We start from the raw sequence: 41,461 nt of genomic DNA, 5'->3' as shown, positions 1-41,461 counted from the left end.
TCGTCTTGTTGAAGTACACGTTGCTGTCCGCGTTGCCGAAGATCGGCTCGAACAGGAACGAGTGCAGGCCGGGTGCCGGAAAGCCACAACCGTCGCAGTCCCAGTACCTTCCGGGGTCGGTGTGTGTGGCCCCCGGCACCTCGCTGTGCGCGATGATGTGCGCGCGCGTCTTGGGGATGCCGTACCGGTCGCAGACGGCCGCGGTGAGGGCCGCGGACGCGGCGTACAGCGCGTCGGTGAAGTAGGCGGGCTGATCGACCCACCCCTCGTGCTCGATACCGATGCTGCGGGTGTTGTAGTCCCAGTTCCCGGCGTGCCAGGCGACGTCCTTCTCGCGCACGAACTGTCCGATGTACCCGTCGGCCGAGGCCACCATGTAGTGCGCCGACACCTTCTTGGCCGGGTTCTGGAAGATGTCCCTCGCGTCCGGGAAGGTCTCCTGCGTCACATGGATCACGACGTGGTCGACGGAGTACTGCGTCGGGCGCGAGGCGACGGTGTAGTTGGAGGTGCTGGCCGGGATCCAGTGGGTCGGCGGATAGGCGACGGCGGCGCGGCGGCCGGCCGGCGCGGCCGGGCCGGCCGCGGCCGCCGCCCCGGCGGCCGGGGCGACCGCGGCGCCCGCGACGCCGAGCCCGAGCGCCGCGGCGCCCAGATACGCCCCCGACCTGAGCAGGGTCCGGCGGGACGGGGCGGGGCGGGACGACGTGGGGCCGAGCGGCGGGGTGGGGCCGTGGGCTTCCATGGAATTCTCCCGAAGTCGGTGTGCCGTGGGGGGAATTGACGCGCGTAGCGGGGATCCCTTCCATGCTGACCTTTGAGCAGGTGCATGCCAATATTCGGATGGCAAAGAAAGAACGCACCGGCTGGTCCGGACCTCTGGAAGGCGCCGCGTTCCCCGGGTGCGGCACGGCGGACCGGCCCGGCCCCACCCTGCCGGGTACCCTGCCCGCGCCCCGTGGGCGCCACGCGGCAGAAGCCTCGCGATGGCCCGTACGAGGGGCCGGGCGCCCCCGTGTTCGTATCGCGGGGTGAAGGGCTCCCGCGTCGCCCCCGTCCCTCACGGTGCGTAATACTCTCCTTATGCGATCGAGACTTACGCGCCCTGGGGGCGGGGCGCGCGCGGCGGCCGTGACGATCAGGCGGGCCACCGCCGGCGACGCCGGGCGGCTCACCAGGCTGGTCCGGCGCTCCCGCGCCTACGAGGGCCCCTATGCCTCGATGGTCGCCGGGTACCGGGTGGGCCAGGACTACATCGAGGCCCACGAGGTGCATGTGGCGGCCGACGGCGACGGCCGGGTGCTCGGCTTCTACGCGCTCGTCCTCGAACCGCCGGAGCTGGACCTGATGTTCGTCGCCGACGACGCCCAGGGGCTCGGCATCGGGCGCCGGCTCATCGGGCATCTCACCGACCGGGCGCGGGCGGCGGGGCTCGACACCGTACGGGTGGTCGCGCACCCGCCCGCCGAGGGCTTCTACCGCAGCGTCGGCGCCCGGCGCACCGGCACCGTGGCCGCGCGCCCGCCCGCGGTGCCGTGGGACCGCCCCGAACTGGAGCTCGCGGTCGGCCGCGGGGCGGCGGTCACGGAACGGGAGGGCCGGTGATCCGGGTGCCGTCCGCCGCGTAGGGCCAGGCGTTGATGACGCACCCGCGCAACCCCTTGATCTGCTGCATCATCGCGGGAGCGGGCTTTCCCGCCCCGGCACAGGTCTCGTGGCCGTGCCCGAGGAAGTGGCCGACCTCGTGGTTGATGATCAGCGCGCGGTACGAGGGCACGTCGTGGGCGTAGAACGGGGTGGCCAGCCGCCAGCGCTTGAGGTTCACCATCACGTGCCGGCCGACATTGCAGTTGACCTCGCCGCCGGTGTCCAGGTTGTACTCGCCGCAGACCCGGTCGACGGTGTCCGGCGTCGCGAGCTGGACGACGAAGTCGGCCGTGCCGCCCGCGACCCGCCGGAAGCCGGTGGCACCGTCGGCCGTCCAGCCCCGCGGGTCGGCCAGGATTTGGTCCACCTCCGCGGCGACCGCCGCGGCGGACTCCTTCAGCCCGTCCTCGACCGAGACGGAGTAGGTCACGATCCGCCCGCCGCCGGCCGTCCCGCTGCCCGCGCCCGCCGTGGTGAACGTTCCCGGCCCGCTCTTCGGGATGCCGGCTCCCGACCGTGCCGACGCCGACGGCCCGGAGGACGGCGAGGAGTCCGGCGACTTCGTCGGCTTGGGCGCCTTGGTCTTCGGCGGTGCCCCGGAGCCCGTACCGGAGCCGGACGGCGAGGGGGAAGGCGACCGTGGTGCCGCCGCGGGCGCGTCGTTCCGCGGCGCCGCCGCGGTCCCGTCCCCGCCGCGCCCCTGCTCCGTGACGACGAGACCGATGACCGCCAGCGCCGTGACGGCGGTGAACCCCGCGACGAGCGGCGCTTTGTGGGCCCGCCCGGCCCGGACGGATCGCTTCGGCCGGCGGCGGCGCCCACCGCGCGGCCGGGCATGGGAGGTGCGCTGGATCATGGAAAGAGAGGCTGCGCGCGGGGTGTGTTCAAACCTGGACCATGAGATAACGAACCCATAACGTATGCCGGTGCGGGGTTTCATATGATCGTCGCGTAACAGTTGCCCCCCGTCGCGCCCCTCGCGCCGGGCCCGCCGCCCGGGGGTGCGGATACTGTCGGCATGCCACGTGTCCTGCTCATCGAAGACGACCCCGCCGTACGCGAGGGCGTACAGCTCGCCCTGCGCCGCCAGAGCCACGACGTCGAGGCCGTCGCGACGGGGGAGCTGGGGCTCGAACAGCTGCGGTGGTTCCGTCCCGATGTCGTGGTCCTCGACCTGATGCTGCCGGGGATGAGCGGGCTCGACGTCTGCCGCAGGATCCGGACCGGCAGCCAGGTGCCCATCATCATGGCCACCGCGCGCGGCGACGACGTGGACGTCATCGTCGGTCTGGAGGCGGGGGCCGACGACTACGTGGTCAAACCCGTCCAGGCCCGCGTCCTCGAAGCCCGGATCAGAGCCGTACTGCGCCGGATCGGCGACTCCGTCACCAACGACAACGGAGCCCCGCGGATCGAACGCCACGGCGACCTGGTCATCGACCGCGCCGGACTCGACATCACCCTCGGCGGCGAACCCGTCCCGCTCGCCCTGTCCGAGATGCGGCTCCTGCTCACCCTCTCGGCCTCGCCCGGACAGGTCTTCAGCCGGCAGCAACTCCTCGAAGCCGTCTGGGAACACAGCTACCACGGCGACATCCGGCTCGTGGACGCCTGCGTGAAGCGCCTGCGCCTCAAGATGGCCGAGCCCTCCGGGTCGCCGCGGTACGTCCAGACCGTACGCGGCTTCGGCTACCGCTTCCGGTCGCGCTGAGACCCGAGCGCCCGAGCCCTCGATGAGACTCCCCGGCATACGCCCCCTCACGTCCCGGATCCGCCTGATCCCGCGGCTCCGCGGACTGCGCGTCCGCCTCGTGGTCGCCTTCACCCTCGTCGCCGTCGCCGGCACCCTCACCAGCGGTGCGCTGACCTTCCGCGAGGCACGCACCGGCGTGCTCCAGCAGAGCCAGGACACCGTCGTCAAACAGTTCCGCGAGCGGGTGAGCGACGTGGCGACCGGGCTCAGGCTGCCGGCCGGACAGCAGGACCTGGAGTGGTTCACCCAGGAAGTGGCACGCGCGGGCCGCTCCGAAGGGTGGCGGGTCCTGACCACCTACCGGGACCTGCGCGCCACCTCGTCCCCGGACGACCGCTTCACCGAACTCACCCCCGAGCTGAGACGGGCGGCCTCCACCAAGTCCGCCACGGTCTTCCAGCGCGTCCCCACCCGGAACACCTCCGTCCTCGTCGTCGGCCTGCCCGTCACCTACGCCGCCCCCCAGGGCCGGACGGCCCGCCACTCCGGCCTCGCCGTCTTCCTGATCGTCTCCCAGAGCGACGAGGAGGCGTACGTCAACGCCCTGGTCTCCGCCGTCCAGCGCGCCACGTTCCCCGCGCTCGGCCTGGCGGTGCTCCTCGCCCTGCTCGCCGCGCGCGGGGTGCTGCGCCCCGTACGGGAGCTGCGGCGCGCCGCCCGGTCCATGGCCGAGGGCCGCTTCGACACCCGGCTCTCGGTGCACGGCTCGGACGAACTGGCCGACCTCTCCCGGACGTTCAACGAGACGGCCACCGCGCTGGACCACTCCGTCGCGGAACTGCGCCGGATGGAGGCCCGGGCCCGCCACTTCGCCTCGGACGTCTCCCACGAACTGCGCACCCCGCTGGCCGCCATGGCCGCCGTCACCGACGTGCTGGACGAGGACGCCGGCCGGCTCGACCCGGACACCGCCACGGCCGTACGCCTCATCAGCCAGGAGACCCTCAAGCTCGCCCGGCTCGTCGACGACCTCATGGAGATCTCCCGCTTCGACGCCGGAGCGGCCGAACTCCACCAGGACGACATCGATCTCGCCGAGTCACTGCGCCGCACGCTCGCCGCCCGCGGCTGGACGGAGACCGTCGAGACCGAGCTGCCGCCCCCGGACGCCCTGCGGTTCCGGGCCGACCCGCGCCGCCTCGACGTCGTCGTCGCCAACCTGGTCGCCAACGCGCTGCGGCACGGCGAACTCCCGGTACGGGTACGGCTGTACGAGGGGTCCGGCGGGCGGGCCGTCATCGAGGTGACGGACAGCGGTCCCGGCATCCCCGACGACGTCCTCCCGCACGTCTTCGACCGGTTCTACAAGTCGGACACCGCCAGGACCCGCACCGAGGGGAGCGGTCTGGGGCTCGCCATCACGGCGGAGAACGTCCAGCTCCACGGGGGCACCGTCCGGGCCGCGAACCGGCCGGAGGGCGGCGCCGTCTTCACCGTGGAGATCCCGCCGCCGGCCCAGCCGGCCGAGCCCCCACCCGTATCCCGTGACCGAGGTCCGGAGGAGCGCACATGACCCGCACATCCCGCGGGCGCCGGGCCGCCGCGCTGCTGCTCGCGTCGGCCACGCCGCTCCTGCTCGCGGCCGGCTGCCGGATCCCCGGCACCGGTGTCGTGGAGGTCGGCGAACCGGCTACCGGCGCGCGTCCCGTCCTCGTGGTCCACCTGGTCAAGGACGGGGCCCTGTATCCGGTGGCGCGCTCCGAGGGGGTCACCTCCTTCGATGTGACCACCGCCGTCAACCTCGCGTTCCGCGGCCCCGACCCCGCCGAGGAGCTCGGCGGGGTGACCACCGCACTGCCGGCGCCGCAGTCCGGCCGCCGGTCCCGGGTCACCGTGGACGGCGACCGGGTCCTGGTCGAGCTGGCGCGACAGGACCGTCTCCCGCAGCTCGGCGTGGACCAGCTGGTCTGCACCGTGGCCGCCGCCCGGGCGCTGGAGACACCCGCCCCGGCCCCGGCCGAGTTGACCGTCGTGGACGGGTCCGGCCGGCGTACGGTCCAGGCCACCGAGGCCGACTGCCCGGACGAGGCCGACCCTGCTCCCGAGCCCGTCGACGGGATCGGCTTCGTCGGCGGGGCCGGGGGCGGCCAGCCGCCGCCCGCCGACCTCGAATCGGTGTTCCCGGAGTGAGGCGGGCTCGGTGAGGTGAATGTCCACGAGCGGGTCGAGTACCTTCCGGGGGTGCGCCCACGTCGGTCCTCGTCCATCCCGTTCGGTCGTCGTGCGGTTCGAAGGAAGAAAGACGAACCCGACGAACCCGGGCAACGGTACGGACCGTCCCACGGCCCGTACCGGCCGGACCACCACCGTTACCGAGGAGCGGACGCATGCCCCGACCCGACCTCTCCGTCGACACCCTGATCGACCGTTTCGGACTGCGGCCCCTGCCCGCCGAGGGCGGCTACTTCCACGCCACCTGGACGTCACCGGACAGTGCCGACCAGGCTGGGAGCCGTCCCGCGGGTACCGCGATCATCGCGCTGCTCACGGCGCGGGACGAGCAGTTCTCCGCGATGCACCGGCTCCCGGCCGACGAGATCTGGCACTTCTATCTCGGTGACCCCGTCGAACTGCTGCTGCTGGACGGGGAAGGCAACGACCGCACGGTCCTGCTGGGGCACGACGTGTGCGCCGGGCAGCACGTGCAGTTCGTCGTCCCCGCGGGGACGTGGATGGGCGGCAGCGTGGCCGAGGGCGGGGAGTGGTCCCTGTTCGGGTGCACCCTGGCGCCCGGCTTCCTCCCCGCCGACTACGAGGGAGGGGACGCGGAACAACTCCGCGCCCGGTACCCGCGGGCGGCCGAACGGATCAGCCGGCTCTGCCGCCCCGGCGCCCCTCTCCGCATGGCCGGGGACGCGGCGCCGGACACACTCCCCGCCTCGGAGGAGGACCGGTCATGAGCGCCGAGAAGCCGTACCCCGGAAGCACACTGCCCGACCTGAGCGACCACGCGGTCCTGGTGACCGGGGCGAGCGGGGCCGTCGGGCACGGCATCGCCCGGCAGTTCGCCCGCGCCGGCGCCTCCGTGATCGCCCACTACCGTACGGGCGAAGGCCGGGCCGAGTCCCTCGCCGAGGCGATCCGGGCCGAGGGCGGCCGGGCCCTCGCCCTGGCCGCGCACCTCACCGACGAGGCCGAGTGCCGGAATCTGATCGAGCGGTCGGCCGAGTGGGCAGGGCGCCTCACAGCACTGGTCAACAACGCGGGGATCCAGCCGGTCCAGCCCCTGGAGACCATGACGGTCACCGGATGGCGCCAGGTCGTCGACACCAATCTGACGACGGCCTTCGCCTGTACCCAGGCCGCGGCCGAGGTCATGGGCCGCGCCGGGGGCGGGACCGTCACGCATGTCGCGTCCATCGAAGGCAGCCGGCCCGCCAGGCTGCACGCCCACTACAGCGCCTCCAAGGCCGCCCTGATCATGCACGCCCGGGCGGCGGCGCTGGAGTACGGCCCGCTGGGCATCCGCGTCAACACCGTGTCACCCGGGCTGGTGCACCGGCCCGGGCTGGAGGAGGACTGGCCGGACGGCGTACGCCGCTGGGAGCGGGCCGCGCCGCTGCCCCGGAAGGGCGACGCGGAGGACGTCGGCAATGCCTGCGTGTTCCTGGCCTCGTCCCTGGCCGGCTGGGTGACCGGGCACGATCTCGTCGTCGACGGCGGCATGTCCTGCGCCCCCGCCTGGTGAGCCGCGCGACCTCTACGGACCCAGCAGGGTGTTCATCCGGGTGATCTCGGCGGTCTGCGACGCGACGATGGCGCCGGCCATCCTCCTGGCGCCCTGGTGGGCGCCGCGCGACCGCTCGGACCTGGCCATCTCGACGGCGCCCTCATGGTGCTCGACCATCATCCGCAGGAATGCGGTGTCGAACGCCTTCCCGGACGCCCGCGACAGCTCCGCCATCGCGTCGCCGGACATCATCCCGGACATGGAGTGCCCGGAGTGCTCCGCGCCGTCGGCCGCGGACGCGTCCCGCGCGGGTACGTCCTCGCCCCAGGCCGTGAGCCACTCCGACAGGGTCCTGATCTCCGGGTCCTGGGCCTTCTTGATCTCGGAGGCGAGCATCCTCACCTCGGCGGACGAGGCCCGGCCCGCGGCCAGATCGGCCATCTCCACCGCCTGCCGGTGGTGCGGGATCATGGCCTGGGCGAAGGACACATCGGTGCCGTTGTGCGCCGAGGCGGACGGTGAGGCGGACGAGTCCCCGCCGTGGTCCGCGTGCCCGCCGGTGGACGCGTCCCGCCCGCCGCAGGCCGCGAGGACCAGGACGGCGCCGAGAACGACGGCGGCGGCCCGGCGGCGGGCCGTGAAACGGTAAGAGGTCATACGGAAACGACTCCTGCGCGTGAAGGGGAACAGAGGCGTGCCGGGCTCGGGCAGGCCTATATGTGCAGGAGGCGCGTCACGGCGCCATCGTAGACACACCCCGGCTGGCGCCGGCCGACGACGCACCCCGGCGGCGTGCCGCGTCCGGCGGCCCGCCGGACGCCGTGTCACGCCGCCGTGTCACGCGGACCGGGCGGTCTTCTTCTCCCGCGACAGCAGCCACAGGAGATACACCCCGCCGAGGGCCCCGGTGACCAGTCCCACCGGGATCTGGAACGGGGCGAGCACCCGCTGCGCCAGCAGATCGGCGGTCGCCAGGATCAGCGCCCCCGTCAGCATCGCCGAGCCGATCGGGGCACCGGCGGAGCGGGTGATCCTGCGGGCGAGTTGCGGGGCCGCCAGGGCGAGGAAGCCGATGGGGCCCGCGACGGCGATGGCCGTGCCCGCGAGGGCGACCCCCAGCAGCAGGCAGAGGGTCCGCACCCGGGCGATGTCGACGCCCAGCGCGCCCGCCGTGTCGTCGCCCATCTCCATGAGGCGCAGCGGCCGGCCCAGCGCGAGCGTCGCCACCGCGAGCACCGGCAACGCGACGGCCAGAGGGGTCACCTGAGGCCAGGAGACGGCGTTGAGGCTGCCGAACGTCCACGCCTTCGCGCTCTCCGCGGACTCCAGATCGGCACGGGTGAGCAGGAAGTCGTTGACTGAGGAGAGCATCGCGCCGACGGCGATCCCGGCGAGCACCAGCCGGTTGCCGGAGACCCCGCGCGACGCGGTGAACGCGTACACCGCCACCGCCGTGCACAGCCCGCCGAGCACGGAACCCGCGCCGACCCCCACCCCGGCCGAGCCGCCGCCCGCCAGGATGACGACGAGCGCGCCGCTGGTGGAGCCGGTGGTGAACCCGATGACGTCCGGGCTGCCGAGCGGGTTGCGCGACAGGCTCTGGAAGAGCGCACCGGACAGCCCGAGCGCCGCCCCGACGAGCAGCGCCGCACAGACCCGCGGCAGCCGCTGGCCGACCACGATGAACCGGTCGGTCGCGGAGCCGCCCCCGGCGAACAGCACATCGGCGACGTGCCCGGCGCCGATCCGGTACGTGCCGGTGAACAGGGTCACCGCCCACACCGCCGCGCAGCACCCGAGCAGCACGGCCGTCACGGCGGCGGCCCGCCCCGAGTAGCGCAGGGTGATCCCACGGGGCAGCCGCACCACCCGCGTCGCCGCGCTCACGCGCCGGCCTCCCGGCGCCGTACGACCAGCCACAGCAGCACCGGAGCACCGATGAACGCGGTGACGATGCCCACCTCCAGCTCCCCGGGCGGCGCGATCACCCGTCCCGCGATGTCGCTGACCAGCAGCAGGATCGCGCCACCGGGCAGGGCGAAGGCCAGCAGCCAGCGCAGATCGGGCCCGAGCAGCAGCCGCAGCACATGCGGTACGACCAGTCCGACGAAGCCGATCGGCCCCGCCGCGGCGGTCGCGGCACCGCACAGCAGCATGACGGAGACGAAGCCGGCGGCCCGTACCCACGGCACCCGCAGCCCGAGCGCCGCGCCCGCCTCGTCCCCGAGCGCCAGCGCGTTGAGGGAGGGGCCGAGCACCAGCGCGACGACGGTGCCCGCCAGCACGAAGGGGACGGCGGCGGTCAGCGCCTCCGTACCGCGGTTCTCCAGCGACCCGACCACCCAGAAGCGGTACGAGTCGAACGCCGAGGAGTCGAACATGGTGAGGATGCCGGTGCAGGCCCCCAGGCTCGCCGACAGCGCCGCCCCCGCCAGCACGAGGCGGGTGTGGTGGCCGCTCCGGGTGGCGCCCGAGGTGAGCGCGTGGACGAGCAGCGAGGCCAGCACCGCGCCCGCGAAGGCGAACCAGACGTAGCCGGACACGCTCGTCACATGGAACGCGGCGATGGCGGTCACCACGGCGAACGAGGCACCCGCGTTGACGCCCACGATGCCCGGTTCCGCCAGCGGATTACGGGTGATGGCCTGCATGACGACACCGGCGAGGGCCAGCGCGGCGCCGACGGTGACCGCCAGCGCGGTACGGGGGAGCCGCAACTGCCGCACGATGATGGCGTCCGGGCCGCCGTCGTCGTGCAGCAGCACACGCCACACCGTCTCCAGCGGGACACCGCGCGCGCCGACCCCCAGGCTCACCAGGAGCAGCAGGACGACGAGGCCGAGACAGACCACCAGCGCCACGAGGCGCCGACCGCACCGGGCGCCCCCGCTCCGCGCGGGGCGTGCCCCACCGGCCGGCGCCGGAGCCGTCCGTACCGCACCGGTCCGTACCGCATCACCGGTCCGTTCCCCGCCTTCCGGCATGTGATCCATCGCATGACTGCCGTCCCTACTCATTCGCACTTAGGAGAGCCTAAGCTAAGTGCTCGTGTACCGCTTCCGTGATCTCCCTCTCACCCGCCTGATCAGCGGCGTTGCCCTGTCGGGCGCCCTGCTGCTCACCGGCTGTTCCACCGACTCGACCGTCTCTTCGGAGAGCGGCCCGGCCGCCGAGCCGTCGGCCGCCGCCACCCACACCGCTCCCCGCTCCGTGCCCAAGGGCATGGGAAGCGGCAAACCGGACGGCGAATTCCCGCGTACGGTCGGCCACTTCGAGGGCAGGACGACCATCGCGGCCGCGCCGAAGAAGGTCGTGGTCATCTCCACCGGACAGGCCGACGCGCTGCTCACGCTCGGTACGGTCCCGGCCGGCTCGACCCGGGGTGACGGCGCCGATCTCGTACCCCGGTACCTGAAGGACGACTTCCCCGAGGACGCCGCCGCGCTGGCGAAGGTCGTCGACGTGGGCTCGCGCGTGGATCCGAACCTGGAGACCATCGCGAACATCAAGCCCGACCTGGTCCTGATGAACATCGCGGGCAAGAACGCCGGGAATCTCTACAAGGCGCTGAGCGCGGTGGCGCCCACCGTCGCCACCCAGGGCACCGGGCTCTACTGGAAGCAGGACTTCCTGCTCGTCGCCGACGGGCTCGGCAAGGCCGATCAGGCGCGCACGTACCTGGACCGCTTCCACACCGACGCCGCCGCGCTGGGCGCCTCGCTCGACAAGCCGGTGACGGTCTCGTTCCTGCGGCTGAACGGGGACCGCCTGCGGGTCTTCGGCGTACCGTCGTTCACCGGCAGCATCGCGGAGGACGCCGGGCTCGGCCGGCCCACGAGCCAGCGGTTCGACAAGACCTCGCAGAACATCAGCAACGAACAGCTCGACCGGGCCGACGCCGACTGGCTGTTCTACGGGGTCCAGGGCGACGCGGCGAAGGCCGCCGAGCTGACCGGGGCGCCGCTGTGGCCGACGCTCTCCGCCGTCGCCGGCAGGACAGCGGTCCCGGTCGACGACGACGTCTTCTACCTCAACACCGGCCCCACGGCCGCCCGAGACGTGCTCACCGTGCTCAAGGAGCGCCTGACCTGACCTCGCGGACCTCTCGGGACCTCGTGGGAAGGGCCCGGTCCCGTCGGTACGCGCCGACGGGACCGGGCCCTTCAACGTCGGCGGACGTCAGCCCACGAAGATCTCGGTCACGGACCAGATGGCCAGGCCGAGCATGCACAGACCGCCGATGCGCTGCACGGTCTTCAGCGGGACGCGGGTGGCGATGAACCGGCCCGCGAGCAGGGCGAGCGCGGAGACGGACATCAGCGCGGCGGCCGAGCCGATGGCGGTGGACCAGGTGCCGTTGCTCGCGGCGAGGTTGGCCGTGGTGATCTGGGTCAGATCGCCCCACTCGCTGATGAAGACGGCCATGAAGGCGGTGGAGTAGACCGGCCAGAACCCGGTCACGGTCCTGGTCTCCGTCTCCTCCTCCCCGTCGTCGCCCCCGCCGCGCAGCAGCATGAAGGCGCCGAAGGCGAAGAGCGCGGCCGAGACGAGCTTGACGATCCAGTCGGGCAGCAGCCCGATGAGGCTGCCCGCCCCGATCGCGATGGCGACGTGCACGATGAACGCGGTCGACGTGCCGAACCACACATAGAGCGGACGCATCCGCGTCCCCATGGCGAGGGACGCGAACATGGTCTTGTCGGGGAGCTCCGCGAGGAAGATCAGTCCGAAGGCGGTGAGGATCGCCAGGGGATCGAGAGACATTCCGGGTGGCTTTCTCTGGGGGCCGGGCCCGGATCTTCGCGAAGCACCTTGTCGGCGCCAGGAGGACCACTCGGCCCGGCACGACGGTGTTGTCGCCCACGCCATGGGACGTGGGCCTGTCAGTGCCTGACCGAAGGTCTCGCCCGCCCGCCTCGTCGGCGGGCCCGGCCACCGGGAACCCGGGGGTTCCAGTGTGTCGACGACCGGTTCGCGGGGCTACTCCCCTTCGCAGCTCTCCACGGTACCCCACCCGTGGCGCGGCGCGGGCCCCGGGGGAGGGGCCGGGCGGGACTGCCACGCGGGCCCCCGCGCCGCGCGGCATGCACACGAACGGCGCGGCGTACGTGTGAACCGTGCGGCTCACGGGCCCCCGAACGGCCCTGTCCGCTGGCCCCGGTACAGGGGCTGCCGTCTAGTGGGTGCTGCGGTCGCGTTCGAGCGGGCGCCGTGCTGCCCTTCGGGCGGCCTGATCCGAGGAGTTTCGAATGAAGAGCAACACCAGGGCAGTCACCGCGATGGCCGCGGCCGCACTCTGCGCGGTCGCCCTCGCAGGTTGCTCCGGCAGCGACAGCGCGTCGGAGTCTGCCCGGGAAGAGGCGCCCGCGGAGGCGGCCGCCTCCGCGTCGATGTCCATGAGCACCTCGCCATCGGCGCTGCCCACCGAGCTCGAGGGCAAGGTGAACGCGAAGGAACTGGCGCCGTACGGGAAGATCCTCGTCAACGGCCGTAAGCGGACGCTCTACCTCTTCGCGGCGGACAAGACGAAGGAGTCCACCTGCATGGGGGACTGCGCGAAGGTCTGGCGCCCCGTGCTGGTCACCAGCGGTGTCGAGCCGAAGGCGGGCACCGGCGGGGTCAAGCAGAGCCTGCTGTCGACCATCACCCGTACCGACAACACCAAGCAGGTCACCTACAACGGCCACCCGCTCTACACCTACAAGGCCGACAACGTGCCGGGGGAGGCCCGCGGCCAGGACCTGACCGAGTTCGGCGCCAAGTGGTATGTGGTCGACACCGCCGGCAACAAGGTCACCACCCCGCCGCCGAGCGCGAGCCCCACCGGGACCATGAGCCCCACCGCGGGCATGACCGGCACCCCCAGCCCCGGCGCCAGTTACTGATCCCGTCTGATCCGTCTGACCCGTCTGACCCGTCCGATCCCGCAGGGTCGGACAGCTCGGAGAAGCCATGCCGTTCCCGGGCGCCCGCAGCCGCTCACCGCGCGCCGTCCTCCTCGCCGCCGTCCTCGTGACGATGCTCGCCGGCTGTTCCGGCGGGGGCGGTGGTGGATCCTCGTCGCCCGCGCCGTCGCCGTCCCCGTCCGCCTCGGCGGGCGGAGCGGCGCAGGTGACGATCGACAACTTCACCTTCACGCCCGCGGCCCTGACGGTCGCTCCGGGCACCGAGGTCACCGTGGTCAACAAGGACTCGGTGGCCCACACCCTGACCGCCGCACAGGGCAAGGCGTTCGACACCGGCACCATCGGCCCGGGGAAGACGGCCACCTTCAAGGCACCGGGCAAGGCCGGCTCCTACCCGTACGTCTGCACCATCCACCCCTTCATGAAGGGGACGCTCACGGTCCGCTGAGCGCGACCGGCCGACGACAGCCCCCGCCCACCGCGCGCACGCGGTGAACGGGGGCTCGGTGCTGCCGGGGGTGCTGTCCGGGACGGGCGGACGGTGCGACGGTGCGGGGACAGGTCAGCGGCCCTGGCCGCGCCTGCCGCCGCGCATGCCCCTCTCGTCCTGGTCCGTGTCGTACTCGATCTGCTCCTTGCGGACCTCCGCCGAGACCTCCCGCTGCTCGGTGACCCGCTCCGTGTCCAGGCGGACGCGTTCGACGGGGACGGACTCCTTGCTGATCACCGGCTGGTCGGCGTGGAGCGTGACCTCGGTCTGGGCCTCACCGATCCGTGTGGCGCGGAGCGCGCCGCGGTCCTCGGGCGAGATCGCCTCGTGGACCACGCGCACCTCCTCGTGGCTGAGCGGTACGGAGGTGGTGACGTTCTCCGTCACGACGACCTTGCGCAGCCGCGCGTGGCCGATCTCGCGCTCCTCGGTGGTGACGTGGAGCTCCTCCTCGGAGCGGATGAGTTCCTCACCGTGCTTCTCGCCCGTGCGCATGTCGCCCAGGTCGGCGCCGCGTGTCGCGGACCCGGCCATGGCCGGTCCCCGCGTCCCCTCCGGGGTGGCGGCGCGGCCGGTGGACATCCCCGACTCCGCCGGCATACCGGCTCCGGCCCGGGACCTGCCGCCGGTGGCGGCACCGGCTGCTGTGCCCATGCTCGCGGCGGTGCCGATACCGCCCGCTCCGGTGAGTCCGTAGTGGTGGTAGAGCTGCTTCTCCTGGCCGGGGTCAAGGTGTTCGTCGGCTTCGAGGCGCGGCGCCTCCTTGACCGTGTCCTTGGCGTACGGGACGTGGATGTCCTCGCCGGCGCGCCGGGCGCCGGACAGCGGTACGAGGCTCTCCTTCATCCCGAACAGACCGGTCCTGACGGTGACCCATTCCGGGCGGCCCGTGCGGTCACCGACATAGACCTGGCCGATGCTGCCGATCTTGTCACCGTCCCTGTCGTACACGCTCCTGCCGTTCAGACTGCTCGGGTTGTTGAACACGCCTTCGGCTGACATCTGCGATCACTCCTCGCGTGGGGGAAGCGCGTCTGCGGGATGAGGCCCCTCACGGCCAGGCGCGCACGACTCCATCGCGCATCCGTACGGGGCCTTCGGCAACCGGGGGAGGCCGGCCCGCCGGTGGCGGCACCGCCGGGTGCCCAGTGCGGACCGCGTTCCCCGGGGGCGGCGGCCGGTCCGAACTATCCGCCATTCGGGTGAATGTGAGGTGGGGCGCGCGGACGGGAGGCAGCGGCCGCGCGCTCCGTCCGCGCGCGCTCCGCCCGCCCCCTCCGTCATCCTGGAACCGATGGCCGACGCGCCGACCGGACGCCGTGCCGGCCGGACCTACGGAGAGCGGGCCCATGGCTGTGGAACGTATCGGTCTCGTGGTCCACCAGGGCCGCCCGGCATCGGTGGAGGCGGCACGTACCGTCCACGCCTGGTGCGACGCGCACGGTGTCCCCTGCAAGGAGATCGATGTGTGGCGGGACCACGAACCCCGCCACGGCGGCCAGGAGGAGGCGTCCGCCGCGGGCAACCCCGACCTGGTGGTGACCCTGGGCGGCGACGGGACGTTCCTGCGCGGGGCGCGCATCGCGGCCAAGAGCGACGCCGCCGTCCTCGGCGTCGACCTCGGGCACGTCGGCTTCCTGACGGAGGTCCCCGCGGACCGGATCACCCGTGCCCTGGACGCCGTCCACGAGGGCCGGGCCGCCATCGAGGAGCGCATGACGCTCACCATGCGCGCCTCGCGCGTGCTGGAGATGCCCTCGGAGATCACGGCGCTCCTGCGCCACGGCCGGGGGCCGACGCTGCCGCCGCCCCATGTGCGGCCCGGGGCCACCGGGGAGGGATGGGGCGTACCCCTGGACGTGATCGCGCTCAACGACGTCGTGCTGGAGAAACTCGCCCGGGACCGGCAGGTCGCCCTGGGGGTCTATGTCGCGGGCCGGCTGCTCGCCTCGTACTCCGCCGACGCGGTCATCGTCGCCACCCCGACCGGTTCCACCGCCTACAGCTTCGCGGCCGGCGGGCCCGTGCTCTCCCCGCACATGGACGCCGTGGTCTTCACCCCGGTGGCGCCGCACATGACGTTCGACCGTACGGTCGTCGCCGCTCCCGACGAGCCCGTCGCGCTGCGGATCCAGCCGCACTCCGGGGAGGTGGCGATCAGCATCGACGGCCAGTTGCGCGGGGCGCTGGAGCCGGGGGACTGGGTCGGCGTCTACGGGGCCACGTACCGGCTGCGGCTGGTCCGGCTCGGGCCCACCGACTTCTACACCCGGCTGCGTGAGCGGTTCCGCCTCACCGACGCGCCCGCCACCGCGGCGGACGGTCAGGCGGCCCCGCTGTTCCGCCCGGACAGCCCGGTGCCGGACGACCTGGCCCACCTCCGACTGCCGCCGCCACCGGGGGAGGGGGCGGGACACGGGAGCTGACGACCGGGTGGCCGTACGGGATCCGTACGGGATCCGTACGAGGCCGTCCGGTCCCGACTCCGGCCGGGCGGGCGTCAGTCGAGCCAGTGGCGGCGGCCGAGGGCGATCAGCCTGAGCCGGCGGCGCGCCGCGGACACCACCCGCGCCTCCGCCTCCGCCGCGGCCGGCGCGTGTTCCCCCTCCGGTGCGTGCTCCGTCTCCGGACGGCGCTCCGCCGCGTCGAGGAAGGCGGACGCCGTCATCACCATCTGGTCGACATAGACATCGGCCAGCATCCGCAGCTCGTCCCGGCTCCATCCGGCCGAGACCGGCTCGGCGGCGAGCGCGGCGGCCACCTCCTCGGAGAAACGGCGCAGTTGGGCGGCGATGGCCTCCCGCACCGACCGGACGCCCCCGTGCCGCTCGCGGGCGATGAACCGGACATGGGCGGGGTACGCGCGGACGTACTCCGCCATCGCCCGGACGGTGCGGTCGATCCGTTCCTCGTCGCCGTCCGTGGCGGTGAGGATGGCGCCGATCGTCCCGTGCAGACTGTCCAGCGCCTGCTCGACGAGGGCCACCCCGAGGTCGGCCGGATCCCGGAAGTGCCGGTAGAAGGCCGTCGGGGCCACGCCCGCCGCCCGGGTCACCTCCCGCAGCCCGAGGCCGCTGAGGCTCTGCTCCTCCAGGAGCAGCAGCGCCGCGTCCAGCAGCGCCTGACGGGTCTTCTGTTTCCGGACCTGCCGGATGCCCTGGGTGTGACTCATGCCATTCAGTAAACAACTGTTCTCCGGAGAAGGGGAACCTAGACTGGCCAGTCAGTGCACAAGTGTTCTCGCAATGCTGGTTCGCGCCCGCGTGTCCGCGTGTCCGCGCATCCGTCCGGATCTCCTCGCACGGAGGCAATTCATGATCTTCCTCGTCGCGGCTCTCCTTCTGATGGGGGTGGTGCTCGGCACGGTGGCGCACATCCCCCTCCCCGTCACCCTGGCCGCCGCCGCGTTCATCGGCTGCTGGCTCCTGGTCTTCGCCGCCCGCGAGTTCCACGCCCGCGGCGGGCGTCGCTGATGCCCGCGGTGCGGCAGGGGCAGGAGGAACGAGGCGACGACATGGCCGTCGCCTCGTTCGTCCTGGGGCTCCTCGGTCTGCTCGCGTTCAACCTCGTCCTCGGCCCCATGGCGATCGTCCTGGCGGCCCTCGCCCTGGCGCGCGGCACCGGGCGTCGGGGCAGGGCCGCCCTCGGGCTCTTCCTCGGCGTCGCCGACCTGGTCGTTCTCGCCGTACTGGCCGGCGTGGACTCCGCGCTGTCCTGGGGGCTCGCCGGCTGACGCTCCTTGCTGTCGCGCGGGTGCCACCTCCGTCCGTGGACCGGTCCGGCCGAGGTGCGTGGATTCACCCGACAAATAAATCCCTATGGACAAAAATAATTGTCGGTGGGATGGTGGAGCCATGTGGGACGTGACCGTGATCGAGGACCCGGCGGCGGCAGCCGCCTCGCTGGACCCCATGCGAGCCCGGCTGCTCGCCGAGCTGGCCGCGGGGCCCGCGTCGGCGACGATGCTGGCCGGCCGGGTCGGACTGCCCCGGCAGAAGGTGAACTACCATCTCAAGGCCCTGGAGCGGCACGGACTGGTCGAGCTGGCCGACGAACGCAGACGCGGCAATGTCACCGAGCGGATGATGCGGGCCACGGCGGCCTCGTACGTGATCTCGCCGCTCGCGCTGGCGGCGGTCCAGCCGGACCCGGCCCGCTTCCGTGACCAGCTCTCCGCGCGCTGGCTGCTCGCGGTCGCCGCCCGGCTCGTACGGGACGTCGGCAGCCTGATCACCGGCGCCGCCCGGGCGCGCAAGCGCCTCGCGACATACGCGCTCGACGGCGAGGTGCGCTTCGCGAGCGCCGCCGACCGGGCCGCGTTCGTCGAGGAGCTGACCCTGGGCGTCACCGCGCTGATGGCCAAGTACCACGTGGAGCAGGCCGGGAGCGGCCGTGACCACCGGATCGTGGTCGCGCTCCACCCCACCGTCAAGGCCACCGGGCCGGACCCGGCCCAGCCCGATTCCGAGTCCGGCGCCGCGTCCGGCCCGGCCCGCCCCGCACCGATCGGGGAGGCTTCATGAGCGAGAAGGAGTACGCCACCATGTCCAAGGAATTCGAGATCGTCCGCGAGTTCGAGACCGACGCGAGCCCCGAAGAGGTCTGGCAGGCCGTCACCACCGGTACGGCGGCGTGGCTGTGGCCCATGGAGTACGAACCGCGCGAGGGCGGCGCCGCGCCGTTCGGCGGCACGATCACCGCCTGGGAACCGGGGAAGCGGCTGACCGCCCGGGTCGAGGACGTCGACGGGATCCCGCAGCAGACCCGCAACCAGCTCGACCATGTCATCGAGCCACGTGAGGGCGGCGGATCCTGGGTGCGCTACGTGCACAGCGGCATCTTCGTCGACGACTGGGACAACCAGTACGACGGCGCCGCCCGGCACAACACCTTCTACATCCACACCCTGGGCCAGTACCTGCGCCACTTCACCGGACGCGCCGCCGTCTTCTCGGCCGCCGACGGACCCGCGGCCGCCGGGGCGCCGGACGCGCTCGACACGGCGGGCCGGGCGCTCGGACTGGCGGACGACGCCCCGGCGGGCACGGCCGTACGGGTCGACCTGCCGGGTGTGGGCCCGGTCGACGCGGTCGTCGACTACCGGGACCCGTACTTCATCGGGCTCCGCACCGACACCGCGATGTACCGGTTCTTCGGCAGGAACCACTTCGGCGCGACGGTCGGTGTGAGCGTCCACGACTTCGCCGCCGGCGCCGACGCCGAGCGGACCGGACAGGCCTGGCAGAGCTGGCTGGACGGCGTCTACGCGTAGGCCCGTACGGGACGGGGCGGCGGCATGGGCGGCGGTCGGCCCGTACGCCTCACCCCCGCGCCGGGGCGCGCCGGGTCCGGGTCCACTCGCGCAGCCCCTCGGCCGTCCAGGTGTTGACGACCCGCTCCGCCGGGACACCGCACTCCTCGGCCCGGGCGCAGCCCAGAAGCTGCCAGTCGAGCTGCCCGGGCGCGTGCGCGTCGGTGTCGACGGCGAAGAGGACCCCGGCCCTGACCGCCTCGCGCAGCAGCCGCCGGGGCGGGTCGAGCCGCTCGGGCCGGCTGTTGATCTCCACCGCCGTGCCGGTCCCGGCGCAGGCGTCGAACACCGCCCGCGCGTCGAACTCCGACTCGGGCCGGCTGCCGCCCGTACCGCGGTCCCGGCGGCTCCGGCCGATGACCAGACGCCCCGTGCAGTGGCCCAGCACGTCGGTGCGCGGATCGCGTACGGCGGCGATCATCCGCCGGGTCATCGAGGCGGCGTCCATCCGCAGCTTCGAGTGGACGGACGCCACCACCAGGTCCAGCCGGTCGAGGAGTTCCGGATCCTGGTCGAGCGAGCCGTCGGGCAGGATGTCGCACTCGATGCCGGTCAGCAGCCGGAACGGCGCCCACCCCCGGTTCAGCTCCGCGATCACGTCGAGCTGTTCACGCAGCCGTCCGGCCGACAGGCCGTTCGCCACGGTGAGCCCGGGGGAGTGGTCGGTGAGTACGGCCCACTCGTGGCCGAGCGCCGCCGCCGTACGCCCCATCGCCTCGACGGAACTGCCGCCGTCGGACCAGTCGGAGTGCAGATGGCAGTCGCCGCGCAGCGCGCTCCGCAGCGCGTGCCCGCCCGCCGCGAGCGGCGCTTCGGCCTCCCGCTCCAGACGCTCCAGATACTCGGGTACGGAGCCGGCCACCACGGCCCGGACCACCTGGGAGGTCCTGGGCCCGATGCCGCGCACCCGGTCGAGCGTGCCGGCCGCGGCGCGTCGGGCGACCTCGTCCGGATCCATGGCGGCCACGGTCGCGGAGGCGGCGCGGAACGCCTTGACCCGGTAGGTGTCCGCCCGCGAGCGCTCCAGCAGGAAGGCGATCCTGTCCAGCGCCTCCACCGGATCCATGGGCGCCCCAGACTGTCGGCGGTGGTCCGTCCGTTCCGCGCCCGGATCCCCTCCGTACGCGCGCCTTCATTGTCGGCGCGCCGGGCGCGCCGCGCATCCCGCCCGGCAGCGCGGCGCCCCGCGCCCGCGGGGACGGAGAGGGGACAGGGGTGAGGCCCCGCGGACGGGGAGCGTCGCGGGGCCTCACGGGGGCCGGTCCTGGCCGGAGCCCCGCACGCACCGCGGAGCGGTGCGGCGGCGCACGGCCCCCGCCGTACGGTCCATGCCTTCGGCCGGGTGTCCGGCGTCCTGGCGCGCCGCGTGGCGGCGGTGCGGGACGCCCGCCCGGCAGGGCGGCGGGGGCGGGCCGACCGGTCAGGACGGCGGGTGGTGCGGATGGTGCGGTCCTGCAGTGGTGCGGTCACGCGGGTGGTGCGGTGGTGCGGGTGAGACCTCGGGTCAGCCCTGTGCGGAACGGCGCTTGCGCGAGGCCCACATGATGCCCGCTCCGGCGACCAGCACGACACCCGCGGCGCCGGCGATCAGCGGGGTGGAGCTGGACGCACCGGTCTCGGCGAGATCGTCACCGGCGGGGCTCGGCTCCGAGGACGGGACCGCGGCGGCCGAGGTGCTCGCCTCGCCCGCAGGGGTCGGCGCCTCGGACGCGGGCGTGTCCTCGCTGGGCGTCGCCTCGGGGGTCTCCTCCGGAGCGCTCGGCTCCGGCGCGGACTCCTGCGGCGGGGTGGGCTCCGGAGGCGTCTCCTCGCCCTCGCAGACCGGGGCGGTCTTCGTCTCGTCCTTGTTGAACTGGTCGCCGTCGGCGGCCTTCACGACAAGACGGACCGTCACCTCGCTCTTGTGCGCCGGCAGGTCGAGCTTCTTGCTGAAGTTGTTACGGAAATTCTCCGTGGGCAGCAGGTCCTTGCCGTCCACGGTGACCGTCACGGTGTTCTTGTCGCTGTTGCCGTAGGCGGTCAGGTTCAGGCTCACCTCGGAGCACGTCACCGACCAGTTCGGCGTGTGCGCGAACGCGGGAGCCGCCGACAGGCCGACACCGAGGGCGCCGGTCGCCGCGACCGCTATGAAGGCGCTGGCGCGCCGCCACGATCTGCTGAATTGGGTCACAAAATCCTCCGCTATAACCGCGCCGCCGACGATGACGGCGCGCGCGCACAGTACCGCCATCGGTATGTCCGCCAACAATCGGCCCACCCAACTCGCCCTCCCCGCACGCCCCGTGGACCTGCGCAGACGCCGAGGAGCGGCCGGGAACCCCGGGCCGGGGCGAGCCGGGGACGGGCGCGCGACGACCATGATCACAAACCGGAGAGATGGCCCGATCATGCCGTCATCACTGCTTTCGCCCGTCATTACGGGGGTGTGAACCGGCGCGCAAGCGCTTCCCCCGGGCCCATTCACCACGGACTGCCACAGCGCTGGTAAATATTCCGTCAATAATCGGCCGGTAGTTTTCCGTTGCGCCGGAATCCGGCGAATCCCACCGCGCCGACGACCGATTGAAGCCGGCCTCCGCGCATTCCCGCCCACCCCGTTCGCGTACGGCTCTCTAGCGTCCGCGCCGCGTGAACTTTCGCCGTACCCATTGCCAGGCCGCCGTCAGCCGGGGATGACGTTCACGCTGTTCCCGGGAGGCCCGGTCCAGTTCCTCCATCAGCCGCCGGGAACGGTGCTCCAGGTCCAGCTCGTCGAGGATCCGGTCCAGCTCGGCCAGGAGCGCGCCGTGGAGCTGCCACTGCTCCGGGGCGCGCCGTACCTCCGCGAGCAGCAGCCCCGCCAGTCGCTCCCGGCTCGCCCGCGCCGCGTCCAGATCCTCGGCGAGCCGCGCCTCCGCCGTCTCGGCGCTCCGGGTGACGTCCGTGGTCACCATGACGGCGAAGCTCACCACCGCGTCGGCGACCAGGCCGAGCAGTTCCTGCAGCGCCGCTCCGACCTCCGGGGCGAACAGCGCCTCCCGCTCGCGCTCCTTGGCGAGGTCGGTGAGGGTTCTGGCCAGCACCCGCAGCACCACGGTGCAGATCTCCAGGGTGTCCAGGCCCGTCCGCAGCACCACCCGGTGCAGCAGCCCCTCCTTCACCCGGGGGTTGAGCCGGACACTGTCCTCCGCCTGGCGCAGTGCCGCGTCCACCTCGCTGATGTCGTGATCGAGCCGGCGCGCCTCGTGCAGCCGTGAGGCGGCGTGCTCCACCGGGATGGACTCCGTCAGCCCCTCCCCGATCCGCAGCAGGAGCTGGCGCATCCGGCGGGCGAGGCCGTCCACGGACTCACCCGCGGTGGCGACCCACACCGGTGGCGCCAGCAGGAAGTTGAACAGCAGCCCCACCACCGCGCCGATCAGCGTCTCCAGCACCCGGTCCCACGCGGTGGACGCCACCCGGGGCACCCCGAGCACGAGCATGGCGCTGATCGCGACCTCCGGCACGAACTCGCTCACCCGCACGATCCGTCCGACGACGAGCGAGGCGAGAATGATCAGCCCCAGGCTCCACCAGGTCAGCCCGACCAGCACACTGAAGGCGCTGGCGACGAGCACACCGGCCACCACGGCGTTCACCCTGCGGATACCGGTGGTCAGGGTGGAGTACAGCGTCACCTGTACGACGAGCAGCGCGGTCAGCGGCGCGGTGAGCGGCGCGGGCTCGCTGCTCAGCCGCACCGCGACCACGTACGAGATGGTCGCGGCGGCGGTCGAGCGCAGCGTCTGGGTGACGACGGGCTCCCGGCCCCGCTTCACGAACTCCGCCACCGGCGCGCTCAGGACGACTCTGACATCACGCACGCTCACTCCCTTCCCGCGCGGGCCCGCCCGGACCCCCGCGAGGCCCCCGGATGGGCCGGTCGGGTCACCCCGCCCGTCGGCCGTCCGTCCATGACCGCAGGGCGTCGGCCGCCTTCCCGTCGACGGGGAAGACGATCCGGTAGTACTTCAGCCCCTCGTCCTCCGCGACCAGCCGCATTCCCACCGCCGTCATGACCCGCTGCGACGCGATGTTGTCGTGATCGGTGTCCCCCCGCACACGGCTGACCCCACCGGCCCGCGCGAACCGCAGCAGTCCGCGCAGTGCCTCGGACGCGTACCCCTGGCCGTGGACGGACGGGATCAGCCCGTAGCCGATCGTGACGGCGAGATCCGCGTCCGGGACGGAGTGGAAGCCGAGGCCGCCGATCGCGTGCCCGTCCGCGCGGCGGCGGATCTCGTACGCGCCGAAGGGCCCCGGATCGCCGGTGATCGAACACGTCGTCAGGAAGCGCCCCGCCCCCACCATGTCCCCGTCGGAGGGGTACCCGGGTGCCCACAGATCCCCGTCCCCGGGCTCGCCCGCCACCACCCGCTCGGCTTCGAGCACGCTCAGCGGATGGAGCACCAGCCGCTCCGTCACAAGATCGTCCATATCGGCAGGCGTATCACGGGTGCCGTACGCCCCACAGCCGTTTCACGCGATGTGCATGCGCCGGCCGGGCGGACTTCGCGCTGGTTCGGCCGGCCCGCCGCCGCGGGTGCCGCAAGGGTGTGTGGGCGCGTCAAGGGCGCGTCAAGCTCCCCCGGCTCCGCGGCAGGGCTCCGTCAAGGCCCCGGCGGGCCCCCGCCCCACCGGATCCGGCGGGCGCACGCTGGAGTGGAGGGCCGCCGGCCGGCGGCCCCGGTGGCGCCGGACCTGTGCACCGGTACAGCGAGGTGGACCATGCGCTTCTCACCGCGTGACCGCGTCGCGCTGGTCGCGGCGCCGCTCGCGCCCCTGGCGGCCGCCGGGGCGCTGGTGCCGCTGCGTACGGGAGTGGCGGGTACGAACCTGGCGCTGATCCTCGTCGTGGTCGTCGTGGCGGTAGCCGCGCTCGGCAACCGTGTCGCGGGCGCGGTCGCCGCGCTCTCCGCCGCGGTCTGGTTCGACTTCTTCCTCGTCCAGCCGTACGAACGCTTCGCCGTGACCGGCGCCAACGACCTCACCACGGCCGTCCTGCTGCTGGCCGTGGGGCTCGCGGTCTCCCAACTCGCCGCGCGGGCACGGCGGCTGCGGGTCATGACCGTGGTCGACGCGGGGCTCCTCGCCCGTATCCACGACACCGCCCGGCTGGCCCAGCGCCACGGTTCCTCCGCCGCCGTGGTCGACCAGGTCGGCCGTCACCTGGTCGACATCCTGCGGCTGCGGAGCTGCCGGTTCGAGTACGGGAGCCTGCTCGGGCACCCGGCGCGGCTGGAGCAGGACGGCACCGTCGTCGTGGACCGTGAACCCTGGGACCTGGAGGGACGGGGCTGGCCGGACGGCGAGATCGAACTCAGGGCAGCCGCCAACGGGCACTACCAGGGCCGCTACATGTTGCTGCCGACGCCCGGGGCCGTCCCCTCCCGGCAGATCCGGGAGGTCGCGGTCACCCTCGCCGACGATGTCGGCGCGGCGCTCGACACGGCGGGCCCGGTGCCGGAGAACTGACGTGGCTCAGCGGGTGGCCGCCGGGGTCCGGTCCACCGGCCGGGACACGGCCGGTGACGCCCTGAGCGCGGCGTGGTCGGCCCTGTTCCGGCCGGTGTAGCGCAGGGCGAACTCCGCCACGGCGTGGTCGAAGGTGTCCGCCCCGCCGAGGTAGTGCGCGATGGCGATCCGGTCCCCGGAGCGGGCGTGCGCCCGGGCCAGTGCCCGGCCGCACAGCTTCGCGTAGTCGCGCAGCAGGGCCGGCGGCATGCCGTCGATGACGGCCGACCCCCTCATGTCCCGGAGCCCGCGCCAGTAGAAGTGGTGCCCCTCGGGACCGGTGGCCCAGCCGAGGAAGATGTCGCCCGCCGCCTGGAGCAGCCGCTGCCCCGCGACCACCCGGTGGCCCTGGTGGGGGTAGACGCTGGGCCGGAGATGCGGTTCGAGCACGGACCGCTCGGCCTCCTTGATCTGGAGGAGGAGCGGATCGCCCGCGTCGCGCCCTTCCAGCCGTACGACGAAGCAGCGGGTGCCGACGCTCCCCACCCCCACCACCTTGCGCGCCACGTCGACGAACCTGAACCGGTCGAGGAGCATCCGCCGCTCCTCGGGGAGTGTGCTGCGGTACCCGATGAAGATCCGCCGGAGCATCGCCCTGTCGAGGGGACCGACCGGTTCGAGCCGCGGCGGATCGTGGCTGATCCGGTGCCGTCCCTCCGCCCTGTCGGTCAGCTTCGCGAGCAGCCCGGCGGTGTCGATCCGCTCGTACCAGACGTCCAGTTCGCGCAGGCGCGCCAGCCGGCGCATCGACCGGCGGTACGCCCCGGCGGCGGCCCGCGCCCCGTCCCGGGCGTCCGCCGCCGAGCCGCCCTGGTCGAGGACGGCGACCGCGACGCTGGTCGCGAGGCGTTTCACATCCCATTCGAACGGGCCGGGAAGGGTCTCGTCGAAGTTGTCGAGATCGAAGAGCAGGGCGCGGTCGGGCGAGGCGAAGACGCCGAAGTTCAGCAGGTGGGCGTCGCCGCAGAGCTGGACGGTCAGCTCGGTGTCCGGCTGGGTCGCCAGATCGGCGGCCATCACGGCGGCGGCGCCGCGCAGATAGGCGAACGGGGACGCGGCCATCCGCTCGTAGCGCAGCGGCACCAGTTCGGGGACCCGGCGCGCGGCCTGCCGGGCCAGAACGGCGAGCGGGTCGGGCCGGTCGACGCCCGGGATCCACAACCCGTGCGAGGACCGGGACGCCTTCCTGCGGGCCGTCCTGCCGCGCTCCGCCCGTTCGGCGGGAGTGGTCATGACGCTCCCTCTCGCCGTGATCGGTGCCGTGGCACGGCCGGTCACTACGAGCATCCCGCTCCGGCGGCCCGGCAGCCCGGTGCGCCGACCATCCGAGTGATCCGGCGGCGCGCGAGCGCTCCCGTACGGTGAAAAACCCGGCCAGGTGTACGGGTGGACGGTCCGTGCACGTACGCGGAAACGGTCCGTCGCGTCGGACATTTTTGCGGTTTCGCGCGCATTCGTGGAACGTGGCGTGTCGGCCCGTGGCGCGTGGCATGCTCGACAAGCGCTCCTACCGGTGACAACACCGTGTGTTCCCAGGGCGATTCGGGGAGGTCGGATGGATCCGTGCCGGAATTCCGCGGACACGACGGCGTCGTCATCGCACGCCCGTACGAGAGCCAAGGAGACCCGCGCGGACCAGGACCGCGTGGGCCAGGACCGTTCGGGAGCGGACCGCACGGGAGCGGACCGCACGGGGCAGGAGCGCAGGGCCCTTCGCCGCGAGCGGCTGCTGGCGACCGCCACCGACCTGTTCACCACCCGCGGCTATCCGGCCACCTCCATCGAGCGGATCTGCGCCACCGCCCACGTCTCGATCCGCGCGTTCTACGAGGAGTTCGAGGGCCGTGAGGCGCTGCTCATCGCGCTCCACAACGATGTCGCGCGCGCCGGCATGGAGGCCGCGCTGACGGTCCTCAGCGACCCCGGGATGGAGTCGGCCGGGGCCCGGGGCCGCATCACGGCGCTGACCCGCTCCTATCTGGACGCCGTCACCGCGGAGCCCGCCGCCACCCGGATCGCGTTCGTCGAGGTGATCGGCGCCGGCCGCGCGGTCGAGGAGCACCGGCTGCTGTGGCGGAGCCTGTGGTCCGACTTCCTCAGCGGAGAGGCGGAGCGCGCCGTCGAACGGGGCGAGTCCGCGCCCCGCGACTACTCCCTCGCCATCGTGGCGCTCATCGGGGCCATCAACGAACTGGTGGCCCACTGGGCCCGCGACGCCACCGCGTTCTCCCGGGAACTGCTGGCCGACGAACTCGTCCCGCACGCCCTCGCCACGCTCGGGATCCCCACCGAAGACGTCCCCACCGAAGACGTCCCCGCCACAGACATACCCGCCGACGGCACACCCGCCGATGGCACATCAGCCGACAGCCTTCCCACCGACGGCACGTCCCCTGACGCCACCCCCGCCGACGCCACCCCCACGGACGAAGGGAAATGACGCGATGACCGGACTCTGGCACCAAGTGCTCCACACCATGTCCCAGCCCGGGGCGTCCCCGGACGACGATCTCCTGGCCCAGGCCGCCGCGGACATCGCCCTGCGCGATCACCCGCGCCCGCCGGCCGATGCCGACGTGGTCCTGGAGATCGCCCGTACGGAGTTCGCCGCGGTCCTCAGCGTCGGCCAGGCCCAGGCGGCCCTGGACCGGGCCCGGGGACTCTCCTCCCAGGACCGGGCCGACCGGGCCGCCACCTGACCGGGGCGGGATCCCGGCCGGTCACGCGGGCCGCGCGCGGCGCACGGCCCGCTCCCGGGCGGATAGCCTGAGGGCACGATGAACCGTTTGACGACACCCTGGGGCGAGTTCGGCCTCACCCGATTTCCCGAGCATCCCCGCGAGACGCTCCGCGCGTGGGACGCCGCCGACGAGTACCTGCTGCGCCACCTCGCGGAAGCAGGGGCAGACGAGCTCTCCGGCACCGTCGTGATCGTCGGGGACCGGTGGGGCGCGCTGACCACCGCGCTCGCCGGACACCAGGAGCGGGCCGCCGGCGATCTCGTGCAGATCAGCGACTCGTACCTCACCCAGCAGGCCACCCGCGCCAATCTGCGCCGCGCCGGTCTCGGCCCGGACGCCGGGCGGCTGCTGTCCACCCTGGACACGCCACCGGAGCGGATCGACGTCCTGCTGGTCCGCGTTCCCAAGAGCCTGGCCATGCTGGAGGACCAGCTCCACCGGCTGGCGCCCGCCGTGCACCCCGGGACCGTCGTCATCGGCACGGGCCGGGTGACGGAGATCCACACGTCCACCCTGAAGCTGTTCGACCAGATCCTCGGCCCCACGAAGACCTCCCTCGCCGTCAAGAAGGCGCGGCTCATCTTCTGCGCCCCCGCGGCGGGGCGGTCCAGGACCACCAGCCCCTGGCCGCACAGCTACGCGCTGCCCGAAGGACTCGGCTCCGTGTCGGGCCGTACGGTCGTCAACCACGCCGGGATCTTCTGCGCGGAACGGCTCGACATCGGTACCCGGTTCCTGCTGCGGCACCTCCCGCGGCGCCACGGGCCCGAGCGGGTAATCGACCTGGGCTGCGGCAACGGCGTCATCGGCACCGCCGTGGCGCTGGGCAACCCGGACGCCACCGTGACCTTCGTCGACGAGTCGTACGCGGCCGTCGCCTCGGCCGAGGCGACCTTCCGCAAGAACGCCGACGCCGCGACGGCGGCGGAGTTCGTCCTCGGCGACAGCCTGACCGGCGTACCGGCGGAGTCGGCCGACCTCGTCCTGACCAATCCGCCGTTCCACACGCACCAGTCGACCACCGACGCGACGGCGTGGCGGATGTTCACCGGGGCGCGCGCGGTGCTGCGGACCGGGGGAGAGCTGTGGGTCATCGGCAACCGACACCTCGGCTACCACACCAAGTTGCGTCGGATCTTCGGCAACTGCGAGACCGTGACGAGCGATCCGAAGTTCGTGATCCTGCGGGCCGTCAAGCGCTGAGACGGCCGTTCAGCCGTGTCGGGCGTAGCGGTGCATCGGCGCGTCCGTGATCGGTGTATCCACGCATCTGCTAGGGCATTTCATCTGAAGAATTGTAAATGCTAGGCGCTCCGGCCTATCTTGTCGCACATGCAGTCGTACACCATCGGCCAGGCGGCCCGGCTCCTCGGCGTGAGTCCCGACACGGCCCGCCGCTGGGCCGACGCGGGCCGGGTCGCCACCCATCGCGACGAGGGCGGACGGCGTCTCATCGACGGCCGCGCGCTGGCCGCGTTCTCCGTCGAGGTCGCCCAGAACGGACCGGACGGGGAGGACGTCTCGTACACCTCGGCCCGCAACGCGTTCCCCGGCATCGTCACAGCCGTCACCCTCGGCGATGTCGCGGCCCAGGTGGAGATCCAGGCGGGGCCGCACCGGCTGGTCTCGCTGCTCACCCGGGAAGCGGTCGAGGAACTGGGGCTGGAGGTCGGCGTGGAGGCCACCGCCCGTGTGAAGGCCACCAGCGTGCACATCGACCGCGTCTGAACCTTCCGGCCGCGTCTGAACCCTCCCGGCCGCGTTCCTCTCCGCCGCCGTCCCACCGCCAAGGAGCCTCCTCATGTCCCTCGCCCTCACCCGCCGCCGCGCCGCCACCGCGTTCGTGACCGCCGCTCTTCTCCTGCCGCTGGCGGCCTGCGGTGGCAAGGACGACGCGAAGGACACCGGCACCGGTGCCAAGGACGGCGCCTCGCCGGGCGGCGCCCCCAAGGCCCAGCTCACCGTGCTCGCCGCCGCCTCGCTCACCGACGTCTTCAGGACGGCGGGCGCCGCGTACGAGAAGGCCAACCCGGGCACCCGGCTCACGTTCTCCTTCGCCGGTTCGCAGGAACTGGCCGCGCAGGTCGAGCAGGGCGCGCCGGCCGACGCGCTGGTCACCGCCGACACCAAGACCATGGACGGGTTGCGGGGCGACACCGGCACCCCGACGGTCATCGCCAAGAACCGCCTGGTCATCGCCGTCGGCGAGGGCAACCCGGACAGGATCGAGAACCTGAAGGGTCTCGCCGACCCGAAGCTGAAGGTCGTCCTGGCCGCTCCCGAGGTGCCCGTGGGCCGCTACAGCAAGCAGGTGCTGGACGCGCAGAAGGTCACCGTGAAGCCGGTCTCGCAGGAGCCGAACGTCCGCGCCGTGCTGAGCAAGGTCGAGCTGGGCGAGGCCGACGCCGGCATCGTCTACAAGACCGACGCCGCCACCGCGACGGACAAGGTCGACGCCGTCGAGATCCCCGACGCGCAGAACGCGATCGCCCAGTACCCGGCCGCCACGCTCAAGACGTCCGAGAACGCCGACGCCGCCGCCGCGTTCGTCAGCTGGCTCAGCGGCCCGGAGGCGCAGAAGATCCTCCAGGCGGCCGGTTTCCAGCAGCCGTAACCGGGGCCCCGATGAGCCACTCCCGCGTACGGGGGCTCCGCGCCCCCGTCGCCCTGGCACTGCCCGCGCTGCTCGCCGTCGCCTTCCTGCTGCTGCCCCTGATCGGCATTCTCGCCCGGACCACCTGGGGCGAGCTGGGCACCCATCTCACCAGCCCCGGCGTGGTCCAGGCGCTGAAACTGTCCCTGCTCGTCTCCTTCTGGTCGCTCGCGCTCTCGCTGCTGCTCGGCGTGCCACTCGCCTGGCTGCTGGCCCGGGTGGACTTCCCGGGCAAGACCCTCGTCCGCACCCTTGTCCTGCTGCCGATGGTGCTGCCCCCGACCGTCGGCGGTGTGGCGCTGCTGCTCGGTTTCGGCCGGCGCGGGCTGCTCGGGCCCTGGCTGGAGGACACCTTCGGCATCACCCTGCCGTTCCACACCTCGGGCGCCGTGGTCGCCTCGACCTTCGTCGCCATGCCGTTCCTCATCATCAGTCTCGAAGGCACCCTCGCCGGGCTGCGGCCCGCGTACGAGGAGACGGCCGCGTCGCTGGGCGCCTCGCCCGTACGGGTCTTCCGCACCGTCACCCTGCCGATGGTCGCGCCCGGGCTCGCCGCGGGCGCCGCGCTGACCTGGGCGCGCGCGCTCGGCGAGTTCGGCGCCACGATCACCTTCGCCGGGAACCTGCCCGGCACCACGCAGACCCTGCCGCTCCAGGTCTATCTGCTGCTCCAGGACTCGCCGGAGGCCGCCACCTCCGTCTCCCTGCTGCTGCTCGCCATCGCCATGGCCGTGCTGATCGCCCTGCGGGGCCGCTGGACGGGCCAGGCGCCGGACCGCTCGCGGGGGCGCGGACCACTGCCGGGCGGCGAGGGTACGGGAGAGTCCCGGGCGGCCCCGGCCGCCACCGCCGCGTCGGCCGCCCCGGCCGACGGCAAGGCCGCCGCGCCCGGAGAGCCCCCGGAGCGGTGGCGGCTGCACGCCGAGGTGAGCGGCTTCAACCAGCTCGCACTGGACGCCGAACCCGGCACCACCATCGCCGTCGTCGGACCCAACGGCGCCGGCAAGACCACCCTGCTGCGCGCACTCCTCGGCCTCACCCCCCGCGCCCACGCGGAGCTGCGCCTCGGTGAACTGGACGTCACCGCCCTGCCGCCGCACCGCCGGGGTGTCGCCTGGGTCCCGCAGGACGGCGCGCTCTTCCCGCACCTCAGCGCCCTCGCCAACACGGCGTACGGGCTGCGCGCCCGCGGCATACCCCGCGCGGAGGCCCGCCGTACCGCACAGCACTGGCTCGACCGCCTCGGCGTCGGGCACCTCGCCGGCCGCAAGCCCCACCAGGTCTCCGGCGGCCAGGCGCAGCGCGTCGCGCTCGCCCGCGCGCTGGCCACCCGGCCCCGGCTGCTGCTCCTGGACGAACCGCTGGCCGCGCTCGACCAGACCACCCGGGCCCAGGTACGGCACACCCTGCGCGGCCATCTCGACGGCTTCGGCGGGGTCTGTCTGATCGTCACGCACGATCCGGTCGAGGCGGTCTCCCTCGCCGACCGGGTCCTCGTACTCGACGAGGGGCGCGTCCTCCAGGACGCCCCGCCCGCCGAGGTGACCCGGCACCCCCGGTCGCCCTGGGTGGCCCGGATGCTCGGCCGCAACGCCTGGCCCGGCGCCTTCGGGCCGGACGGCCTCACCCTCGACGCGGGGGGCCGGCTGGTGGTCGCCGAGCCGTCGCCGGCCGGCTCGCGGGCCCTGGCGATCATCGCCCCGGAGGCCGTCTCCGTCCACCGGCAGCGACCCGGCGGCAGCCCGCGCAACGTCTGGCCCGGCACGGTCCGGGAGATCACCGCCCTCGGCAGCAGGCTACGCGTCCTGATCTCCTCGGACGAGGCCCCCGACCTGGTCGCCGAGATCACCCCCGAGGCGGCGGCCGAACTCGGCCTGGCCGACGGTGCCTCGGTCTGGACCGGCGTCAAGGCCACGGAAGTCACCCTCGTACCGCTGTGACCCGGCCCCCGGGCCCGTCGCCGCGCCGTGCCCCGGGCGCCGCCGGGCCCGCGGCGCCCGTCAGCGCCGTTCCTCCGGCGCCCGGGACCTGACAGAGTGAGGGCGGGGCGTACGAGCAGGGGAGCGAGCGGTGTTGCTGCGTCAGCTGGAGTATCTGGTCGCCCTCGCCAGGGAACGCCACTTCGCGCGCGCCGCGGCGGCCTGCTACGTCTCCCAGCCCTCGCTCTCCGCCGCCATCCGCAAGCTCGAACACGAACTGGACGTGCCCATCGTCCGCCGGGGCCGCCGCTTCGAGGGGCTCACCCCCGAGGGCGAACGGGTGCTGCTCTGGGCGCACCGCATCCTCGCCGAGCGCGACGCCCTGCGCCATGAACTCTCCGCGATGCGCGGCGGCCTCGCCGGCACCCTGCGCCTGGGCGCCATCCCCACCGCGCTCACCGCCGCCTCCCTGCTCACCACCCCCTTCGTCGAACGCCATCCACGCGCCCGGGTCTCGCTCGACTCGCTCTCCTCGCGGGACATCGCCCGGAAACTGGCCGCGTTCGAACTCGACATCGCCCTCACCTATCTGGACGACGACAGCCTCGGGCAGGTCCGCAGGACCCCGCTGTACGAGGAGCGGTATCTGCTGCTCACCCCGCACGACGGCCCCCTGTCCGGCCACTCGCTCGTCCGCTGGGCGAGCATCGCGGAGCAGCCGCTGTGCCTGCTCTCCCCGCAGATGCGCAACCGCCGCATCATGGACGAGTACTTCGCCGCCGACGGGGTGCCCGCCGTGGCCCCCGCCATCGAGACCGACTCCGTCGCCGGGCTGTACGCGCACCTCACGGCCGGCCGCTGGTCCAGCGTCATCTCGCACGCCTGGCTGCACATGTTCGGCGTCCCCGAGGGGATGCGGGTGATCCCGCTGGAGCACCCGGCGCACGGCCCCCGCGTCGGCCTCGTCATCGCCGACCGCACCCCCGAACCCGTCCTCGCCAGGGCCCTGCTGGACACCGCCCGGGAGGCGGGCGTACGGGAAGCGCTCGACCGGCTGCTGGACACCTATCTGCACCCCGCCGGCCGGTCGGCCCGGTCACCGGGGGACACTCCGCCCGGACAGCCGTGGCGACAGGCGGGACAGGCGGGACAGGCGGGACAGGCGGGATAGGACAGGGCTATCCCGGCATAGGAAAGTTCGCTTTGACGGTGCTCCCGGGGCCCGGGATGGTGAAGACACCTTCCCGCTGCAACGGATGAGGAGCCGCAGTCATGGCAAAGGTGCTGTGTGTGCTGTACGACGACCCGGTGGACGGCCCGCCGAAGTCCTACGCGCGGGACGGCCTTCCCCGCATCGACCACTACCCCGGCGGCCAGACCGCGCCCACCCCCCGGTCCATCGACTTCACCCCGGGCGAACTGCTCGGCAGTGTCTCCGGCGAACTGGGGCTGCGCGGCTATCTGGAGTCCCAGGGCCACACTCTGGTCGTCACGTCGGACAAGGACCGGGACGGGTCCGTCTTCGACCGGGAACTGGTCGACGCCGACGTGGTCATCTCGCAGCCCTTCTGGCCCGCCTATCTGACGGCCGAACGCATCGCGAAGGCCGAGAAGCTGAAACTCGCCGTCACCGCCGGCATCGGCTCCGACCACGTCGACCTCGACGCCGCCATCGCCAAGGGCATCACCGTCGCCGAGGTCACGTACTGCAACAGCATCAGCGTCGCCGAGCACGTGGTGATGATGACGCTCTCCCTCGTACGGAACTACCTCCCCTCCCACCAGTGGGTCCTGGACGGCGGCTGGAACATCGCCGACTGCGTCGCCCGCTCGTACGATCTGGAGGGCATGCAGGTCGGCACCGTCGCCGCGGGCCGCATCGGACTCGCCGTCCTGCGCCGCCTCGCCCCCTTCGACGTGGGGCTCCACTACACCGACCGGCACCGGCTGCCCGAATCCGTCGAGCGGGAGCTGGGCCTCACCTGGCACGCGAGCGCGGCCGACATGGTGCCGCACTGCGACGTCGTCACCATCAACGCGCCCCTCCACCCCGAGACCGAGGGGCTGTTCGGCGACGAGATGATCGCCACCATGAAGCGCGGCGCCTATCTCATCAACACCGCCCGCGCGAAGATCGCCGACCGGGACGCCGTCGACCGCGCGCTGCGCGGCGGACAGCTCGCCGGGTACGCCGGAGACGTGTGGTACCCGCAGCCCGCCCCCGCCGACCACCCCTGGCGGACCATGCCGCACCACGGCATGACCCCGCACATCTCCGGCTCCTCGCTCTCGGCGCAGGCCCGTTACGCCGCGGGCACCCGGGAGATCCTGGAGTCCTGGTTCGCGGGCACACCGCTGCGCGACGAGTACCTGATCGTCGACCAGGGCGCGCTGGCCGGGGCGGGGGCACACTCCTACTCCGTCACCGGGACCTGAGACCGGGGAAGCCTGACGGCCAACTGGACCGGACGTACCATCAGCAATGCGCGGGACGACGTGATGTGACCCGGAATCAGCCGTCCCGGCCGCGCCCCCGGCCGGGACGGCTGTGCTCCTCCCGAACACGGGCGCGGCACACTGGTGCGGTGCCCACACTTCCTCACCAGGTACCCCACGGCTCCGCGGCGGGCCACATGATCGTCTGCGGCGACGACACCCTTGTCCACCGGCTGGCGGGCGAGCTGCGCCACGTCTACGGCGAACAGGTCACCCTGGTCGTGCCGCCCGTACGGGCCTCCCGCCTGCCGCCCGCCCCGGTCGCCGGACTCGGCAGGGCCTCGGCCTTCTTCGGCCGGATGTCGGCGGCCATGGCCCGTACGGCGGCGACCCTGCCGGACCCGGCGGACGACGGCCCCGGCGGGGCTTCGAGCGGGCCGCGGGTCCTGGAGATCCCGGAACTCGACGAGGACGCCCTGGAGGAGGCCGGGGTGACGGAGGCGGCGGCCCTCGCCCTCGTCCATGACGACGACGAGATCAACATCCGGGCCGCACTCGCCGCCCGCCGTCTCAACCCCCAACTGCGCCTGGTCATCCGGCTCTACAACCGCAAGCTCGGTCAGCACCTCGAAGAACTCCTCGACCAGGCCGCCGCCGTCGCGGTCCCCGGCCTCGACCCGGCGGCGCTCGACGCGACCACCACGGTCCTCTCCGACGCCGACACGGCCGCGCCCGCGCTGGCGGCCACCGCGGTCGCGGGCACCAGCAAGGTCATCCGCGCCGACGGCCTGCTGCTGCGTGCCGTGGAGCGCAACCCGCCGGGCCCCGGCCGGGTCGCCGACCCCGGACTCTGCACCCTCGCCCTCCTCTCGGCCACCACCAACGATCCGGCGGGTACCGAAGGCTCGGAGAACAGCGGCCAGGAAGCGCCCCAGCTGCTGCCCGACGACGCGAGCGCCGCCGCCGCCACCGGGCGCGGCACGGTCGTCCTGGAGGCGGTGTCCCACGCCGGACCCGATCTGCCGCCGCGCCGGCTCGGCCGCCGGGGCGCCCCGCTCTCCTCGCTCTTCTCCCGTCGGCTGCGCTGGTCGTTCGCCGGGATCATCGCCGCGGTGCTGGCGCTGGCCGTCGCCTCGTGGATCGCCACCGGCGTCCGGCCGCTGGGCGCCCTCTACCTCACGCTGCTCGACCTCTTCGCCATCGGTGACCCCGCGGTCGGCGAGCCGGTGAACCGGCAGGTCATGCAGCTCCTCGCCATGGTCACCGGGATTCTGCTGCTGCCCGTGGTGCTCGCCGCGGTCCTGGAGGCGCTCGGCACGTTCCGTACGGCCTCGTCGCTGCGCCGCCCGCCCCGCGGCCTCTCCGGCCATGTCGTCCTGCTCGGCCTCGGCAAGGTCGGCACCCGCGTCCTCGTCGGCCTGCGCGAGCTGGGCATCCCCGTGGTCTGTGTGGAGGAGGACCCCGAGGCGCGCGGCATCGCCCTCGCCCGCAGCCTGCGGATCCCGACCGTGCTGGGCGACGTGACCCAGGAAGGTGTGCTGGAAGCCGCCAAGATCGAGCGCGCGCACGCCCTGCTCGCCCTCACCAGCGTCGACACCACCAACCTGGAGGCCACGCTCTACGCCCGCTCCGTCGCCCCCGACCTGCGAGTGGCCCTGCGGCTGTACGACGACGACTTCGCGACCGCCGTCTACCGCACCCTGCGCGCGGCCCACCCCCGGGCGCTCACCCGCAGCCGCAGCGTCTCCACCCTGGCCGCCCCGGCCTTCGCCATCGCGATGATGGGACGCCAGATCCTCGGGGCGATCCCGGTCGAGCGCCGGGTGCTGCTGGTGGCCGCCATCGACGTCGCGGGCCACCCCCGGCTGGAGGGGCGCACGGTCGCGGAGGTGTTCCGGCCCGGCGCCTGGCGGGTCATCGCGCTCGACACGGCGGACCCGGGGGACCGGGTGCCGGACCTCGCGGACACCCGGCCCGGGCCCGAGGGGCGGCGGCCGCCGGGGCTGGTCTGGGATCTGCACCCCGGATACGTGCTGCACGCCAGGGACCGGGTGGTCCTCGCCGCCACCCGGCGCGGCCTCGCCGAACTGCTCGGGCGCCGGCACACGGCACGGGCCCGGCCCGCGCCGGACCCCGGGCAGCCGGGCTGACCGGGGGCGGCCGGGCTGACCGGGGGCGGCCGGGCTGACCGGGGATGCGGCCGGGCCCGGAGCGCACGACAATGGCCCCACCGGACGAACGAGGAGGCGGCATGAAGGAAGAGTCCGCTGCGCAGCCCGAGATCCCGTTCGAGATCGAGAGCGCGACCCCGGACCGGCTGCTGCACACCGGTGCCGGTGACGAGGTGACGGCCGAGGATCTCGTGCTCGCCTCGGGCCGCGATCTGACCCCGGAGAGTCTCGCCTGGGCCCGGCGCAAGCTGGCCGAGCGGGGACGGGCGGCCATCGAGGAGCAGCTTCCGTAACGACGGGCCGGCCGCTCCGGTGCGTACGTGAGCGAGCCCTGAGCCCTGAACCCTGAGCCCTGAGCCCCGAGCGGTGGGCGGTGGGCCCTGGGCTCCGAGACGTGTGCCGTGCGGCAGCCGTACCGTGCGGCACCCACCCCGCCACGCGCCCATCACCCCGGCGCGCCCCACCGCGACGGCGCGGCGGGGCGCGCCGTCGCGTGCGGCCGGTGTCGCCGCCCGCCACACCGCCGCGTAGCCCCGCCGCGTCACACCACCTTGCCGCACTGCCGGCGCCACACCGTCCGTCGCCCCGGCGATCGTGTCCGTAGGCCCGATGTCCTCCCGCACGTCACCGAACTCCCTTACGCTCCCTCTCTGTTGACATGCCCAAGACATGCATGCCGAGAGGAACCAGGGATATGGCCAAGCTCCTCCGTACGACCCTGGCGGCCGGTGCCGCCGCCGTGCTCGCCCTCGTCGCCACACCGGCCGGCGCCGTCGGCACCGACCAGCTGCCCTACCCCTCCGGCACCGGGGTCGGTGTCCACAACGCCTACGAGAAGGCCACGTTCCCGTACTTCGCGGACGCGCTGGACTCCGGCGCCGGAATGCTCGAACTCGACGTGTGGACCAACGTGTACGGCGCCTCCTGGCGTGTGTCGCACTCCAACCCGATCGGCAACGACAACAACTGCGTCAACGCGGCCAACACCGGCGAACTGCGGACCAGGACGCGCAACCGCGACCTGCCGGGCTGCCTGGCCGACATCAAGGTCTGGCACGACGCCAACCCGGGCCACCGCCCGATCGTGCTCAAGCTGGAGATGAAGGACGGATTCCAGGGCCAGGGCGGCCGGGGCCCCGCCGCCCTCGACGCGCTGCTGACGAGCAGGCTCGGCGACGCGCTCTACCGTCCCGCCGATCTGGCGGGCGGCCACGCCGATCTCGACCAGGCGGCCCAGGCCGGTGCCTGGCCGACGCGCGCGCAGCTCGCGGGGAAGTTCATCGTCGAACTCATCCCGGGCACCGTGGAGGAGCAGAACCCGCTGGACACCCTGTGGACCGACCGGGAGTACGCCATGTACCTGCGCGACCTCAAGGCGGCCGGCCGGCTGGGCGAGGCCGCGGCCTTCCCGGCCGTCCACAAGGCCGCGGCGGGAGATCCCCGTACCCGGTACGCGGACGTGACGCTCAGGCCCTGGTTCGTCTTCTTCGACGGCGACGCGGCCGCGTACGCGGCGGGCACCATCGACACCTCCTGGTACAGCCGGCGCAACTACTTCCTGCTGATGACGGACGCGCACAACGTGGCGCCCGCCATCGACGGCACCAACCCCACCGAGCAGCAGGCCCGCGACCGGCTGGCGCTGCTGGCGCAGCGCGACGCGAGCCTGATCTCGGCGGACTGGCGCGCGCTGCCGTCCGTACTCGCGTCGGTGGTCCCGCGCGGCACGGCGGACCGGTAGGCACCCCGTCGGGGCGGTCGCCCGCGCGAACCGGGCCGCCCAGCCCGGCCGGACCGGTTCCCGAGGCCGCCCGGCCGCGGCGCCCGCCCGGCCGCTCAGTCCGGCCGGCGCGGGGACCGGCCGTGGGCCGCCAGCACCGCCCCGACCGTGTCCGCCTGCTCCGCCGTCTTGTCCTCCCGGTAGCGCACCACCCGCGCGAAGCGCAGCGTCACCCCGGCCGGGTAGCGGGACGACCGCTGCAGCCCGTCGTAGGCGATCTCCACGACCAGTTCCGGACGTACGGTCACGGTGAACCCGTCGTCCCGCAGCGCCAGTTCCCGCAGCCGGTCCGTCTGCCACTCCAGCATCGCGTCCGTCAGTCCCTTGAACGTCTTGCCCAGCATCACGAACGAGCCGTCGTCCCGCCGCGCGCCGAGATGGAGGTTGGAGAGCCGCCCGGTCCGTCTGCCGTGGCCCCACTCGGCGGCCAGCACCACGAGATCCAGGGTGTGCACCGGCTTCACCTTCAGCCAGCCGGCGCCCCTGCGGCCCGCGCTGTACGGGGCGTCGAGCGCCTTCACCACCACGCCCTCGTGCCCCCGGTCCAGGGTCTCCCGGAGGAACTCCTCCCCGGCGCCCGCGTCAAGGGGCGCCCCGCCGCCGCCCGGGACGACCAGCCGCCGTACCCGCATCGGCTCGGGCACCAGCCGTGCCAGCACCTCGTACCGGTCCGCGCACGGCAGATCGAGCAGATCCTCGCCGTCGGCCGCGAGGACGTCGAAGAAGACCGGCGACAGCGGCACCGCCGCCGCGGCCGACGTGACGTCCGTACGCGACCCGACCCGGCCCGCGACCTCCTGGAACGGCCTCGGCCTGCCCCGCTCGTCCAGCGCGATCACCTCCCCGTCCAGCACGAACCGGTCGCCGTCCAGTCCCAGCGCCGCCGTGCTCACCTCCGGCAGCCGGCCGGTGATCTCGTCGAGCGTGCGCGTGAAGATCCGTACGGTGGACCCGCTCCGGTGCACCTGTACCCGGATCCCGTCGAGCTTCTCCTCCACCACGCACTCCCCGAGCCGGTCGACCGCCTCCGTCACGCTCGTCGCGCTCTGGGCGAGCATCGGCAGGACGGGGCGGCCCACCGTCAGCAGGAACTCCTCCAGTACGTGCGGACCCTCGGCCAGCAGCCGCTCGGCCACCGGCTGCAGCGAGCCCGCCAGCATCACCGCCCGCCGTACGGCCGCCGGGGAGGCGCCCGCCGTCTGCGCGAGCGCCTCGACGGCGACCGCGTCCAGCGCGCCCTGACGCACCTCGCCGGAGATCAGCCCCACGAGGAACCGCTGTTCCTCCTCGGTGGCCGCCCCCAGCAGCTCCCGTACCAGCCGCCGTCGCTCTCCCTGGGCCCCGGCCCCGGCGACGGCCGCGAGCTCGGTGAACACGGCGTCGGTCCCGTGCACGGTCAGCGTGGCCCGGCCCGCGGGCGGCGGCGGGTCCTTCAGCGCGTTCCAGCCGACCCCGATCCGTCCCTGGGGCAGACGGCCCGCCAGATACGGGATGACGACGGGCACGTCCCCCGGACCGGCCGTCCGGAAGACGCCGGCCAGCAGCGAGATCTTCCGGGTCCGCGCCGAACTCTCGGCGACCTCCCGGGAGACACGGGCGAGCGGTGCCAGCAGCATGCTGCCATCCTGCAACGCCGGACGCGGCTCCGCCCGTCAGGAGAGGTCCGCCGTTCCTGACGGGCGGAGCACGGTGCGGCGGGCGCACCCCTCGCGCGGCGATAACCTGGGCGCACCGTCGGCGGATCACCGTGGCGGCACCACGGCGCAGGGGAGGCGACGGCCATGAGCGGGACCGGGACGGCGGCGCGGCGCGGGCCCGACACATGCCCCGACCCGTACACACTCCAGGCCAGGGCCGCCATACTGGACGGGCCGGGGAGGGCGCAGCGAGAGTGACGGGGGGCCACAGCACGCGATGGCGGACAGCATGCTGATCCAGGGCCGTTACCGGCTGCTCGATCTCATCGGACGCGGCGGGATGGGCGAGGTCTGGCGGGCACGCGACGAGTCGCTCGGTCGGCAGGTCGCGGTCAAATGCCTCAAACCGCTCGGCCCGCAGCGCGACGACTCCTTCACCCGCATCATGCGCGAGCGGTTCCGCCGCGAGGCCCGGGTCGCCGCCGCGCTCCAGCACCGGGGCGTCACCGTCGTCCATGACTTCGGCGAGTACGACGGCGTCCTCTACCTCGTCATGGAGTTGCTGGAGGGCCGCAACCTCAGCCAGCTCCTGACGGAGCACGGCAACCCGCTGCCGGTGCCCGATGTCGTCGACATCGCCGAGCAGGTCGCGGACGCGCTCGCGTACACCCATGAACAGGGCATCGTCCACCGCGATCTGAAGCCCGCCAACATCATGCGGCTCACCAGCGGCGCCGTGAAGATCTGCGACTTCGGCATCGCGCGCCTCGGCCGTGACATCGGCTTCACCTCGCGCCTCACCGGCACGGGCATCGCCATGGGGACCCCGCACTACATGTCGCCCGAGCAGATCGCCGGCGGCCAGGTCGACCACCGCAGCGATCTCTATTCGCTCGGGTGCGTGCTCTACGAGATCGCCACCGGCGCCCCGCCGTTCGACCTGGAGGACGCGTGGTCGGTGCTGGTCGGCCACCGCGACACCGTCCCCGAGGCGCCCAGCGGCCACCGCTCGGAACTGCCCGCGTTCTTCGACGGGATCGTCCTCGACCTGCTGGCCAAGACCCCCGAGGAGCGCCCGGCCGACGCGGGCGACCTCCGCCGCCGGATCAGCGCCGCCCGGGCCGGTTCCGGGCTCGGCCCGGAACCGGGCGGTTACGGCTCCCCCGCGCTCGGCGGCCCCGGCGCGGGCACGGCCGCCCACCCCGTGGGCGGGCACGGGACGACGCGCCCCGACGGAGCGCCCCTGCCGTCCTGGTCCCGTGCCATGACCACGGGACACAAGGCGATCGGCCTCGCCGACCTGCGGCCCACCCCGCCCGACCACACCGCCGGGCTGACCGGCGAGTGGACCACCGCGACCGGCCCGCGCGCCGGGGACCCCGGACCCGGGCCGTCCGCCACCGGACGGCCCACCCCGCCGCCGGCCCAGCTCGCCGTTCTGACCAGCAGACACAACGCCGGTCTCAGCCTCGGCCGGCTGGGCCGCTGGGAGGAGGCGGGGGAGGTGCACCGCGCGGTCGCCGCCGAACGCGAGCACACGCTCGGCCCGGACCACCCGGACACCCTCGGCAGCCGTTACGAGGTCGGCTTCACCCTCAGCAGGACCGGCCGCACCGCGGACGCGCTGCGCGAGTTCACCCGCGTCGCGGAGGGCCGCGAGCGGACCCTCGGCCCCGACCACCCGGAGACGCTCGCCGCGCGCCAGGAGACGGCGTACGTGCTCGGCCAGCTCGGCCGGTACTTCGAGGCCCACGAGGTGTTCACGGCGGTCCTCGCCGCCCGGGAGCGCACCATCGGCCCCGACCACGCCGACAC

The 41,461-nt window shown here is 73.4% G+C and carries 40 protein-coding genes and 1 pseudogene; 27 read left to right on the top strand and 14 right to left on the bottom strand.

The features are described 5' to 3' along the window. Window positions 1–97 precede the first annotated feature (97 nt). Window positions 98–745 (bottom strand): annotated as a pseudogene (locus AB0P17_RS38645) (N-acetylmuramoyl-L-alanine amidase); the annotation flags it as partial. Between the two features lie 338 nt (window positions 746–1,083). On the opposite strand from AB0P17_RS38645, the gene AB0P17_RS38640 reads away from it, so the two are divergent. Beyond that, window positions 1,084–1,605 (top strand): GNAT family N-acetyltransferase, encoded by a 522-nt coding sequence (locus tag AB0P17_RS38640; protein ID WP_365818915.1) that lies wholly within the window; start codon window positions 1,084–1,086, stop codon window positions 1,603–1,605. Here the strand turns inward: AB0P17_RS38640 and AB0P17_RS38635 are convergent. Next, the gene (locus tag AB0P17_RS38635; RefSeq protein WP_365818913.1) at window positions 1,583–2,503 is read right to left on the bottom strand and encodes a DUF3152 domain-containing protein; all 921 of its coding nucleotides are present in this window, start codon (window positions 2,501–2,503) and stop codon (window positions 1,583–1,585) included. The genes AB0P17_RS38640 and AB0P17_RS38635 overlap by 23 nt on opposite strands. Before the next feature lie 162 nt (window positions 2,504–2,665). Between AB0P17_RS38635 and AB0P17_RS38630 the strand changes: the two genes are divergently transcribed. The 5 genes from AB0P17_RS38630 (at window position 2,666) to AB0P17_RS38610 (ending at window position 7,088) form a co-directional block, all read left to right on the top strand. Continuing rightward, entirely contained in the window at window positions 2,666–3,358 is a 693-nt protein-coding gene (locus AB0P17_RS38630) for a response regulator transcription factor (protein WP_365818911.1), read from the top strand. Window positions 3,359–3,380: 22 nt separating this feature from the next. Next, window positions 3,381–4,913: a HAMP domain-containing sensor histidine kinase gene (locus AB0P17_RS38625; protein ID WP_365818909.1), complete on the top strand. Its 1,533-nt coding sequence runs from the start codon at window positions 3,381–3,383 to the stop codon at window positions 4,911–4,913. Continuing rightward, complete coding sequence (locus tag AB0P17_RS38620; protein WP_365818907.1) at window positions 4,910–5,530, top strand: hypothetical protein; 621 nt, start codon at window positions 4,910–4,912, stop codon at window positions 5,528–5,530. The genes AB0P17_RS38625 and AB0P17_RS38620 overlap by 4 nt, the downstream gene beginning before the upstream one ends. A 197-nt stretch (window positions 5,531–5,727) precedes the next feature. Further along, window positions 5,728–6,300, top strand: a complete 573-nt coding sequence (locus tag AB0P17_RS38615) for a cupin domain-containing protein (RefSeq protein WP_365818905.1) — start codon at window positions 5,728–5,730, stop codon at window positions 6,298–6,300. Then, entirely contained in the window at window positions 6,297–7,088 is a 792-nt protein-coding gene (locus AB0P17_RS38610; RefSeq protein WP_365818903.1) for an SDR family NAD(P)-dependent oxidoreductase, read from the top strand. The genes AB0P17_RS38615 and AB0P17_RS38610 overlap by 4 nt, the downstream gene beginning before the upstream one ends. A gap of 12 nt (window positions 7,089–7,100) precedes the next feature. On the opposite strand, the gene AB0P17_RS38605 is transcribed toward AB0P17_RS38610, so the two are convergent. From AB0P17_RS38605 to AB0P17_RS38595, 3 genes are all read right to left on the bottom strand, one after another. Next, window positions 7,101–7,727, bottom strand: a complete 627-nt coding sequence (locus tag AB0P17_RS38605) for a DUF305 domain-containing protein (protein WP_365818901.1) — start codon at window positions 7,725–7,727, stop codon at window positions 7,101–7,103. A gap of 180 nt (window positions 7,728–7,907) precedes the next feature. Further along, window positions 7,908–8,957 carry an iron chelate uptake ABC transporter family permease subunit gene (locus AB0P17_RS38600; RefSeq protein WP_365818899.1) on the bottom strand — a complete coding sequence of 350 codons (1,050 nt, stop codon included), beginning with the start codon at window positions 8,955–8,957 and terminating at the stop codon, window positions 7,908–7,910. Beyond that, window positions 8,954–10,063, bottom strand: coding sequence for an iron chelate uptake ABC transporter family permease subunit (locus AB0P17_RS38595; protein ID WP_365818897.1), 1,110 nt, complete (start codon window positions 10,061–10,063; stop codon window positions 8,954–8,956). The genes AB0P17_RS38600 and AB0P17_RS38595 overlap by 4 nt, the downstream gene beginning before the upstream one ends. Before the next feature lie 55 nt (window positions 10,064–10,118). On the opposite strand from AB0P17_RS38595, the gene AB0P17_RS38590 reads away from it, so the two are divergent. After that, a complete protein-coding gene (locus AB0P17_RS38590) occupies window positions 10,119–11,162 on the top strand; it encodes an ABC transporter substrate-binding protein (RefSeq protein ID WP_365818895.1) in 1,044 nt (347 codons plus the stop codon). 87 nt (window positions 11,163–11,249) lie between these two features. Here the strand turns inward: AB0P17_RS38590 and AB0P17_RS38585 are convergent, their stop codons facing one another. Then, window positions 11,250–11,834, bottom strand: coding sequence for a TMEM165/GDT1 family protein (locus tag AB0P17_RS38585; protein ID WP_365818893.1), 585 nt, complete (start codon window positions 11,832–11,834; stop codon window positions 11,250–11,252). Window positions 11,835–12,319: 485 nt separating this feature from the next. Here AB0P17_RS38585 and AB0P17_RS38580 point away from each other — a divergent pair, with 485 nt between their 5' ends. Together AB0P17_RS38580 and AB0P17_RS38575 are read left to right on the top strand one after the other, a co-directional pair. After that, the gene (locus AB0P17_RS38580; RefSeq protein ID WP_365818891.1) at window positions 12,320–12,955 is read left to right on the top strand and encodes a hypothetical protein; all 636 of its coding nucleotides are present in this window, start codon (window positions 12,320–12,322) and stop codon (window positions 12,953–12,955) included. Window positions 12,956–13,022: 67 nt separating this feature from the next. Further along, complete coding sequence (locus AB0P17_RS38575) at window positions 13,023–13,424, top strand: cupredoxin family copper-binding protein (RefSeq protein WP_365818889.1); 402 nt, start codon at window positions 13,023–13,025, stop codon at window positions 13,422–13,424. A 114-nt stretch (window positions 13,425–13,538) separates the two neighbouring features. Here AB0P17_RS38575 and AB0P17_RS38570 read toward each other — a convergent pair whose 3' ends face one another. Then, window positions 13,539–14,468 (bottom strand): PRC and DUF2382 domain-containing protein, encoded by a 930-nt coding sequence (locus AB0P17_RS38570; RefSeq protein ID WP_365818887.1) that lies wholly within the window; start codon window positions 14,466–14,468, stop codon window positions 13,539–13,541. A 347-nt stretch (window positions 14,469–14,815) separates the two neighbouring features. Between AB0P17_RS38570 and AB0P17_RS38565 the strand changes: the two genes are divergently transcribed. Further along, window positions 14,816–15,892 (top strand): NAD(+)/NADH kinase, encoded by a 1,077-nt coding sequence (locus tag AB0P17_RS38565; protein WP_365818885.1) that lies wholly within the window; start codon window positions 14,816–14,818, stop codon window positions 15,890–15,892. A gap of 74 nt (window positions 15,893–15,966) precedes the next feature. Here the strand turns inward: AB0P17_RS38565 and AB0P17_RS38560 are convergent, their stop codons facing one another. Beyond that, entirely contained in the window at window positions 15,967–16,638 is a 672-nt protein-coding gene (locus tag AB0P17_RS38560; protein ID WP_365818883.1) for a TetR family transcriptional regulator, read from the bottom strand. 142 nt (window positions 16,639–16,780) lie between these two features. Here AB0P17_RS38560 and AB0P17_RS38555 point away from each other — a divergent pair, with 142 nt between their 5' ends. The 4 genes from AB0P17_RS38555 (at window position 16,781) to AB0P17_RS38540 (ending at window position 18,738) form a co-directional block, all read left to right on the top strand. Next, entirely contained in the window at window positions 16,781–16,939 is a 159-nt protein-coding gene (locus AB0P17_RS38555; protein ID WP_365818881.1) for a hypothetical protein, read from the top strand. Then, window positions 16,939–17,199 carry a DUF4190 domain-containing protein gene (locus AB0P17_RS38550; protein WP_365818879.1) on the top strand — a complete coding sequence of 87 codons (261 nt, stop codon included), beginning with the start codon at window positions 16,939–16,941 and terminating at the stop codon, window positions 17,197–17,199. Before AB0P17_RS38555 ends, AB0P17_RS38550 begins: the two co-directional genes overlap by 1 nt. A 121-nt stretch (window positions 17,200–17,320) precedes the next feature. Continuing rightward, window positions 17,321–17,989, top strand: coding sequence for a helix-turn-helix domain-containing protein (locus tag AB0P17_RS38545; RefSeq protein ID WP_365818877.1), 669 nt, complete (start codon window positions 17,321–17,323; stop codon window positions 17,987–17,989). A gap of 20 nt (window positions 17,990–18,009) precedes the next feature. Next, a complete protein-coding gene (locus tag AB0P17_RS38540) occupies window positions 18,010–18,738 on the top strand; it encodes an SRPBCC domain-containing protein (protein WP_365818921.1) in 729 nt (242 codons plus the stop codon). A gap of 49 nt (window positions 18,739–18,787) precedes the next feature. On the opposite strand, the gene AB0P17_RS38535 is transcribed toward AB0P17_RS38540, so the two are convergent. The 4 genes from AB0P17_RS38535 to AB0P17_RS38520 form a co-directional block, all read right to left on the bottom strand. Continuing rightward, a complete protein-coding gene (locus AB0P17_RS38535) occupies window positions 18,788–19,843 on the bottom strand; it encodes a PHP domain-containing protein (RefSeq protein ID WP_365818875.1) in 1,056 nt (351 codons plus the stop codon). A 438-nt stretch (window positions 19,844–20,281) separates the two neighbouring features. Beyond that, a complete protein-coding gene (locus AB0P17_RS38530; RefSeq protein ID WP_365818919.1) occupies window positions 20,282–20,947 on the bottom strand; it encodes an LAETG motif-containing sortase-dependent surface protein in 666 nt (221 codons plus the stop codon). 442 nt (window positions 20,948–21,389) lie between these two features. Continuing rightward, window positions 21,390–22,619, bottom strand: a complete 1,230-nt coding sequence (locus AB0P17_RS38525; RefSeq protein WP_365818873.1) for an aromatic acid exporter family protein — start codon at window positions 22,617–22,619, stop codon at window positions 21,390–21,392. A gap of 64 nt (window positions 22,620–22,683) precedes the next feature. Further along, complete coding sequence (locus AB0P17_RS38520) at window positions 22,684–23,232, bottom strand: GNAT family N-acetyltransferase (RefSeq protein ID WP_365818871.1); 549 nt, start codon at window positions 23,230–23,232, stop codon at window positions 22,684–22,686. Between the two features lie 291 nt (window positions 23,233–23,523). Here AB0P17_RS38520 and AB0P17_RS38515 point away from each other — a divergent pair, with 291 nt between their 5' ends. Next, entirely contained in the window at window positions 23,524–24,270 is a 747-nt protein-coding gene (locus tag AB0P17_RS38515) for a DUF4118 domain-containing protein (protein ID WP_365818869.1), read from the top strand. A gap of 6 nt (window positions 24,271–24,276) precedes the next feature. Here the strand turns inward: AB0P17_RS38515 and AB0P17_RS38510 are convergent, their stop codons facing one another. Continuing rightward, on the bottom strand, window positions 24,277–25,542 hold the full coding sequence (locus AB0P17_RS38510) for a DUF2252 domain-containing protein (protein ID WP_365818867.1): 1,266 nt from the start codon (window positions 25,540–25,542) through the stop codon (window positions 24,277–24,279). A 322-nt stretch (window positions 25,543–25,864) separates the two neighbouring features. Here AB0P17_RS38510 and AB0P17_RS38505 point away from each other — a divergent pair, with 322 nt between their 5' ends. From AB0P17_RS38505 to AB0P17_RS38455, 11 genes are all read left to right on the top strand, one after another. Next, complete coding sequence (locus tag AB0P17_RS38505) at window positions 25,865–26,749, top strand: TetR/AcrR family transcriptional regulator (RefSeq protein ID WP_365818865.1); 885 nt, start codon at window positions 25,865–25,867, stop codon at window positions 26,747–26,749. 4 nt (window positions 26,750–26,753) lie between these two features. After that, window positions 26,754–27,008, top strand: coding sequence for a hypothetical protein (locus tag AB0P17_RS38500; protein ID WP_365818863.1), 255 nt, complete (start codon window positions 26,754–26,756; stop codon window positions 27,006–27,008). A gap of 78 nt (window positions 27,009–27,086) precedes the next feature. Then, window positions 27,087–28,253 (top strand): methyltransferase, encoded by a 1,167-nt coding sequence (locus AB0P17_RS38495; RefSeq protein ID WP_365818861.1) that lies wholly within the window; start codon window positions 27,087–27,089, stop codon window positions 28,251–28,253. A gap of 129 nt (window positions 28,254–28,382) precedes the next feature. After that, complete coding sequence (locus AB0P17_RS38490) at window positions 28,383–28,778, top strand: helix-turn-helix transcriptional regulator (protein ID WP_365818859.1); 396 nt, start codon at window positions 28,383–28,385, stop codon at window positions 28,776–28,778. Between the two features lie 73 nt (window positions 28,779–28,851). Continuing rightward, on the top strand, window positions 28,852–29,664 hold the full coding sequence (gene modA, locus AB0P17_RS38485; RefSeq protein ID WP_365818857.1) for a molybdate ABC transporter substrate-binding protein: 813 nt from the start codon (window positions 28,852–28,854) through the stop codon (window positions 29,662–29,664). 11 nt (window positions 29,665–29,675) lie between these two features. After that, window positions 29,676–31,643, top strand: coding sequence for an ABC transporter permease (locus AB0P17_RS38480; RefSeq protein WP_365818855.1), 1,968 nt, complete (start codon window positions 29,676–29,678; stop codon window positions 31,641–31,643). 130 nt (window positions 31,644–31,773) lie between these two features. Beyond that, entirely contained in the window at window positions 31,774–32,793 is a 1,020-nt protein-coding gene (locus AB0P17_RS38475; protein ID WP_365818853.1) for a LysR family transcriptional regulator, read from the top strand. Window positions 32,794–32,894: 101 nt separating this feature from the next. Then, window positions 32,895–34,058: an NAD-dependent formate dehydrogenase gene (locus AB0P17_RS38470; protein ID WP_365818851.1), complete on the top strand. Its 1,164-nt coding sequence runs from the start codon at window positions 32,895–32,897 to the stop codon at window positions 34,056–34,058. 197 nt (window positions 34,059–34,255) lie between these two features. Continuing rightward, window positions 34,256–36,208, top strand: a complete 1,953-nt coding sequence (locus AB0P17_RS38465; protein WP_365818917.1) for an NAD-binding protein — start codon at window positions 34,256–34,258, stop codon at window positions 36,206–36,208. Between the two features lie 101 nt (window positions 36,209–36,309). Then, the gene (locus AB0P17_RS38460) at window positions 36,310–36,522 is read left to right on the top strand and encodes a hypothetical protein (RefSeq protein ID WP_365818849.1); all 213 of its coding nucleotides are present in this window, start codon (window positions 36,310–36,312) and stop codon (window positions 36,520–36,522) included. Window positions 36,523–36,923: 401 nt separating this feature from the next. Further along, window positions 36,924–37,970: a phosphatidylinositol-specific phospholipase C domain-containing protein gene (locus AB0P17_RS38455; RefSeq protein ID WP_365818847.1), complete on the top strand. Its 1,047-nt coding sequence runs from the start codon at window positions 36,924–36,926 to the stop codon at window positions 37,968–37,970. Between the two features lie 95 nt (window positions 37,971–38,065). Here the strand turns inward: AB0P17_RS38455 and AB0P17_RS38450 are convergent, their stop codons facing one another. After that, window positions 38,066–39,625 carry an ATP-dependent DNA ligase gene (locus tag AB0P17_RS38450; protein ID WP_365818845.1) on the bottom strand — a complete coding sequence of 520 codons (1,560 nt, stop codon included), beginning with the start codon at window positions 39,623–39,625 and terminating at the stop codon, window positions 38,066–38,068. 298 nt (window positions 39,626–39,923) lie between these two features. Here AB0P17_RS38450 and AB0P17_RS38445 point away from each other — a divergent pair. Then, on the top strand, window positions 39,924–41,461 hold a 1,538-nt coding region (locus AB0P17_RS38445; RefSeq protein ID WP_365818843.1), incomplete at its 3' end, for a protein kinase.

This window comes from Streptomyces sp. NPDC088124, from assembly GCF_040685895.1.
Lineage (GTDB): Bacteria > Actinomycetota > Actinomycetes > Streptomycetales > Streptomycetaceae > Streptomyces.
Note: the sequence above shows the minus strand (reverse complement) of the source record. Positions and strands in the feature narration are given on the sequence as shown.

Coding starts and splice junctions, on each gene's coding strand:
- AB0P17_RS38450 (WP_365818845.1), bottom strand. CDS start 39,625: ATGCTGCTGGCACCGCTCGCCCGTGTCTCCCGGGAGGTCGCCGAGAGT.
- AB0P17_RS38560 (WP_365818883.1), bottom strand. CDS start 16,638: ATGAGTCACACCCAGGGCATCCGGCAGGTCCGGAAACAGAAGACCCGT.
- AB0P17_RS38550 (WP_365818879.1), top strand. CDS start 16,939: ATGCCCGCGGTGCGGCAGGGGCAGGAGGAACGAGGCGACGACATGGCC.
- AB0P17_RS38630 (WP_365818911.1), top strand. CDS start 2,666: ATGCCACGTGTCCTGCTCATCGAAGACGACCCCGCCGTACGCGAGGGC.
- AB0P17_RS38555 (WP_365818881.1), top strand. CDS start 16,781: ATGATCTTCCTCGTCGCGGCTCTCCTTCTGATGGGGGTGGTGCTCGGC.
- AB0P17_RS38540 (WP_365818921.1), top strand. CDS start 18,010: ATGTCCAAGGAATTCGAGATCGTCCGCGAGTTCGAGACCGACGCGAGC.
- AB0P17_RS38585 (WP_365818893.1), bottom strand. CDS start 11,834: ATGTCTCTCGATCCCCTGGCGATCCTCACCGCCTTCGGACTGATCTTC.
- AB0P17_RS38515 (WP_365818869.1), top strand. CDS start 23,524: ATGCGCTTCTCACCGCGTGACCGCGTCGCGCTGGTCGCGGCGCCGCTC.
- AB0P17_RS38465 (WP_365818917.1), top strand. CDS start 34,256: ATGATCGTCTGCGGCGACGACACCCTTGTCCACCGGCTGGCGGGCGAG.
- AB0P17_RS38545 (WP_365818877.1), top strand. CDS start 17,321: ATGTGGGACGTGACCGTGATCGAGGACCCGGCGGCGGCAGCCGCCTCG.
- AB0P17_RS38470 (WP_365818851.1), top strand. CDS start 32,895: ATGGCAAAGGTGCTGTGTGTGCTGTACGACGACCCGGTGGACGGCCCG.
- AB0P17_RS38535 (WP_365818875.1), bottom strand. CDS start 19,843: ATGGATCCGGTGGAGGCGCTGGACAGGATCGCCTTCCTGCTGGAGCGC.
- modA (WP_365818857.1), top strand. CDS start 28,852: ATGTCCCTCGCCCTCACCCGCCGCCGCGCCGCCACCGCGTTCGTGACC.
- AB0P17_RS38605 (WP_365818901.1), bottom strand. CDS start 7,727: ATGACCTCTTACCGTTTCACGGCCCGCCGCCGGGCCGCCGCCGTCGTT.
- AB0P17_RS38625 (WP_365818909.1), top strand. CDS start 3,381: ATGAGACTCCCCGGCATACGCCCCCTCACGTCCCGGATCCGCCTGATC.
- AB0P17_RS38500 (WP_365818863.1), top strand. CDS start 26,754: ATGACCGGACTCTGGCACCAAGTGCTCCACACCATGTCCCAGCCCGGG.
- AB0P17_RS38615 (WP_365818905.1), top strand. CDS start 5,728: ATGCCCCGACCCGACCTCTCCGTCGACACCCTGATCGACCGTTTCGGA.
- AB0P17_RS38640 (WP_365818915.1), top strand. CDS start 1,084: ATGCGATCGAGACTTACGCGCCCTGGGGGCGGGGCGCGCGCGGCGGCC.
- AB0P17_RS38580 (WP_365818891.1), top strand. CDS start 12,320: ATGAAGAGCAACACCAGGGCAGTCACCGCGATGGCCGCGGCCGCACTC.
- AB0P17_RS38635 (WP_365818913.1), bottom strand. CDS start 2,503: ATGATCCAGCGCACCTCCCATGCCCGGCCGCGCGGTGGGCGCCGCCGC.
- AB0P17_RS38505 (WP_365818865.1), top strand. CDS start 25,865: ATGGATCCGTGCCGGAATTCCGCGGACACGACGGCGTCGTCATCGCAC.
- AB0P17_RS38495 (WP_365818861.1), top strand. CDS start 27,087: ATGAACCGTTTGACGACACCCTGGGGCGAGTTCGGCCTCACCCGATTT.
- AB0P17_RS38455 (WP_365818847.1), top strand. CDS start 36,924: ATGGCCAAGCTCCTCCGTACGACCCTGGCGGCCGGTGCCGCCGCCGTG.
- AB0P17_RS38490 (WP_365818859.1), top strand. CDS start 28,383: ATGCAGTCGTACACCATCGGCCAGGCGGCCCGGCTCCTCGGCGTGAGT.
- AB0P17_RS38570 (WP_365818887.1), bottom strand. CDS start 14,468: ATGTCAGCCGAAGGCGTGTTCAACAACCCGAGCAGTCTGAACGGCAGG.
- AB0P17_RS38620 (WP_365818907.1), top strand. CDS start 4,910: ATGACCCGCACATCCCGCGGGCGCCGGGCCGCCGCGCTGCTGCTCGCG.
- AB0P17_RS38520 (WP_365818871.1), bottom strand. CDS start 23,232: ATGGACGATCTTGTGACGGAGCGGCTGGTGCTCCATCCGCTGAGCGTG.
- AB0P17_RS38510 (WP_365818867.1), bottom strand. CDS start 25,542: ATGACCACTCCCGCCGAACGGGCGGAGCGCGGCAGGACGGCCCGCAGG.
- AB0P17_RS38565 (WP_365818885.1), top strand. CDS start 14,816: ATGGCTGTGGAACGTATCGGTCTCGTGGTCCACCAGGGCCGCCCGGCA.
- AB0P17_RS38460 (WP_365818849.1), top strand. CDS start 36,310: ATGAAGGAAGAGTCCGCTGCGCAGCCCGAGATCCCGTTCGAGATCGAG.
- AB0P17_RS38610 (WP_365818903.1), top strand. CDS start 6,297: ATGAGCGCCGAGAAGCCGTACCCCGGAAGCACACTGCCCGACCTGAGC.
- AB0P17_RS38575 (WP_365818889.1), top strand. CDS start 13,023: ATGCCGTTCCCGGGCGCCCGCAGCCGCTCACCGCGCGCCGTCCTCCTC.
- AB0P17_RS38480 (WP_365818855.1), top strand. CDS start 29,676: ATGAGCCACTCCCGCGTACGGGGGCTCCGCGCCCCCGTCGCCCTGGCA.
- AB0P17_RS38595 (WP_365818897.1), bottom strand. CDS start 10,063: ATGGATCACATGCCGGAAGGCGGGGAACGGACCGGTGATGCGGTACGG.